General features: G+C 45.5%; 48 protein-coding genes (2 of these 48 running past the window's edge). 13 read left to right on the forward strand and 35 right to left on the reverse strand.

The genetic code is table 11. From position 1 onward, the window contains the following. The 8 genes from ACNKW2_RS00360 to ACNKW2_RS00395 form a co-directional block, all read right to left on the reverse strand. Positions 1–382, reverse strand: partial view of an LpxL/LpxP family acyltransferase gene (locus ACNKW2_RS00360; RefSeq protein WP_419146770.1) — the 5' portion only. It extends 584 nt beyond the left edge of the window; only the first 382 of its 966 coding nucleotides appear in the window; the start codon lies at positions 380–382; its stop codon lies off the left edge, out of view. Then, a complete protein-coding gene (locus ACNKW2_RS00365; protein WP_419146771.1) occupies positions 351–1,124 on the reverse strand; it encodes a hypothetical protein in 774 nt (257 codons plus the stop codon). Before ACNKW2_RS00365 ends, ACNKW2_RS00360 begins: the two co-directional genes overlap by 32 nt. Next, positions 1,114–2,265, reverse strand: a complete 1,152-nt coding sequence (locus ACNKW2_RS00370) for a hypothetical protein (RefSeq protein ID WP_419146772.1) — start codon at positions 2,263–2,265, stop codon at positions 1,114–1,116. The genes ACNKW2_RS00365 and ACNKW2_RS00370 overlap by 11 nt, the downstream gene beginning before the upstream one ends. An 84-nt stretch (positions 2,266–2,349) precedes the next feature. Beyond that, positions 2,350–2,493, reverse strand: a complete 144-nt coding sequence (locus ACNKW2_RS00375) for a hypothetical protein (protein ID WP_419146773.1) — start codon at positions 2,491–2,493, stop codon at positions 2,350–2,352. Between the two features lie 33 nt (positions 2,494–2,526). After that, the gene (locus tag ACNKW2_RS00380) at positions 2,527–2,670 is read right to left on the reverse strand and encodes a hypothetical protein (RefSeq protein WP_419146774.1); all 144 of its coding nucleotides are present in this window, start codon (positions 2,668–2,670) and stop codon (positions 2,527–2,529) included. 321 nt (positions 2,671–2,991) lie between these two features. Next, positions 2,992–3,831, reverse strand: coding sequence for an alpha/beta hydrolase (locus ACNKW2_RS00385; protein ID WP_419146775.1), 840 nt, complete (start codon positions 3,829–3,831; stop codon positions 2,992–2,994). 1,459 nt (positions 3,832–5,290) lie between these two features. Continuing rightward, entirely contained in the window at positions 5,291–5,485 is a 195-nt protein-coding gene (locus ACNKW2_RS00390) for a nuclear transport factor 2 family protein (protein WP_419146776.1), read from the reverse strand. Between the two features lie 152 nt (positions 5,486–5,637). Continuing rightward, positions 5,638–7,080 carry a chitinase gene (locus ACNKW2_RS00395; protein WP_419146777.1) on the reverse strand — a complete coding sequence of 481 codons (1,443 nt, stop codon included), beginning with the start codon at positions 7,078–7,080 and terminating at the stop codon, positions 5,638–5,640. A gap of 197 nt (positions 7,081–7,277) precedes the next feature. On the opposite strand from ACNKW2_RS00395, the gene ACNKW2_RS00400 reads away from it, so the two are divergent. Both ACNKW2_RS00400 and ACNKW2_RS00405 read left to right on the forward strand, forming a co-directional pair. After that, complete coding sequence (locus ACNKW2_RS00400; RefSeq protein WP_419146778.1) at positions 7,278–7,835, forward strand: GNAT family N-acetyltransferase; 558 nt, start codon at positions 7,278–7,280, stop codon at positions 7,833–7,835. Position 7,836: 1 nt separating this feature from the next. Then, entirely contained in the window at positions 7,837–9,171 is a 1,335-nt protein-coding gene (locus tag ACNKW2_RS00405; protein WP_419146779.1) for an NAD(P)/FAD-dependent oxidoreductase, read from the forward strand. Here the strand turns inward: ACNKW2_RS00405 and ACNKW2_RS00410 are convergent. From ACNKW2_RS00410 to ACNKW2_RS00440, 7 genes are all read right to left on the reverse strand, one after another. Then, on the reverse strand, positions 9,168–10,151 hold the full coding sequence (locus tag ACNKW2_RS00410) for a response regulator (protein ID WP_419146780.1): 984 nt from the start codon (positions 10,149–10,151) through the stop codon (positions 9,168–9,170). The genes ACNKW2_RS00405 and ACNKW2_RS00410 overlap by 4 nt on opposite strands. Beyond that, a complete protein-coding gene (locus tag ACNKW2_RS00415) occupies positions 10,151–13,432 on the reverse strand; it encodes an MHYT domain-containing protein (RefSeq protein WP_419146781.1) in 3,282 nt (1,093 codons plus the stop codon). The genes ACNKW2_RS00410 and ACNKW2_RS00415 overlap by 1 nt, the downstream gene beginning before the upstream one ends. A 119-nt stretch (positions 13,433–13,551) precedes the next feature. Further along, on the reverse strand, positions 13,552–14,628 hold the full coding sequence (locus tag ACNKW2_RS00420; protein ID WP_419146782.1) for a lipocalin-like domain-containing protein: 1,077 nt from the start codon (positions 14,626–14,628) through the stop codon (positions 13,552–13,554). Then, entirely contained in the window at positions 14,618–17,026 is a 2,409-nt protein-coding gene (locus ACNKW2_RS00425) for an FtsX-like permease family protein (RefSeq protein ID WP_419146783.1), read from the reverse strand. The genes ACNKW2_RS00420 and ACNKW2_RS00425 overlap by 11 nt, the downstream gene beginning before the upstream one ends. A gap of 34 nt (positions 17,027–17,060) precedes the next feature. Beyond that, the gene (locus ACNKW2_RS00430; protein ID WP_419146784.1) at positions 17,061–17,717 is read right to left on the reverse strand and encodes an ABC transporter ATP-binding protein; all 657 of its coding nucleotides are present in this window, start codon (positions 17,715–17,717) and stop codon (positions 17,061–17,063) included. 29 nt (positions 17,718–17,746) lie between these two features. Then, complete coding sequence (locus ACNKW2_RS00435; protein ID WP_419146785.1) at positions 17,747–18,439, reverse strand: SDR family oxidoreductase; 693 nt, start codon at positions 18,437–18,439, stop codon at positions 17,747–17,749. An 85-nt stretch (positions 18,440–18,524) separates the two neighbouring features. Continuing rightward, positions 18,525–18,908 (reverse strand): SpoIIAA family protein, encoded by a 384-nt coding sequence (locus tag ACNKW2_RS00440; protein WP_419146786.1) that lies wholly within the window; start codon positions 18,906–18,908, stop codon positions 18,525–18,527. 179 nt (positions 18,909–19,087) lie between these two features. Between ACNKW2_RS00440 and ACNKW2_RS00445 the strand changes: the two genes are divergently transcribed. From ACNKW2_RS00445 to ACNKW2_RS00460, 4 genes are all read left to right on the forward strand, one after another. Then, positions 19,088–19,885 (forward strand): putative porin, encoded by a 798-nt coding sequence (locus tag ACNKW2_RS00445; protein ID WP_419146787.1) that lies wholly within the window; start codon positions 19,088–19,090, stop codon positions 19,883–19,885. Between the two features lie 153 nt (positions 19,886–20,038). Then, the gene (locus ACNKW2_RS00450; protein WP_419146788.1) at positions 20,039–23,257 is read left to right on the forward strand and encodes a S41 family peptidase; all 3,219 of its coding nucleotides are present in this window, start codon (positions 20,039–20,041) and stop codon (positions 23,255–23,257) included. A gap of 159 nt (positions 23,258–23,416) precedes the next feature. Then, on the forward strand, positions 23,417–25,435 hold the full coding sequence (locus ACNKW2_RS00455) for a TonB-dependent receptor plug domain-containing protein (RefSeq protein ID WP_419146789.1): 2,019 nt from the start codon (positions 23,417–23,419) through the stop codon (positions 25,433–25,435). Positions 25,436–25,634: 199 nt separating this feature from the next. Further along, complete coding sequence (locus ACNKW2_RS00460) at positions 25,635–26,768, forward strand: PQQ-dependent sugar dehydrogenase (protein WP_419146790.1); 1,134 nt, start codon at positions 25,635–25,637, stop codon at positions 26,766–26,768. A gap of 37 nt (positions 26,769–26,805) precedes the next feature. Here the strand turns inward: ACNKW2_RS00460 and ACNKW2_RS00465 are convergent, their stop codons facing one another. The 8 genes from ACNKW2_RS00465 to ACNKW2_RS00500 form a co-directional block, all read right to left on the reverse strand. Next, a complete protein-coding gene (locus ACNKW2_RS00465) occupies positions 26,806–27,915 on the reverse strand; it encodes a PD-(D/E)XK nuclease family protein (RefSeq protein ID WP_419146791.1) in 1,110 nt (369 codons plus the stop codon). Continuing rightward, complete coding sequence (locus tag ACNKW2_RS00470; RefSeq protein WP_419146792.1) at positions 27,902–28,591, reverse strand: hypothetical protein; 690 nt, start codon at positions 28,589–28,591, stop codon at positions 27,902–27,904. Before ACNKW2_RS00470 ends, ACNKW2_RS00465 begins: the two co-directional genes overlap by 14 nt. A gap of 135 nt (positions 28,592–28,726) precedes the next feature. Further along, positions 28,727–29,128 (reverse strand): hypothetical protein, encoded by a 402-nt coding sequence (locus ACNKW2_RS00475; RefSeq protein WP_419146793.1) that lies wholly within the window; start codon positions 29,126–29,128, stop codon positions 28,727–28,729. Positions 29,129–29,434: 306 nt separating this feature from the next. After that, on the reverse strand, positions 29,435–30,505 hold the full coding sequence (locus tag ACNKW2_RS00480; protein WP_419146794.1) for a hemin-degrading factor: 1,071 nt from the start codon (positions 30,503–30,505) through the stop codon (positions 29,435–29,437). 9 nt (positions 30,506–30,514) lie between these two features. After that, positions 30,515–32,626 (reverse strand): TonB-dependent receptor domain-containing protein, encoded by a 2,112-nt coding sequence (locus ACNKW2_RS00485; RefSeq protein ID WP_419146795.1) that lies wholly within the window; start codon positions 32,624–32,626, stop codon positions 30,515–30,517. A 146-nt stretch (positions 32,627–32,772) separates the two neighbouring features. Beyond that, a complete protein-coding gene (locus ACNKW2_RS00490) occupies positions 32,773–33,180 on the reverse strand; it encodes a biopolymer transporter ExbD (protein ID WP_336565344.1) in 408 nt (135 codons plus the stop codon). Further along, positions 33,173–33,679 (reverse strand): MotA/TolQ/ExbB proton channel family protein, encoded by a 507-nt coding sequence (locus ACNKW2_RS00495; RefSeq protein ID WP_419146796.1) that lies wholly within the window; start codon positions 33,677–33,679, stop codon positions 33,173–33,175. Before ACNKW2_RS00495 ends, ACNKW2_RS00490 begins: the two co-directional genes overlap by 8 nt. Before the next feature lie 15 nt (positions 33,680–33,694). Beyond that, positions 33,695–34,381, reverse strand: coding sequence for an energy transducer TonB (locus ACNKW2_RS00500; RefSeq protein WP_419146797.1), 687 nt, complete (start codon positions 34,379–34,381; stop codon positions 33,695–33,697). Between the two features lie 159 nt (positions 34,382–34,540). On the opposite strand from ACNKW2_RS00500, the gene ACNKW2_RS00505 reads away from it, so the two are divergent. Genes ACNKW2_RS00505 through ACNKW2_RS00515 form a run of 3 tightly spaced genes read left to right on the forward strand, consistent with a single transcriptional unit; the run spans position 34,541 to position 37,321 of the window. Next, a complete protein-coding gene (locus tag ACNKW2_RS00505; protein WP_419146798.1) occupies positions 34,541–35,455 on the forward strand; it encodes a heme/hemin ABC transporter substrate-binding protein in 915 nt (304 codons plus the stop codon). Next, complete coding sequence (locus ACNKW2_RS00510) at positions 35,455–36,510, forward strand: FecCD family ABC transporter permease (RefSeq protein ID WP_419146799.1); 1,056 nt, start codon at positions 35,455–35,457, stop codon at positions 36,508–36,510. Before ACNKW2_RS00505 ends, ACNKW2_RS00510 begins: the two co-directional genes overlap by 1 nt. 1 nt (position 36,511) lies before the next feature. Continuing rightward, positions 36,512–37,321 carry a heme ABC transporter ATP-binding protein gene (locus tag ACNKW2_RS00515; RefSeq protein ID WP_419146800.1) on the forward strand — a complete coding sequence of 270 codons (810 nt, stop codon included), beginning with the start codon at positions 36,512–36,514 and terminating at the stop codon, positions 37,319–37,321. A gap of 41 nt (positions 37,322–37,362) precedes the next feature. On the opposite strand, the gene ACNKW2_RS00520 is transcribed toward ACNKW2_RS00515, so the two are convergent. From ACNKW2_RS00520 to ACNKW2_RS00530, 3 genes are all read right to left on the reverse strand, one after another. Beyond that, complete coding sequence (locus ACNKW2_RS00520) at positions 37,363–37,776, reverse strand: nucleotide triphosphate diphosphatase NUDT15 (RefSeq protein ID WP_419146801.1); 414 nt, start codon at positions 37,774–37,776, stop codon at positions 37,363–37,365. 57 nt (positions 37,777–37,833) lie between these two features. Next, the gene (locus tag ACNKW2_RS00525; protein WP_419146802.1) at positions 37,834–39,534 is read right to left on the reverse strand and encodes an amidohydrolase; all 1,701 of its coding nucleotides are present in this window, start codon (positions 39,532–39,534) and stop codon (positions 37,834–37,836) included. Between the two features lie 98 nt (positions 39,535–39,632). Then, a complete protein-coding gene (locus ACNKW2_RS00530) occupies positions 39,633–39,836 on the reverse strand; it encodes a DUF1289 domain-containing protein (RefSeq protein WP_419146803.1) in 204 nt (67 codons plus the stop codon). A 278-nt stretch (positions 39,837–40,114) separates the two neighbouring features. On the opposite strand from ACNKW2_RS00530, the gene ACNKW2_RS00535 reads away from it, so the two are divergent. Both ACNKW2_RS00535 and ACNKW2_RS00540 read left to right on the forward strand, forming a co-directional pair. Then, entirely contained in the window at positions 40,115–43,855 is a 3,741-nt protein-coding gene (locus tag ACNKW2_RS00535) for a S8 family serine peptidase (protein WP_419146804.1), read from the forward strand. 130 nt (positions 43,856–43,985) lie between these two features. After that, complete coding sequence (locus ACNKW2_RS00540) at positions 43,986–45,590, forward strand: sensor histidine kinase (protein ID WP_419146805.1); 1,605 nt, start codon at positions 43,986–43,988, stop codon at positions 45,588–45,590. 17 nt (positions 45,591–45,607) lie between these two features. Here the strand turns inward: ACNKW2_RS00540 and ACNKW2_RS00545 are convergent, their stop codons facing one another. From ACNKW2_RS00545 to ACNKW2_RS00570, 6 genes are all read right to left on the reverse strand, one after another. Continuing rightward, on the reverse strand, positions 45,608–46,207 hold the full coding sequence (locus ACNKW2_RS00545; protein WP_419146806.1) for a LysE family translocator: 600 nt from the start codon (positions 46,205–46,207) through the stop codon (positions 45,608–45,610). Positions 46,208–46,327: 120 nt separating this feature from the next. After that, positions 46,328–47,503, reverse strand: a complete 1,176-nt coding sequence (prpF, locus tag ACNKW2_RS00550) for a 2-methylaconitate cis-trans isomerase PrpF (protein WP_419146807.1) — start codon at positions 47,501–47,503, stop codon at positions 46,328–46,330. 2 nt (positions 47,504–47,505) lie between these two features. Continuing rightward, positions 47,506–50,100, reverse strand: coding sequence for a Fe/S-dependent 2-methylisocitrate dehydratase AcnD (gene acnD, locus ACNKW2_RS00555; RefSeq protein ID WP_419146808.1), 2,595 nt, complete (start codon positions 50,098–50,100; stop codon positions 47,506–47,508). 119 nt (positions 50,101–50,219) lie between these two features. After that, complete coding sequence (prpC, locus tag ACNKW2_RS00560) at positions 50,220–51,341, reverse strand: bifunctional 2-methylcitrate synthase/citrate synthase (protein ID WP_419146809.1); 1,122 nt, start codon at positions 51,339–51,341, stop codon at positions 50,220–50,222. A 75-nt stretch (positions 51,342–51,416) separates the two neighbouring features. After that, positions 51,417–52,295, reverse strand: coding sequence for a methylisocitrate lyase (gene prpB, locus ACNKW2_RS00565; RefSeq protein ID WP_336565356.1), 879 nt, complete (start codon positions 52,293–52,295; stop codon positions 51,417–51,419). Between the two features lie 11 nt (positions 52,296–52,306). Then, positions 52,307–52,981, reverse strand: coding sequence for a GntR family transcriptional regulator (locus ACNKW2_RS00570; protein WP_336565610.1), 675 nt, complete (start codon positions 52,979–52,981; stop codon positions 52,307–52,309). A gap of 220 nt (positions 52,982–53,201) precedes the next feature. Between ACNKW2_RS00570 and ACNKW2_RS00575 the strand changes: the two genes are divergently transcribed. Next, entirely contained in the window at positions 53,202–53,942 is a 741-nt protein-coding gene (locus tag ACNKW2_RS00575; RefSeq protein ID WP_419146810.1) for a substrate-binding periplasmic protein, read from the forward strand. Positions 53,943–54,155: 213 nt separating this feature from the next. Continuing rightward, a complete protein-coding gene (locus tag ACNKW2_RS00580; protein WP_419146811.1) occupies positions 54,156–54,686 on the forward strand; it encodes a substrate-binding periplasmic protein in 531 nt (176 codons plus the stop codon). A 67-nt stretch (positions 54,687–54,753) separates the two neighbouring features. On the opposite strand, the gene ACNKW2_RS00585 is transcribed toward ACNKW2_RS00580, so the two are convergent. The 3 genes from ACNKW2_RS00585 to ACNKW2_RS00595 all read right to left on the reverse strand — a co-directional run. Next, positions 54,754–56,937 carry a fasciclin domain-containing protein gene (locus ACNKW2_RS00585; protein WP_419146812.1) on the reverse strand — a complete coding sequence of 728 codons (2,184 nt, stop codon included), beginning with the start codon at positions 56,935–56,937 and terminating at the stop codon, positions 54,754–54,756. A gap of 80 nt (positions 56,938–57,017) precedes the next feature. Then, on the reverse strand, positions 57,018–57,353 hold the full coding sequence (locus ACNKW2_RS00590) for a zinc ribbon domain-containing protein YjdM (protein WP_336565360.1): 336 nt from the start codon (positions 57,351–57,353) through the stop codon (positions 57,018–57,020). Positions 57,354–57,458: 105 nt separating this feature from the next. Continuing rightward, positions 57,459–57,671, reverse strand: the final stretch of a protein-coding gene (locus ACNKW2_RS00595; RefSeq protein WP_419146813.1) for a Tll0287-like domain-containing protein. It continues 348 nt past the right edge of the window; the window shows 213 of its 561 coding nt (coding positions 349–561); its start codon lies off the right edge, out of view; the stop codon is at positions 57,459–57,461.

The following is a 57,671-nucleotide window of genomic DNA, read 5'->3' on the forward strand; positions in this document are numbered from 1 at the left end:
GTTTTTTTAATACATCTGAGACACTCAAAGACCCAATAACAAAATATCCTGAGTGTGACAACGCCAGAACAATGGGAGAATCACTTTCTAATACACTTTTCACATTTTCTTCTACTCTTATTTCACTCAATTCCTCTATTATTAGATCTCTGAAATACTGCCCTAAAAGTAACACACTTTGTAAAAAATTACTAAATATTAAATACCTATTCCTCTCAATTAAATTTTTTATAATTTCACTCTCTGAGCTATAACCAAAAAAAATCCTTAGGTTATTTTTTGTCGATTTACTGCTTTTGCAAAACGGCAAATATAATATAGCCAAGATATAAGACAACTTATAAAAAAACCTAATAAAAAGAGCAAATACTTTCGAAGTCATTTTTTATCACACCGTTTATTTTCTTATATTCCTCTTCGTTGACAACACCACTTTCTAGCGAGTTATCCAATAACATTTCAAGCAACGCTTTGTTTAAAACATCTTGATTTTTCCTATTAAAAACACTTTGTCTAAATAACCCATCAATAAAAATAAGTTTGTTGAATTTACTTTTAAAATCTCCATATATTTTTTTAAAAATTTTATCATTTATTTCCTCAACCAATGGTACTTTATCAGCTACAAAAAATGGAGTTTTAGACTCATTTTCACACAAAAATGCATGTGTTTTTACTATAGACACCATGGCATGAAATGTTAATGGTATGCGAAACTCTTCACCTTTAAATATAAACTTTTCTGTAAAATCTAATTTCCCATAATCAAACTCAAGAAAATAAAAAAAAACACTACTACTCACTTTCTCCCATTGATCTTTAAAAGAAGAATAGTTGTAAAAACTAACATTTTTAAATCCTTTAAAAATTTTACTCAGTTCTTTAGTATTCGGCAAAAAAACATCAAACCCTCTACTTATATAAGATTCTAAAACTCCAAATATACCCACACTAAAAACCTCAAATAACAGCACGTTATCCTTATCATTATTTATACCCTTTAAAGGAGGACACCATTTCTTTAAATTTTCTTTAAAAATTAATTTTTCTCGAAACAAGTCTTCTTCTGCATACTTCACACCCAGCTTTTTTAATAAATCCTCAGAATTAATATCAAGCTTCACGCTCCCTCCTTAATGCACTATAAACAACATCCAGAAACCTTAAAACAAGATTATAAATAGAAAAAATTAGAATGAATAACAAAATAAACTTAAACAGAAAAACAAACAAAATATAAACAAAGTCAAAACTAAGATAAGAGCCATAAAAACCCATTAAATCAACGCTCGCTTCATACAAACCTAAAACAATAAGATAAGATAAATAAAAAAGAAATAGCGAATATAATAAAGAAATAAAAATATAAGCATAAGAAAAAAAACGATCCTTATAACTTGAATTATTACTAGACAATGATGATATCACATAATTTCTCATTTCTTTTTTACCTAAGCAATCCAGTAGTGCCCAGTAGCCATCGAATTTTAAAATTGGATTAAGTGTAAATACAATAGATATCAATATAAAAAATGAACCTAAGTAATAAAATTGTTCTTCACTTTTCTCACCTAACAGCATCACTAGCACAAGGAAAATCAACTGATAATACACCCCAGACAGGGCAATAATTATTCTATACTTTCTTGGCAACAACCAACTTTGGTTAACATTTGCATACAAAACTGGAAAAATATAATAAACACCAAAACCAATACCACCACTTTTACCAGAAAATTTCCTACAAGCAGAGGCATGTCCGAATTCATGAAGTATAACACTAAGAAAATACAATATAAAAGCTTCATATATATAGTTAGATGACCCATAAAAACCATACAAAAAAAAGTAAGAAATATCATTATAGCTTACATATAGGGTTATAGAGAAAATAGATAAAAAACACAAAAAGAAAAGTTTATTAAAAGTAAAACCTAAAAAACCACAAATAAAAGAAGAAAGCTCAGCATTGATAACATCAAAAGCAAACAAAAAACCTTTAGGCTTAAATACTTCCCGATCCCCCCCCTTGAAAATATCGTAAATTTCGTTTATTGTCTGTATACTTTCCTCATCTAGAATTTTCACAATTTCATCATAACAGTCAGGGCTTTTACAGTTATAGTTATTTATAAATAACCCTAACTCTCTAGACACAATAAAATGCTCCCCAAAAACACTTATTATACTCTGCTGTTCACTTATTAAATCAGACTCTAAAGTAACCTCTATTTGCGAAAAGAAATTACTTTTTGTTAATTGCATATAACAACCCTCTGCATCCTTACTAAATAAAAAAGCCCCCCCTACTTTAAGGGAGAGGCCTTAAAATTTAGTATGATTTTTACATTAAACTACTAAACACTTTGAACCAGAACAACTACCACAGTTCTTTTGACATGCAGCCTCAGCATCGGCCGCATCCACAGCTGTTCCATCAGGAAGAAATACAGTTTGCATCTCTAATCGGGTATCTAACTTTTCTAATTTCATTTTATTTTCCTTATTTAATATAGATTCTATTTATTATCTTACTAAACACTCTGAACCAGAACAGCTGCCACAGTTCTCTGCACAAGCGGCTTCAGCATCAGCCGCATCCACTGCAGTACCATCAGGTAAAATTACGGTTTGCATTTCCAGACGAGTATCTAACTTTTCTAATTTCATTTTACTTTCCATATCTAACAAAAACTCACAGCTAAATCACAACCAAGAAAATGACATTTGAATAAAAATAATGACTTTTAAATCCACATGCCAAAATAAAACTACGTTAGTAATTATAATTTTCAAGATTTAACCGAACATATTAATAACTCATTCTTGAGCTATATTCCAAGCCACGACTTGAAATTCATTTCCACCAAAGAAAAACCAAAAGCCATATTATTTTATAAAGATAAAACCTAAATTTATACTATCACTACTTCCACCATCACCCTGATGAGCATTTGCACTTCTAGCCAAGTAGCTATTTCTTAGAAGCTTTTACCCCCCATAAAATTCACATCCTTCATTATCGTTATTTAAGATAAATTTTTTATAAACATCTAAAAAGTCTTTATGCTGGGGTATGGAGTTGTGATTTGCCCCTTCAAATATAAATAAGTCTTTACATTTTGAAAGAGAATTATCAAAAATTTCTTTAGCAAACTTAGGTGGTGTATTTGAGTCTTCACTACCAACTAAGATTAAGATAGGTTCATCAATCTCAGCAGATATTCTTGAGTTATCAAAGCCTGCCAGTTTTTTTTCAATCGTTATTGAAGTAAAAAGATCTATATACCAGGGAACCGTAGCATCAACAACATCTTTTGCATTTGTAGCTGGCGACTCAAGAACAACTCCAAAAGCATCTCTACTTTTAGCAACAAACGCTGCTTCAAAACTCCCCAGAGAATGACCATGAACTATTATATAATCTTCATTTTTTGATACATAATCATAGACCAGCAGAGCATCATCCAATAACGTTTCAGATGATGTTACACCATCAGAGTCCCCATAGCCTCTCCTGTCAAACATATAAACATTTACTTTTAATTTTAAAGCTAAACTATACAGGTGGATTAAGTAATTATTCTTAACAGCATTATTACCACCATAATAAATTATTGAGTATTTGTTTTTTTTAGATTTATAACTTCCACCTTTCAATGAATAGCCATCACTGGTATAAACCTCGTGTTCAGAAAAGTAATAATCATTTTCAACATTAAAAAAAGGAGTCAAAGTGTTTTCACTTGGGTTGAAAAAATTCTCATCTGAAATATAAATAGAACAACCTGAAAGGCATAAAAATATTATTATTCCCGTTATTATTTTCATTGTAGTACCGCTTAAAAGAAACCAAAAACATCTTAACCCCAAAAAAGAAACAAATCAACAACACCAAGAACAAAATGTAAATAAAAACCAAACAAAGAATTAATAAAAGCCAATTTCCCCAGTACTATTACCCTCAGGGTAAGTGCTTACTTTGTTAACGAGATTTGCCAAAGATAATTACCTCTCTGAACTCGGCGTCAAAACTAGCCGAACACACTTACCGCGTATGGAATCTTTACGGACCGTATGCTGCTTCACTAAGTTATGAACTACACACCCGAACAGGGCTATTTTTCTGTCTAGGTGGAGGTACTGGTTTAACATGCTTCTTCTTTAAATAAGACATCTAGCACCCAATGTTGCTGACTCTTTATATGTCAACTATTGTGAATCACTTTTTTTAGCATTTGCCCACCACCCGAGGCGGATGATAGATAAAGTGTGTATCAATTTTTGTTGTTTGCCCTTTTGTGTTATGACTTTCAACTGCAACTAAGGCAGCAAAACTAAGCGCCACAAAACAAATCATTATATTTCAAGCACATCTCTTACAACTAAATTTTTCAGTTTGCCGTTCTATCACTAGCCTGAAATAAGCAAAGCCTTAAAAAAAATCTCGCCATAGCAGTTGGAAAGGTTGTTTGGTGCGGTGGCGCAACCCGACAAACTCCCATGAAACAACTCGCCTACTTTTTTTTGGGTTAGCTTGGAAAGAACCTGTTTTTTTCCTGCTTATCTATCACAGCACCTAACATCATCGTGAGCCAATACCGCCATCAGCAACAAAATGTTTTATCGACTGAGCTTGTGTCTTCTGTACAAATCAGTATCTAAGCTAAGCCAAACCTAACCCTTTTTTAGTCGCGAAGCCCTGCTTCTATATGCATTCTCAAAGTGTGAAGCTTTATAACTTTCTCTAGGAATTGGTGTTTTTTGAGAAGCGAAGAAACCAGCAGCCACGGCTCTTTGTAAGCATGAATTTTGCCCATTTTGAGAAATTTTTGATCTTTTACCAACCATCGCCGCATGGGTTTGGTACTTTACCCTTTAAGTCAGCTCAATTGCACAAAGGAGCAGGCTATTACGGCGATTAGGTTTGAATAAATACCGACATAAAGTCGTCGCTATACTGGGTTTTCAGTTGGGCCTTGCCAGCGAACTTGGCTGATATAATGCGAGCCATTGCTTCTTACAGCTTTGAGCCAGGAGACTTAAAAACCGGCGTCCGTCACAATCACTGGTCGACATTCATACGGCAAGACCAGCTTAAGCATTTTCAAAAATTACTTTTGTACTTTAGGGCAATGGTACTAGAAGTTGAACATTCTATACTGGTAGAGGGCCATACCACGGCGCTCAGTAACAATGCTGGCACGCAGAATACAGTGATTGTTTTGTGTACCCGCATTGCTCCAATCAACCAGAATAATGGAGGGCTTCTCAGGCAAAACAAAGCGACTCAAATTGACATAAACTGATGACGATTCATGTAGTAGCTCTTGATTGCTAAGTAACCGATCAAGTTTGAGCTGATACATAACACTTGCACACCATCGGAGTCGACTATGGCGCACGGTAAAAGGTATAGATCAGCAATCGCTTTAGGGTTGAAGGCATCCCAAGCCGCGGCGTATTGTTTAAAAAGTGCTTCCACGCTAAAACTTCTTTAAAAAAAGATTTTCCAGATTATAACGCATCTCTTGCTGACAACAATAACGACCACAATACTCTAGCCGCTCACTAGCAAGAGTTCTGTGGAATAGACAGGCGCCAGGGCCTGTCCATTAAAGCTCTTAATACCCCCCACTATTGCTGCACAAGCTGCCAAGGCCCCCAGCCACCAGCAACAGGAGTGTCACCTTGAGTCCACCACTTAGCCTTAAACACTAAGCCTTCATAACTGACTTGTTCATCTTTTACGTACACACTGGTGGCATCCCAAGCTGGAACTCCGCCCACTGGTGGCTCTGTGGGTTCAGTGGGTAGGTCATCCACCACCCTCACTTGTGGCCAGCCCGCATGAGATTGGTAAAAGTTAGTCACACACTTTTCGTAATCGCCAGGGACCAAAGCGGAATAGGCGGTTTGGTAGCCCACCAGCTTACATTCGAAAGAAAAACCTCCGGGTCTATCTGGGTAGTAGGCCCAATCTCCTTCCCAATTGGTATATAACACATCGCTGGCGCCATCTAAATTAAGGCTGCCGTAAGGCGTTTGTTGCCAGCAGGTGTCTTCTTCGTCGCTGGCAATGGCGATATTGTAGTGATGTGAGAGTCCTTGCCAGTAGCGAATGCGGTTTACCGGTTGGCCTTTGTCTTTATTTTGTGCGCCACATTCAATGCCACCGTTAATAATATTGATGGTAGTACCAAAGCCATAACCAATGCCAGCGTCCACCTCACGCTGCGAAGGTGTCCAGGTTCTATCGATAACATGGAGCATGGCAGGCTTAGGGGCTTGTGGCGTTAAAAAGAACCAGATCGCAGAGGCAAGGTTTAACCAAGAGTCGGCCACTAGCCCAGGGTTATTAAGCAGCACCGTCGCGTCGCCATCAAACATCACCTCGCTGAAAGCACCATAGTTAAAGTGATAAGACAATTGCTTAGCGCCGCGACCAAAATAACCTTGTCCTTCAGCGCATGGCCATCGCCGAGTTTGCCAATTATCTTGACCACAGCCTGTGGTGTAGCCTTGCTCCCCTTCAGACCACCCCATTTCACGCACGTGAACCAAGGCCTGTTGCCACTCTTCAAGCCCTAATGGATTATCAGAAACATTGTCTTTGCTGATGTGACCACCGGTTTCTTGGGCAAAGTGAGCAAATGCAGTAATGATAGAGCGCTTGCAAATGGCATCGGCATTTCTGCCATCGCTGTAGTCTCCACAAAAGGCAGGAAACTTACCAATGGCACGCAAAAAGCGGGTATAGGTATATTCAGGTGCGGCCATTTGAGTTAAAAATTGCCACTGCTGCTGACCAAACACTCGCTCTGCACGTTGCACATTGTCGGGGTTACTTGCCAGGCCAGGCGCTATGGCCTCAACCACCGCGTTGTCACGGGTTTCAAGGGCTTTAGACCAAATGGCATACATGGGATCGAGTGTTTTGCTGGTTTTCGCAGCGTTGAGCTCGGCGCGCGACACAATATAACTATCTGGGTTATTAGGATCAGGCTGAGGGTTCATTGCTAAAGCAAGCGAGCTATTCAATGCCACTATAGCCAGGGTAATATTGGTTAGTTTATTCATCTTTTATCCTTTACATGTTGTGATCGGTACAAAACACCGATTAAACAATTATTAACAAAATGACACCGCTGTCAAATTTACTTTCTTTGTCGCCAAGTGGGATTTTTGTTTTTGCTGTGTCAGCGCCCGTGGTAAGCTAAAATGCCATTAGAGTCCGTCATTCGACACCTTTAGAAGAATAAATTAAGAGGCGAATCATGCAGATACTTCCCTTACAAGCCGAGCATTTTGAATCCGTTATCAAGCTAGGTAATCTAGTTCATGGCGATAATTACCTTGATGCTCAGGGCATTGAAAAAATGTATCAACAAGGCATGAAAAATGGCATTAACGCTTCTTTTGTTGCACTCAGTGATGACGGCGAGTTACTCGGTTTTAGAACCACCTACAGTGCTGGCCAGTGGCATATTGACAAATGGAGCTCACCTGAGCTTTGGCCTGTAAAAGCCGCAGATATGGCGTACTTTAAATGCATTGCTGTGGCACCACAGGCTCAAGGCCTCGGGATCGGACCGCAACTGTTACAACATGCTGTGGATGCGCTGCGTCAGCAAGGCGCGAAAGCAGGCGTTGCCCACTTGTGGAAGCAAAGCCCAGGCAACGGCGCAGTGAAGTATTTTACCAAGGCAGGCGGCCGCTTAATTAAGTTACACGATGACAAATGGTTAGACGATTGTATTCACCATGGCTACGTCTGCACTCTGTGCGGTAACGAGTGCCACTGCCAAGCAGCAGAAATGGTGTTGGAGTTTTAGTATGGCTGGCTTCGATCCCCTGTCACAGCCACATTGCCAAGGCCAAGCGTTTGCTGATAGTTATTGGGCCGCAACATGCGATCTTGGTAAGCCTTGCGCGGCATTAAATAAACCATTACAAGTGGATGTTACGGTTATTGGCGGCGGCTTTACAGGCTTGTTAACTGCGTATCATTTGGCCACCAGCTATCAGCAAAGTGTGGCGCTGTTTGAAGCCAACCAAGTCGGCTTTGGTGCCAGCGCTAGAAATGCCGGGTTTGTGCTACCCAGTACCGGGCGCCTTGGTTACAGCCAACTTGCCAAACTCTATGGCTTAGACGTGAGTAAAGCCATCTATCAAGAATACAATCAGGCCGTAACTCAGGTGCGTGACCACATAACGTCGCAGCAAATAGATTGTTCCGTGCAGCCATCGGGCTACCTCAAAGTCGCCCATAATCAGCACGCCTTTAACCTACTTAAGCAACAAGCAGACTTTTTAAGCAATACCATGGGCTCGAATAGTCACCAGCTGCTGTCCAAACAGCAGTTGGCAGAGCACTACATGCAAAATCAACAAGGATTTGGGGCACTTCGATTTGATAATGCCTTTGGCATTCACCCATTAAAGCTATTAATGGGCTATAAATCGCAAGCACAGCAAGCCGGTGTTCAACTTTTTGAAAATAGCCTTGTTAGCCAGCAGCACAACCACAATGGCCAGCACCAACTTAACGTCAACGGCCATCAGGTCACGGCTAAAAAACTGGTGATTGCCGCGAATGCTTATGCTCAACGTGATTTTTCACCGCTGACTCAAGGCCGCTACTTACCTATTCTGAGCAGCATTATTGTCACCGAACCACTTAGCGATGAGCAATTAGCCGCCCATGGTTTACTCACCGAGCAAGTGGTCATGGATACCCGAAGGCTAAAATATTATTATCGTCGTTTGCCAGATAACCGTATTTTATTTGGTGGGCGTGGCGCCGTGTTTGGTCACGATCAAGATAATATTAAGTATCAGCGTAATCTCGAGAAGGCACTGAAAGACTGCTTCCCTGCTCTGCCATTCAAAACCCACTACTTTTGGAGCGGTTATATTGCCGCAGCTTTAGACGACATTCCCCATGTCTATGCTGAAAACAACACCGGTTATGTCTTGGGTTACTGTGGCTCTGGCGTTGCTTTTAGTGCTCAAGCAAGTATGCGTTTGGCGCAGCAGTTAATGAGGGAAAGCGTGCCCAACCTGCCAATTTACAACAAACCATTGCCCAAATTTCCACTTCCCCAGCTCCGGCGCTTTGGGCAGTTGGCGTATTATCAATACGCCCAACTTATGGACAGGGTCAGTTAATCAAATTGCGCTTTAATTTTTAAAATTTCTGGTAAGTTTTCTGCCAATAGCGCCACCAACTTGGGATCAAAGTGCAGTCCACTTTGTGATTGAATAAACGCCATCGCTTCCTCTATAGGCCATGCCTCTTTGTATGGCCGCTTTGAGGTTAAGGCATCAAACACATCGGCAAGGGCGCAGATCCGCCCTTCGATGGAGATCTCTTCCCCCTGCAAACCTTTTGGATAGCCGCTGCCATCGTACTTCTCGTGGTGCTCCATCGCCATCAGGTAGGCAAGGCGTACCAGTTTTGATTCCGAGCCGGCAAGAATATTGGCACCAAGTTCCGCATGTTGCTTCATGATTTCATACTCTTGCGCGTCTAAACGCCCAGGTTTTAATAAAATACTGTCTGCTATTCCCACCTTACCAATGTCGTGCATGGGCGCTGCCAACATTAAATCCTCAGCATATTCTTGCGACAACCCATAAGCTTTGGCAAGCACATAACAATAGCGACTCATTCTGGCAATGTGCTGACCCGTTTCATTGTCCTTGTACTCAGCAGCTTGAGCTAAACGTTGCATCAGTTCGACATAGGCCTTTTTTAACTCCGCCGCACTCACCAAAGACAAATGCGTTTTCACTCGGGCACGAGTAATGGCTGGACTAATTGGTTTGGTAATGTAATCGACTGCACCAAGTTCAAAGCCTTTTGCTTCATCAAACTCTTCACTCAAAGCGGTAACAAAAATAATTGGGATATGGGCAGTGCCACTGTTTTGCTTGAGCTTGGCACACACTTCAAAGCCGGTCATGCCTGGCATCATCACATCTAATAAAATCAGGTCGGGGCGCTCTTGGGAGATAAGCTCAAGGGCAAGCTCACCCGACTTGGCAAACTTTAAACGATATTCTGCCGCCAGGGTTTGTCTTAACACCTGAAGGTTGGTTGCCTCGTCATCTACCGCTAATATGAGCGGTTTTTGCTCGTTACTCATTACGATTCGCTTCCCATGAGTTGTGCTACTATTTGCTCTGCACGCTGAAAATCAAAATCATCCAAAGCATGCTGTAATAACTCAATATCTCGATGATAACTTGGTGGGGCACTCTCTCTGAGCGCCACAATAACTTCATCTTCTACTTGCGCCGCCAACACCATGGCTTTAATGCGGCTAAGTGAATGCTTAAATTGCTCAGCATCTCCTTGAGTCAGTGCCGCGGTTACGGTGTTTTCGTCGCTAACACCCACCACATCATCTAACTGCTCAACAATGTTAGCCAGCTTAGCCCGTAATCGCTCATCTAAACATTTGCTGCGCTCTGCTTGGGATAAACTATCTGCTAGGGTTTCTAACGCCAGGTTGCCAGCAATGCCTTTGAGGGTATGTACACTCTCAAGCGCAGCGGCATCGAGTGGCGTCTCATGCGACATTAAGGCGATAACATCGGCTCGCTTACCCTGCCAAAAGCGCGACAACTCGGCCAAAAAGCGTGGTTCATCGCCCCATAAGTTAATGGCTCTAGCACGGTTGATCAGCTGCTTGGTAATAGCCTCACGCCCTTGCTGGCTCTGCTCAGGCACTTTCAAGCCAAGTACTTTGGCGATGGTTCGGGTTAGTTCCTCTAACACCAACGGCTTTGAAGCAAACGCCACCATTCCGGCTTGCTTGGCAGCGGCTCGGTCTTCACCCAGTACACTGGCAGTCAGCGCGATGATCGGGGTTGCTTTGCTTGAGGTTTGTTGCTGCCAAGCTTTAATCTTGCGTGTTGCCTCAAGGCCATCACATCTAGGCATATGAATATCCATCAGGATCACGTCATAGTCACCTGCTTTTACTTTGCTTAACGCTTCCTCACCATCATGGGCAACGTCAATAGTGTGGCCATGTTTTGATAGCAATAATTGCAATAGCTCGGTATTTTGTTGGATATCATCGGCCACCAAAATGCTTAACGGTGGTAGCTCAACTTGCTGATAATTATTGCTGTTTGTGAGTGTTGCAATCTGTTTCAAGGGCACGGTAAAGCTAAATGTTGAGCCCTTGCCCACTTCACTCTGCGCCCAAATTTCCCCTTGCATTAATTCCACCAGCTGGCGGCTAATCGTAGTACCGAGCCCTGTGCCACCATAATTGCGACTCATACTGCCGTCGGCTTGCTCAAACGGGTTAAAAATCGCCTCTAGGCGGTTTTTCTCGATGCCAATACCTGTATCGTGTATTTCAAATAATAACCCTTTGTCGCCATCTGCACGAACACACAACTTCACACAGCCTTGGTTAGTAAACTTAATGGCATTGCCTAGTAAATTCACCAGTATTTGTCTGAGCCTATCGGGGGCTCCGTGGTAATACTGATGTAGGTTTGGGCTTATTTCCAGCTCTAACGCCAAGCCTTTCTTTTTCGCCTGATACCAAAACGTCGACACGACATTATCAACCAGCTCTGAAACGCAAAAGTCCGCTTCCACCAAGTCCAACTTACCTTGCTCTAATTTGGCAGAGTCGAGAATGTCATTAAGCAAGTGGAGTAATGCTTTGGCACTGGTTAAAATGGTATGCACATGCTTGCTTTGCTCTGGTTGCAAGGGCGAATCTTTCAACACCTCGCTAAATCCCAAAATAGCATTCATGGGAGTTCTTATCTCATGACTCATATTAGCTAAGAATGCCTGCTTCGAGGCCGCGGCACTCTCAGCGATACGCTTAGCTGTGCGTAACTCGTCTTCCATTGATTTGCGCTCACTAATGTCCAGTAGCACTCCGGCAATACCCGCCACTTTGCCCTGCTCATCAAATTCAAATGAGCCCTTATCTAACACCCACTTTATTTCTCCCGCACGATGCTTAATACGATACTCCAAAGAGTAGCTCCCCTTACCACTTTGTAACGCTTCGTCTATAACATCACGAACATAGGTTTTATCCTCATGATGCAATAACGCCTCAAACGTGATGGTATTGGCAATAAACTCTTCGCTACGATAGCCGGTTAGCTCGGCAACGATTGGGCTAACAAAAGACATGCTCCATTGCTCGTCAATTTTACAGCGAAACGCAACACCAGGCATATTGTTAAGCAAGGTCCGGTGACGCGCCTCTTGCTCTTTAAGTGCCTGTTGCATTTGTTTTTGTACGGTTAAATCGGTAATAAAAGCAACAAAGAAAGAGGCCTGATTTTTAAGCTTTACTTCACCCACACCTAATCGTACAGGCACTAAAGTACCGTTTTTGTGTTGTGTGGTTATTTCACTCCCCACGGCACTAAACTGCTTGATTTCGGCACTACTGAGTGGCCCTCGAACGCCGCTGTGTTGCGGCAGTAAAATAGCAATGTTTTGTCCCAACAACTCTGTTTCTTGATAGCCTAAAATATCGCTCACTACGGCATTACAACTTTGGATATTGGCTTGACTATCGATGGTAATAATACCATCCACTGCGGTTTCAAAAATGGCCTCTAGACGCGACTCATTAGCGGCTTTATCACTGGCAACTGCACGGTATTTACTGGCCGTATGCACCAGCGCCGACAGTGCACTGATAATAATGCTCATGGCGGCAACGAATAGCGCTAAAGACTGATTGTGTTGACTTTGTATTTGCTGGTCGATGATGGGGCTGTCGGCGACAAAACGCGCTGCCGCCATACCAGTGTAGTGCATTCCTGAAACAGCAGCGCCTAAGATCACCGCACATAATAGCCGCACTGCATTTTGATTATATTGTTCACTCACGCGCCGGAGTTTGGCGCGAAATTGAATCGCCACAAACGCCAAACTAACAGCAACCACAATAGAAAGGCTGAATATACCAGGGTCATACTTCAGGCTCGGACCAAGCTGCATGGCCTCCATACCAGCGTAATGCATAACCCCAATCCCGGCTCCTAATATCAGCGCCGCGCCGCACTTTTGCGTAAGTGTAGGACTAGGCTTGGTGATGACTTCAAATGCACTCCAGCAGGCAATCAAAGCCGGAATAACAGAAGCCCCAGTAAGCCAGGGGTCATAACTTATCTCGACACACAAAGAAAACGCCAGCATACCAATGAAATGCATGCTCCAAATACCACCGGCCATGGCCACTGCACCGCCGAGTTTTGCCAAGCGGCTGATACTACTGGTTTGATTTTTTTCAGCAAAATCAATTTGGATTAAGGTGAAAAACGAAGCGATGATGGCCACAATCACCGACACCACCACTAAGGTGTAATCGTAGGCACCATTGACCAATAACTCAGGAGCAGGATTAGTAATAAAAAGAGAACTCAGCATAACGTCATAAATGGATCCAGATCCCCCGAGTTTAGTCTGCTAAGCGTCAGTTGCACAGCAAAAAACGATGCCTCTGCGAATTTTTAAGGTGATTGCCGCCATACTCAGCGCAACAAGTATCAGCGCTCATACCCTACTAGCTCAGCATAACCTTCCCCAGTAAAGCCTCCGAAAGCGCTCACCCGGCCCTCCCAGTAAGGAATGGTTAAGTTATTGCGTGAATTTGGGTTTCGACTGTGAATATCAATGGCAGCTCGATGGTCTAACTTGAGCCGCCAGCTAGTGGGATAACGGTGCCCCGAAATATCTGTGGTAGCCGTTACTTGCAGGTTTATCTCCTTGGCTGGGATGTGTTTGCTACTCCCGTTTTGACTAATTTCAGTACCGCGACAATCTTGATATCGTTGTTGTTCATCGCGAATACAAAACACCATCAATGCTCCTTGCGCCGGGTCTTGGTGGCGCAAACTAAACCAGTCCCAACCACTTTGCTCTGGGTCGATAAAGGCTGCAGACCACTCGCGGTCTAACCACGCTTGCCCTTGCACTTGATGTGCTTGGCCGTCAAAGTGAATACGCCCAGTCACTTGCAAAAACGGATAGCTGTAATAATAAGAGGCATGGCCCTGGGCTGTTTTTTCGCTGTAGCCATTATCGCCATGTAACACCATAGGACTGTCTTTGAGGGTCAAAGCTATTTGCTCAGAACCTGTATTAGCATGCAATTGCAACGGTAAAAAGCTATCGCTGAGGCTGTGCATTGACCAATCATCGATGTTGGCGACAAACGGTTGGCTTTGAATGGTCACTTGCCCAGCTCGGCCGTATTTCTCCGCAGCCTTATGTTTGCTGTCACTTTGAATAGCAAAGTGAGCAAAGTAAAGGTTGTCATCCCACCACTTAGTGTTGAGTTCTGGCTGCACTAAAGAGGTTCTAAACAGTGTCCATTGCACCCCAAATTGCTCGCCTGTATTACTGCTAAGATTAGCGGTGACGTACCACCATTCAATCCCTTGCTCAGGATGAGCACCGTGATCTTCAGGAAAGCGCAGCTCTATTCCCGGTTGCACCGCTTCACCTAGCTGCAGGTTAAATACGCTCTCGCTTTGCTCTTTTGCTGGCTGCTCGGCGGGTGAACAGGCACCAACCATCAGCACAGCAGACAATAGTAAATAAGCTTGCCAGTTACTGTTCATAGAGCAGATCCGCAGCCGCGTAGCGACGAAGTTTTAGTAATGGTAACAGGCTAACCACCAACGCCAGTATAAAAATGGTGAGTAAAAAGAATGAGATATCAACGATTGGCATATCCATGGGAATGCTCCAGCCAAAGCCGATAGGCATCACCAACTTTAATAGCACTACCCCAAGCGCAAACCCCAAAGCCGTTGCCAGTAATAAAGTAACCAGCAAGATGATACCACTTTGTAATAGCTTCACCGCCAGCAGTTGCTTAGTGGTCACCCCCAACGTGGATAAGGTTACCAGTGGTTGCAACTGCTTTGCACCTAGGGTTAATAACGACACCCAAAGCCCAAACAGTGCAATCAACACGATCAACATATTGAGTGCTTTCGTGGCATAAAATGTATGAGAAAACAGCATGTTAGCAAAATCTTTGAACACTTGATTGTAACTCACTTGCGAGGCTTTTAATTGCAATGCTGTGACGATATCTTGTTTTAACTGGTCGATATCCGCACCCAACTTAGCTTGAATGGAGAAACCGTATTGCTGGTAGGCAAAGCCCGCTTGCTGCAGCGCGGTAGTAGGCACCACCAGCACCGGCTTTTGTTCACCGTAATCATAGTAAAATCCAGTAATGGTACAGCGGAGTACTCGCTCGCCTTGCAATAACCTCAGTGACATACCGGTTTCGAGACCATAACGTAACTGACTGGGTTCATTCGCTAAGCAGCCAAGCTGCTCAGTGGCTTTGGCGGAATAAAGCTCTGTACTGTTGGGCGCGCGACCTTGAAGTAACTGTAAGTTTTGATGCGAAGTTGCATCCGCACCAAAACTTATTACTTCAACCTGTGGGGGAAGTTGGCGCCGCTCAGCGTTATCGAGCGCGGCTTCGGCGTGCCAATACACGCCTAATTGTGCCACCTCGGGGCGCGCCGCGAGCCAGCGATACTGCTGCTCTGTCACCTTATCAGGGCGAACGTACAAATCGGCACTTAAGCGTTTATCTAAGTGAATTTGTAATGCGCTATTAAAGCTGGCCACCATGACTTGCAACCCCACCGAAGCGCCTGTGGCGAGTAATACAGCATAAACACTGACTTTCAGCACCGCTAGTTGCTGCGTACTTTGCGCTTTCATCCATTTTAATAGTGGGGAGGCTGCCGGTAACCAAGAAAATGTGTATCGCAGCACAGGGCCGCAGATAATAAAAAACAACAGCAATAAGCTGACGCACAAACCCAAGGCATCCAATGCGCTAATACTGTAGCGGTAAAAATACCCGGCAATTACCGCCACCATCATCAGAGCACTAAGCTTTATCGGGGTGTTTAACGGAATGCTAACGCCCCTTAATTGACCGACAATAACCCCGAGCAACACCATAACGTTGAGCGAAAACGCCAACAGCACAGTCGTCCAACTAAACTCTATCGCTAGACTCCGATCAAGCTCGAATAAACTTTGCATGGCGAGGTTAATTTCGCCCAGTAACAGGTTAGCACCAAAGTAGGCCATGCCCTCGCCAATAAGCGCAGCGATGGCGCTCATGAACAGCAGTTCACTGGCGACGACATAAGCAAGCGTGCGCTCAGTACAACCAAACAATAATAACTGGCTGTGCAGTTTTTTTCGTGCATACAGTACCAGTTTAATGGCGTTAAAGCTTAGAAAGGCACCCACTACATAACCCAGTAACGCCAATGCTTTAAGATTGAAAAAGAACGCCTTAGAGAGGGAGTCAAAAGATTGCTGCTCTGCGTTTTGTAACACCCCCTCACCATTAAGAAGTAACTGCACCTGGCTTGGATCCAGTTTGGGGTCGGAGATTTCAATGTAACTGACTGCGCCATTTAATTTCAGCACACTGTCTACCAGCGCAATGTCTGCCAGTGCCGTTTTTCCTTCAAGGCTGGGTGCCGGTTGCAGATTAACCGTTACCCCGGCAATCTCGCGCGTTACGGCTTGGTTAATATTGAGGCGCTGCGCCAAAGCCGTTGGCAAAAATAGCGTGTTCAGAGCAAAGCCAACATCACGCCCTTGCTGTGATTGCTTGGCTGGTCGTGCTTGGCTTAACCAGTCGAGGGTGTTTACGCCTCGCAGCCAAAACCGCTGCCCTTCTAGTGTGATGGTGTGTTCTACCACCGGAGCGGCGCTGGTGATCCCCGCTTTTCTTAATCTTAACCACGTTGTTTGCTCAATATACTGCTGCCCAGCAGCTGGACGAACAAAATGCGTGATGGGGTTATTAAGCAGGGCACTGGTGTTTTCATAGCGCTCCCCCGCTTCTTGGTTAAGACCTTGAATAGCCCCGAGTAATGCGCCGCCTAACGACAAACCAAACAGAAACAATAAAAACAAGGCCAAGTGTTGGCGATAGAATTTGCCTATCACCTGAGCAATGAGCATAAACTCTCGCCTTGAGTGTATTGTTTGACCTTGCTTAACCATGGGCAACTTGGTCTTGAATTAAAATTTGCCGGTCAAGGGCATGTGCTAGTTGCTGACTGTGGGTCACCATAATCAAGTTTATGCCTTGTTCACGACAGAGGCTTTGCATCAGTGCCACCACTTCTTCACTGCGCTGGGCATCGAGATTACCGGTGGGTTCGTCGGCCAATAACAGTGCCGGTTGATTAAGCAGCGCACGCGCTATTCCTACTCGCTGTTGCTCGCCACCAGAAAGCTGGCTTGGGTAGGCATCCAGTTTGTTACTAATGCCCAACCTCTCCGTGAGGGTGATGATTTCATCCTGACTGGGTTGGCGATGATTAAGCTGTGCTTGAAAGGTAATGTTATCGCGCACCGTTAGTGGCGCTAACAACTGGTAATGTTGAAAAACCATGCCAACACTTCTGCGGTATATGGCTTGCTCGGTATCATTAAGCTGGGCAATATTTTTGCCCGCCACCCAAATATTACCGGCGTCTGGGCGTAATAACCCCCCAAGCAAATTGATCAAAGTGGTTTTGCCTGAACCGCTGTCGCCGATAATAGCAACTTGCTCGTGCTCGGCGATGGTAAAATGAGCACGATTTAAAATGGTGCGCGTGGCCTCGCCATCACGGCGAGTAAAAACAAGATCTTCAACAACAACCACAACGGATCCTTGGTTTAAGGTAAAAGGATTTACCAGGGAATGGCTTCGCCTTTGTAATCGTAAAAGCCCCCACTTTGAGCATCAACAAAGTGTGATAGCATGCTGTAGAGGCCATTTGCCGACTCTTGCGGGGTAATTAACGCATTTTCCCCGCCCATTTCGGTTTGCACCCAGCCTGGATGTAAGGCAACTGTGCGAATGCCTTCATTGAGCAAATCATTAGACAGGCTTTTGATCACCGAATTGAGCGCGGCTTTAGAGCTGCGATAAATGTAACCGCCGCCTTTGGTGTTCATGGTATTACTGCCAACCTTAGACGACAAAGCCGCAAAGATTTTGTCTTCGCCATGACTTAAATGGGTATAAAACAACTCAGCCAAACGCAAGGTAGCAAAGACATTGACCTCCATCACCTCACGCCAAGTTTCTATGTCGGTTTCACCAAAGGCATAGCCTTTTGGTCCATAAATACCTGCATTATTAATCACCACATCGATTGCCACTGGCGCTAACTTTTCACTGAGCTCTGCCATCTGGTCGTAGTTAGTGACATCTAAAGCAAACACTTGCAGTTCAGGGTAAGTGGGTGCTAACGCATTAAGCTCGGTTGCCGCTTGAGGATCGCGGCAGGTCGCAAGTACATGCCAGCCAGCTTGCAAGTAAGTGTTAACTAATGCCAAGCCAATACCACGGTTTGCGCCCGTGATTAGGATTTTCTTCACTTGAAATCCTCCCCGAAAAGTGAACTAAGAGTTTAATCTATCGACTTTTTAGCCATAACGCAAAAGTAGCCACAAGGAACATAGGCTAGTCAGCATTAAGCCACTGCAGTGCCGCGGACTTGTCTTCAAAGTATTTCACTTCCCCAGAGATAAACCAGTTGCCAATGGTTGCTGCCAGCTTTTGCCAGTTTTGTCTGCCATAAATGGCTATTTTTACAAACTCACTGCGATGGCCAAGACCCAGTTTAAAATCATCCCAAAGTGCTCGAGGTTCCCAGCCATCGAACTCGGTGGCATCAATTAATGCATACACTTTAGGTGAGGCCACCGCCTGCGTGGCGTTATCGATGATTGGGGTGATCACTTTGTAATCTTCATGAGTGAGCGTACCTGTGGGTTTTAAAGTAAAGAATATTCTTTCACCATGGCGTTCGGTACCCACTGCAATACCGTGAAAAGCGCGTGTCATATCCATCTCCATCCTGTTAGGCCTACTAAAGTATATGTAAGCAATTACCACTAAGCCAATTCGAGATTTTAAATAACCACAACCGACGTAAGCTGTCATACTCTGTTCATTTACTGGCTCATACCATGAGCTGCAATTTCGGCAGTATCGCCAATTTTTTTTACCATTAAAGGATGAATATGAAACAGCTATTATCACTTGCAGCCATTTCCCTACTCGTATCCACTTCTGCTGCAGCCAATGCCGGCAACGTCAATAAGTCATGGTTTAATGGCGCCAGTTATACTCACAACGATGGTACCGATAATAACGCCCTAATGCTTTCTTCACGTTACTATTTTGCTCCTCAAGCTTCCTCAGGTGTGTGGGATGATTTTGGCTATCTCGATACCGACAGTAATATTGGTGTTAGTTACATTAATGATGATTTTGACAACGCCTTTTCTGCTGATGGCGAAGGGTTTATTACTAACCAGTGGTTTGTCAGTGGCAGCATCAGTGATTTAGGCAATGCCGATGATCATTACTCACTGGGCTTTGGTTACCTCTATAATGACAACTTAAAACTCAGCGTTCGCCAAGAGGAATATGACAATGGCGACGCCACGTGGTTTAAAGCGCAATACAACCACCCGCTCAATAACACTGATTACGTTGGCTTTAGCATTGAAACCGAAGATCAGTTAGACGCCTTTAATCTCGGTGCCCGCTACTTTAGACATGTAGGCGGTGACAGCTATTTTGCTATTGATGTTGAACACAACCGAATCGATAACGACTTTGTTGATGACTCCATCACCAACATTATGGCCAATTACTACTTTACCCGCCACCTTGCACTGGGCTTAGGCAGTTATGACTCTGACCTAGCAGTAGAAGGAAAGTACTTCTTTAACGACACTTACTACCTAACAGCCAATGTCGTTGACACTGAAGGCGGCGAAACCAGCAGTCTGAATTTTGTCGCGCAGTTTTAATTAACTGGCTTAATATTTCTAACCAGCGACACCACTCAAGTACCTCGTCATCGAGGTACTTTTTCACATTTTGAAACAAGCCAACCACCGCAATGGGGTGCAATTCGAGCTGTAATCGTTATTATGTATCAAAATAATAACGGAAATATGCTTATGACAAAGATAAAATCATTAGTGCTGGCCATTGCTGCGGCGGCCGCGCCTTTTGTATCCGCTTATCAAACCGAAGATACCCGCTTATTGCGTTTCCCCGATATTCACAAAGACAAAGTCACCTTTGTCTATGCTGGCGACATTTATGTTGCTGATACACAGTCGGGCCAAAGTCAACGCTTAACCGACCACATCGGCTTTGAGACCTTCCCGAAGTTTTCACCTGATGGCAGTAAAATTGCGTTTGCCGCCGAGTATAACGGCAGCCGTCAGATTTATGTGATTAATGCCGATGGTTCAGGGCTAAAACAGCTGACTTACTATAACGATGTGGGCCCCATGCCGCCGCGCGGAGGTTATGATTACCGCGTTATGGACTGGACGCCAGATGGCAAGCACATCGTCTTTAGAGCCAACCGCACTCCATGGGGCAAGCGCATGGGCCGCCCTTACATGGTGCCGGTTGATGGCGGCCTGGAGCAGCCAATGGCGATCCCGGAAACCGGTGGTGGTATGCTCTCCCCTGATGGCAGTAAGTACGTTTACACGCCAATCGACAGAGAGTTTAGAACCTGGAAGCGCTCTCGCGGCGGTCGTGCTCAAGATGTTTGGGTTTACGATTTGGAAAATAATCGCTCTAAGCAGCTGACAACCAACCCGGCTACCGATCAACAACCGACCTGGGTGAACGACAACATTTATTTTGTCTCAGACCGTGATTACACCCTTAACCTCTACCAATACCGCGACGGTAAGCAACCGGTGAAAATGACCGACCACAAAGACTTTGATGTGTTGTGGCCATCGGCTGGACCTGATGCCATCGTCTATGAAAACGGCGGTTACCTTTATCGCTTTGATGAAGCCACGAAGCGCTCTGAACGCTTGACCATCGACGTCGCTGGTGTGCGCCAATATGCCATGCCTTACAGCAAAAATGTCAGTGATTTTATCGACTCAATGGACATTTCTCACGACGGTAAACGGGCGCTATTTACCGCTCGCGGCGAACTGTTCTCAGTGCCTGTTAAGCAAGGCCCAACTCGTAACCTTTCTTACACCCCAGAGGGCAGAGAAATTGAAGCCAGCTGGTCGCCTAATGGCCGTTACATTGCTTACATGAGCGATGCCACTGGCGAGTATGAGATCTACTTAAAAGACAGAGCCAATAACAATAAGACCATTCAATTGACCAGTGATGGCACCATTTGGCGCTTTACTCCAATTTGGTCTACTGACAGCAAAAAGCTGTTGTTTGCCGATAAAAACCACACCTTGTGGTGGCTGGATGCGCAATCTGGTGACTTACACAAAATTGATACAGCCAAATACAACGAAGATGGGTTGACCCAATATACCTGGTCACCAAATAGCGAAGACATTGTTTTTGTTAAAAACAATGAAAACCGCTACAGCTCACTGTGGCATTACAACATCGATAGCGACAAGGTAACTCGCCTCACTGACGAAATGACCAGTGAGCGTAACCCGACGTTCTCACCTGATGGCGAGCACTTATATTTCACCTCTGAGCGTGACTATAACTTAACCTTTAGCAGCTACGAATTTGATTATATGTTTAACGATGCCACACGTATTTACAGTGTTGCCGTTAACAATCAAATTGAACCATTAAATGCTTTTAAGAGTGATGAGTCTGAAATTAAAACCACAGACGAAGGTGGATCAGATAAAGCGGACAGCAATAATCGCATTGAAGCCGATGGCTTTATGTCGCGAGTCGTAGCATTAGCTGCACCAGCTGGTAATTACCGCGCCCTCACGGCAGTGGAAGACGGTGTGCTTACTTTAACCGATGGGGCATTAAAGCTACTCGGTACCAAGCCAGACAGCAAGTTAGAAACTGTGGCTAAGGGCGTTTCTAGATATAAGGTAGCTGCCAGTGGCAAGCATATTATTGCCCGCGCAGGTAACGATTACAGTGTCATTGCGCCAAAAGCCAAACAGGATCTAAAAGCAAATAAGTTAGATCTTTCTAATATGACGTTAAAAATTGATCCGCAAGTGGAATGGCAGCAAATGTATGTGGAAGGCTGGCGTACACTGAGAGATTGGTTCTACGACGAGAACCATCATGGTCAAGATTGGGACGCCATTTTAGCCAAATATCAACCCATGGCGGATGCCGTGGCACACCGCAGCGATCTGGATTATGTTTTAAGTGAAATTGCCGGTGAGATCAATGCCGGTCACATTTATGTGCAATCAGGTGACGCCCCTAGCGCCGAGCGCAAAAAACATGGCCTGTTAGGCGCGGAGATCAGCGCGCATAAATCGGGCTATGTCAAAATTGAGCGCATTTTCAAAGGCGAAAATTGGCATGAAAACTACCGCTCACCACTTGATCAAACCGCGGTAAACGCCAGCGAAGGCGACTTTATCATCAGCGTGAATGGCCGCTCGGTGAAAGACGTAGTGAATTTCTATGAGCTGCTAGAAAACACCCAAGGCGAGCAAGTGGAGCTGGTGCTAAGCAAAACGCCTAATACTGACGAGAGCTGGAAGACCACAATGAAACCGGTTGCCAGTGAACAAGGCTTACGCTATATGGCTTGGGTGCAGTCTCGTGCCGACTACGTTGATAAGCTCTCGGGCGGTAAAATTGGTTATGTACACTTGCCAAACACCCATTACGATGGCAACCGCTCGCTGTTTAAAAACTTTATGCCACAAACCAATAAAGACGCCTTAATCATTGACGACCGTTATAATGGTGGTGGCTTTATCCCTGAGCACATGATCACTTGGTTGGCTCGTAAGCCACTAAACTACTGGAAGCGTCGTGGCGTTGAACCCACTAAAACGCCACAGTTTGCTCACGATGGTCCCAAAGCCATGTTGATCAACGGCTACTCAAGCTCAGGGGGCGATGCCTTACCTTACTACTTCCGCCAAGCCGGATTAGGTAAGCTCATTGGTACTCGCACTTGGGGTGGCCTAATTGGTATTTCTGGCAACCCAAGCCTTGTGGATGGTGGCCAAGTCATTGCCGCTACCTTCCGCATTCTTGATAACGACGGTAACTGGATCATCGAGAACGAAGGAGTCAGCCCAGATATCGAGGTGATTGACCGCCCTGAGCTTATTCATGCAGGCAAGGATCCTTCCGTAGAGCGGGCAGTTGAAGAGCTATTAAAAGAGCTTAAAGCCAATCCGAAAAAAGAGCTGACCGTGCCACCTGCACCGTCAAAGTTCTAAGTTCATAGCAAGCAAAAGCGGCTGGCAATAAAGCCAGCCGCTTTGCATTTAATATGAATGAAACAGTTGAATAAAAAGAAAAATTTACTACAAATAGGCTGACAAAAACGCGTTGTCGGTCTACCTTAAAGTGAAGGACTTTTTCAATCCATAGTAACAATGGCTAACTTTCGCATTCCGCTTATTTTATGTTGCCCTTTATTTTCCGCTGCAAGCTTAGCTCAAGGTGACTTATTCAACCTTTCTTTGGAAGAACTACAGGATGTCAAAGTCACTATCGCTACCAAAACCGATACCCAGCTCAAATATACACCTTCATCGGTCAGCTATTTTTCACGGCAACATATTCGGGATCTAGGCATAACCACGCTCACCGAGCTGTTTGCGCATATTCCTGGCTTTTATCCCATGTATAACCCCGTTGAGGGCAATGAATCTTATTTAATCGCCCGAGGGCATCCGCAAAAATACGCCAATACCTTGCTGTTATTGATTAATGGCCAACGTATTAATGAAGACTACACCGGTGGTATCAACTATATTGACCGCTTTATTAGTCTGCATAATGTCGAGCGTGTCGAGGTGGTAAGAGGGCCGGGTTCCACCTTATACGGCTCAAACGCCTTTAATGGTGTGGTGAATATCATCACCAAAACCGAGAATTATATCGCCCTTGGGGTGGGCTCTTTTTCGCAGCGAACTTTGAACCTTGGGGCGACATACCAAGGCGAAACCATCTCTGCAGGATTTGATGGCCACTTTTATCAAGATGACGGCGACACTCTTGGCAACGTCTTTGATCGCTTCTTGCTTCAAGATACCACCAATGATGCTCACGAGGCGCAACAATTAGAAGCTTTTGTGTCTGCCTACGGTGTAACCTTTAATACGCGCTACCACCGCTCTTCTCGCGACAGTTATTACTTATTTCGCCGCTTGCGTGATGGCACCACAAAGCAAGAAAATCAACATTGGCTGTCGCGCTTAGGCTATCAATACCACTCTGATAATAACTGGGCCGTAAAAACAGCATTAGAATATTCTAAAGCCACGCGAAAATCGCTCACCGCACTAGAACTACAGGGAGACGCGCCATTTAATGCTGCGGACTTTTTATTCGGTGAGGACTTTACTTACGATTCTTATCGCGCCATTGTTGATTCACAGTACTTTTACTCTGACTCGCAAACGTGGTCAGCGGGTGTTGAATTGGTCGAATCCCAAGTGCCAGAAGGCTATTTGCGCAGCAATTACGATCTTTATTCTGAGCTTGAGTACTTGAATCAAGTAGTCACCTTTACTCAGCCCGGCCAGCGAGTGGTTCTGCCAAACACACGCCGTATCAAAATGGCTTACTTACAATTGGAGTCGGTGTGGAGCGAACATTGGCGCACGACGTTTGGTTTGCGTCGAGATAGCTACAATGATGTGGCAGACAGAACAAACCCTCGTGGCGCGGTGATTTACACTTTTAATGACAACCATTTATTTAAATTACTCTACGGTGAGGCCTATCGAGTCCCTTCGCTTGGCGACCTTTACGATGAAGAAAGTGGCTTAACGGTGGGCAATCGCACTTTGTGGCCGACCACGCTCAAAGCAACAGAGTTGGTTTACCAATATACAGGTAACAGCCTCTCTTTCTCCTTTAGTTTGTTCCACAACCATATTGATGACCTCATTGATTTTAGTAGCAGTGGCGACGCCGTCTTTTTAGGCAATATTGCCAACAACAAAGCCACTGGCGTTGAAATAGAGTGGCATGCTGACCTATCACAATATGTTGACCTAAAAGGGACTTTCTCGCATTTATTCAGCAACGACACTGAGATTCAGCCGGGTCAGAGTAAAATTCCTTCAGAAGATTTAGTGCCCCGGACTCATGCCATGACGTCTATTCTGGTTAAACCCAGCGATCGTTGGCGAGGCTCATTGTCTATCCATAATCGCAGCGGGGTAAAAGTGTTACCACAATTTGATGATAACTGGACGGTCGCGGCAGCCATTAATTATCAATACAGTGAAAACGCATCGTTCTCTCTAGATGTTAATAACTTACTCGACAGCAACTACAACACCGCTGCGATTATCCCCTTAGGGATTAAAGAAAATCGCCAGTTCAGTAGTTTTCAGGCTCGTGGTAGAGAGATAAAACTCAGCTATCGGTATCAGTTTTAATGCTGATCTCCGCCACTTAGCTGCTACTCACTTAAGATACTAGCAACATTTGAGCATGCAAACAGTGATCGCCTATCTTTGCTGCTTTCGTTTTGTCGTATATTTGTTGTCAATTATCGCACATTACTGAATGCTGGTAACAATTTAGCTAAGAACCAGCTACTCTAGGGTTATTGTTTTTCAATCAATTGGATTTGTTATGAAAAAATATTTATACACGGCCATAGCTGCAGGCATATTAAGCGCAGGCTTTGCGGCACAGGCTAAGCCTGAACAACCTATTCCTCTGGCAGCCAGCGCCGATAAATACCAACTTGAACTGGTTGCTAAGGGAATTCAAATTCCTTGGGGCCAAGTATGGTTAAATGAAAAGGAGCTATTGGTTACCGATAGGTCGGGAGAGCTTCGGCTCATCCGTGACGGCAAATTGCTAGAGCAGCGAATTGCTGGTGTGCCTAAAGTGCATGCAGAGCGTCAAGGCGGCTTGTTAGATGTAGAGCTTGATCCTAACTATCAAGACAATGGCTGGATTTACTTTTCATATTCTGGCTATGAGGGCGATGGCGAAGGGTATAACACTTCCATCATGCGCGCGCGCTTGCAAGACATGAGCTTAGTCGACAAGCAACTGCTTTTCGATGGTACGCCAAACACCACCAAAACGTTCCACTATGGCTCGCGTATTGAGTTTGATAAGGACGGTTATTTGTATTTTTCTATCGGCGACCGCGGTAACCGTGACGTCCATCCCCAGCGTTTAGATCATGATGCTGGTAAAGTGCATCGCATTAATGCTGATGGTTCTATTCCCAAGTCGAACCCATTTTATGACCAAGCAGGAGCGCGTAAGAGTGTTTACTCATACGGCCACAGAAACCCACAGGGCATGGCGATGCACCCTGAAACAGGGAAAATCTGGACTCATGAGCATGGGCCACGTGGCGGCGATGAAGTGAATATCATCGAACCCGGTGCCAATTACGGCTGGCCAGTCATTACCTACGGCATCAATTACAATGGCACAACCATTACTGATGAAACGGCCCGAGATGGGATGCAGCAACCCGACTGGGTTTGGGTTCCGTCTATTGCCCCCTCTGGTATGGAGTTTATCAGTGGTGATAAATACCCTGAGTGGCAGGGCAAAGTAGCGATAGGGTCGATGAAATTCGCCCACCTTGTGCTTCTTGAATTAGATGGCAATAAAGTAAAAAGCCATAGCAAGATATTTGAAGGGGCAGGAAGAGTGCGCAGTATTTCCACCCACCCTAATGGCGACCTGTATTTAGGGATTGATGGCACTGGGATTTTCCGCGTAGTGCCAAAAGGCTAACAATGTAACGAGGCGCTTCCCAGTGCCTCGTTATTTTTTAACAACAACCAAGTTTAGCTTGCATGCAGTTTGATACCTTATCAAGCCACATATTAACCGCCGAAAGTATTTCTGCTTTAGCTGTACTGTGAGGTAAGGAGAATAACCGGTATTTCCACTCGCCATTTTGTTTCTCGGGAGGTTTATTTGCTATTAATTCCCCCAAGTCCGTCTCAGTAATGAGCCAATCAAGTAATTGCTTCCCCTCTTTTTTGCGGCCAAACAACATCAAAGACCAACCATGAGCGTGACTAATGTAGAAATCTAATGCAACCACAGCACCGTTGAACTCAAAATCAAAAACTTGATATTGACCGAAGTGCCAACGATGATACTGACCGCTTGGTAATTGCTCTTTGATGGCATCCATGTGGCGCTGATACTTTTTGGTCAAAGCTTGATTAGCTAGTAATAGTTCATCTACCTTTTCAGGGTTAGCGATAATAAGCTCTTCTAGCTCATTTAATTCCATGCTCTCGCTCTCCTCAGCGTCTAATGCTGAAATAAAGTCATAAAGGTACATTGACCACTTATTCTCGGGCAAAGAATTAGCCTGTATCAATGTTTTTAAACAGCTTAAAAAGGTTTTATAGCTAACAATTTGAAAACCAGATAATTCATCCTGCTTAGTGATCTCCGTCATAGTCAACAGCAATTTTACAGCGCTTTGCTGTTCATTGCATATACCATCAATGGTTTCACCATAGTCTTGCAGGTTGTTGTAAAGCGGCGCATTAATCTTATTTTCAATACCAATAACATAGCGCTCTGAAACCACAAGCAAATCCAGCCTTCCTCTTTGCAGCGTTGGATACTCCCTATGCACGGCTAACACAGCTCCAACCTCCTCATAGGGTAGTTCCGCAGCCATTAGTAATGCCGACAATGCCAAGGTGCCCATTTGATGCTCTAAGTTTGCATCCAAGTAGAACGCCAGTATATTGCTTACCATGTTTTCATGATGAGCATAGCCGCTTACCTCAAATACAGAGAGTTGCTTACGTGTTCTGGGTATTTGCTCTAACCTAGTAAGCATCGCAGACACACTCTCGACCCTTGCGTTACTGGTTTTATCCTCGCTGTTTGAGTGTTCATTATTCATAATCATTATTAGTCGCTTCGTCTTTGATTGCAGCCAAAACTTGAGTCACGGTCAGCTCTAGAGGCTCTATTATTCCTCCAGATAAATAATACCCCTGAGGCTCTTCACTCCACCAATATGCCTTAAGTTTAATAACAAATTGATCCATTTTTACTTGCTTTAGCCATGCAAAAAGTAAATCCATATGTTGATGGGGACGCTCAAGTTGAAATGTTACCTGGCGCCGAGGTGCCCACAGAGACGTTCCATGCACATACCCTATTTCGCTATTATCAGCGGCTAGTAAGCTCATATTTTCCTCTCTGATCAGTGCATCAATCTTTACCAGCACTTGCAATTGCTCTATTAGCTGGTGCTGCTCGACCAGCTCAAGCGGTTGCCAAACAACTTCCAAACCACCATCAATAAGCATTAATTTAACCGCTCGACAGGGTGGCCAACCTAAAATTAGCCGATGGCTATAAAGTTGTTCGATGGCATGTTGCAGTTCTACCCTTGCTGAGTGATGGTTTGGCCAGAGCTTTTGCAGCAACTCGCCTTGCCATACAATCGACTTTACTTTACCCGAACTAAAAAGCTTACAAGAAAAGCACCCAGATTGGTGGCGGCCTGCAAATAACACATCGATTGCACTGCGCAACATTTTATGAGCTAGAACAGATTGAAAATGATAATACTTCATGGTTACTCCCGTTTCACATCGATTCAAGTAACCATGTTGATTACGCCTTTTTTAGAAGGCTTTTTAAGGTAAATTATTTTGTTTTTTCAGTGCAGAATAACATATCGGTTGCACCAAGTACTTCTAGAGAAAGGCCTAATTACGAGTATACACGCTAAGTAATGGAAATTTACTTTCACCAAAACTGAGTGTCAGCGACAGCGTTTCTTGACCATCGAAAATCGCCGATAGCTGCATTGGTTTAATTCGTTTCCCCTCCGCAGTCAATGCTAATAGGTGCTTATGGGTTAAGGTACGGCGACCGTGAGCCTGATTTTTTATGGTTGCCACGGCGAAGCGCTCACCGGCATCGTTGCTCATAGGTATGACACTTAGCACGGTAAAATCACTGATTTCAGGAAATACTTTAGCGTCATTAGGGAAAGCCAGTTGGGTACTGCTAGGAATAGCGCGGTCGACTGCCAGCGCACCGCTGGTTGCACCAAAGCTTAAGGCGCTAAACAATAGAGTAAACGGTATTAATATCCTTTTTATCATTATCAGCCTCTCGGGTAACAGTCCAAAACACAGTTATAGTCTCAAACCTAGCTATTTTTCAAGCTTTAACCCTTGTCAGAGTGCATAAAAGCTCCAACCACCATGCAAGTGGTGGCTGGAGCTTTTTGTTATTACAAAACCAAGTTATACCAATTCGCTTAATTAAGTGGTCTATTTGAGGTTAGAAAATTCTGTCGATAACAAGGCAAAAATTTTGCTATTTAGTTGTTCTAAATGAGAAATTTTTAACGCAGTTAGCGTCGAATTTGCTCCCTCAAATTGAGCAAGTATTAATGCGGATTGGTATTATGCTGCTGCTTGAGCTTTATTGCTTAACTTGTCACACAACGCCTGCCACTCTGGGGTTTGTTTCTTGCCCTCTGTACGGCGACCAAATAAAGTTAATACTGTGTCGCGATTGGCATCAAAAAACTCGATAGAAGTGACGACCGTGTCGCCATTGTCGGTTGGCTTTCTCACCACAAAAGCGCGGCTGAGCTCAGCGGTTTTCACATGTAAATTAAAGTCGGGATCCAGCACGTTATACCATGGCCCTACCTGCTTTAAGTTATCGACCTTACCAGAGAAAATTTGCACCGCGCCGTCGTTCCCCACAAACGCCATGATCTCTTGTTGCTCAGCTTTAGCGGCGCTTAATATGGTTTCCAGATCGACGTTTTCCAGTTCAAATGCCCAAGGTGAGCCCACCAGTTCCAAGGCTTGTAAACGCTCAAGCTGATGCTTTTCTAGCAGCTTTGGAAAGTGATGAACGTCGGCCAACTCCGCCCAACCTGCTCTGAACTCCTCTAACTGCTCTGCACTTGGGCTTACCAGTGATACTTCTTTGGCTGGAACCGCTGCAATCTGCAAAGGCGCTGGCGAGTCTAACTGAAAACGAGCCTTTAAATTCACCAACTCATTAAAGTCAGAGTCTGCCGTAGTAAAGACCTTATGTACCGCGCGACCATGTTTATCAAAGAATTGCACGCTGCTGTGAGCATCGCTTTCCACTAAAAACACACTGTGCCAACGGTATAAAAATAACCTTAGATCAATGCCGCCGGGATTAATGGCAATGCCACTGAGCTTGCCATTGTTGTCAGAAATATACAGCTTTTCATAGACGCCTTTAATTTCGTTAACGACGCTGCCGTTACGTGTCAGAGCCATCACTTTACCGAGCTTCTTAAACTGTTTTAATATTTCAGCAATTTTGTTTTCGTCCAACCGGGTTACGGCTGCGGTGATACTGTGATGTTGCTGTGCCGCAAGTAGCTCAGCTTCACTCACGCCTAATTGCATGGCGGCATCCACGGCTCTAGTGCGTGGCTCTTCGGCTAAAATACTTTTATATTGTTGGATAAGTTCTGAGGTCATGTTCGCTCCTTAAAAGCGCCAGCTAAGTTGAGTTTTGATATTGCGGCCAAAGCCATAATCACCAATACCACCACCGGTGCCAGCCATCAGTTTATATTCTTTATCAAAGGCATTATCGACGGCCACTCTAAGGTTAATGGCACTATTCACGTCCCAGCTGGCATACAAGCTGGTTAGGGTATAGCTTTGTTGGGTTTGAGTAAAATATTGTCTGGTGGCTCTGTCCATCACCTGAACGTCTCGCGCACCACGGTGAACCATTTTGGCACCCACTTGCACAGACTTATCAAGCAGTGAGGTGCCTAAATCCAGTGCCAACTTATCTGCAGGTAAGTACCATAAATGCTCACCATTTTGGTCTTCACCATCGATGTCACTGTAAGACAAATTAGTGTAGAAATCTGCTGTGGCGAAGTTCAGCTCAAACTCAATGCCGTCTCTGTCGTTGCTGGCGCGATTGGCGTAACGTGGCGCCGGAAGCGGGTTAAGAGTACTGCTGGTCAGCGAGGTGATTTCATCGTCGACGCTAATATCAAAATAAATAAACCGCGCGGTTAAAGAATCATTGTCGGTTAGCACATTTTGTACTTGATAATTCACCCCCAGCTCAGTGTTGTCACTGTATTCAACATCTAACTCTAAGCCAGGGGTTCTGCCACCATATTGGTCATAGAGTTCATCGATTAAGGGGGCTCTAAAACCTTCTTGACGGTTGGCAAATATCGCTAACGAGGGCGTTATTTGATAGCTTGCACTGACTGCACCGGCCCAGTCACTGTGACTCACGTCGGTATCTAACTCAGCGAATTGCTGTTCAAAGCGCCCAGTGGCTGAAGTACGATAATGCTCGTAACGTAGGCCTGCCACTAAGGTTAACTGTTGCCATTGAAATTCATCTTGAATGTAAAGCCCAGTCCGTGTTTGTGTACCGCCAGGCTGCGATGTCATTGCCGATGTTTCCGGCTCAGTGCCATACTGTAAACACGCATACGTTTCATAGTTCACTTGCAGGCAAGGCAATGCGGTTTTCTCATCAATGCGTTCTTTGTCGGTGTATTGCATGCCATAGGTGAAAGTATGATTGTCGAAGCTCGAGGTATTCATCACATCTAAAGTGGCAATATTATATTCGTAGTTCGACTCCAGGCCGATGTAATCCTCTAACATGCCAACACCGTCGCTTTCTGTAACTTGACTGCTGCTGTAGCCAAGTTTAGCGGTGAGGTTCAAATAGCGATTATTAGCCGGATTAAGCTCATAACTTAAGTTTGTCACCGCCTGATCAACTTCACGGTAAACGGTGCCCCATGCGCCAGGATCTGTGGTATTAAACTCGGTGCGCTGACTGTCTGAGGTTTCTGTATGACTGGCGCTCACGATGGCGTCGTCACTTAGAAAGTATTCCCCTTTCAGCAATACTGAGGTGTTTTCTATGGCGGAATTATCTAGAGTTTCAGCGTTTGATAACTCCCAGTCATCACTATCGCGCTTGATAACAGCAGCCAATAAGTCTAGCGACTCTGTGGGTCTTGCAAAAGCAAATACAGAGCCGTTTTGCTGTTGGTTATTACTGTCATAACCCAGCTTTAATTTGGCGCCGGCTGTTTCACCTGGAGCTAAAAAGTCGGCGGCGTTTTTCAGCTCAAACTGCACTACGCCACCGAGCGCCCCACCACCATGAAGCACGGTACTAGTGCCTCTTTTAATATTAATCGTGCGATATAATTCTGGGTCGGTGAACAAGCTGCCCATGCGGTATTTTTCAAAAGTTTGTAGCATGCCGTCAATGGTCACCATGACATCTTCAGCATCACTGAAACCGCGTATATTAAATTTATGACCTGTGGCTCTTGGGCCGCCATTGGCAGACACATTAGGTAAGGTATCAAGGGTGTCAAAAACACTGCTGTCTAGGGTGCGTTCAATTTGCTCCTGCGTGACTACGTTCACCGCTTGAGCCGATTGCAAAACGGTTTTCTCAGTTCGAGTGGCAGTAACGGTAACCGCGTCGAGATCGGTTTTCACCGCGCTGTTTTGCGTGTCGGTGTTTGCTGAGGCTGTGGCTGTCAGGGCTGAGCAACCCGCAAGAGCAATGGATAAGGTTAATTTTGATAAACGCATAAGAATACTCCAAGTGTCGTTATATTTATACGCCCTTCACCTTTGCCCCTATTCATCCTTTACAGCCAGCTTATGTGGCCTATCCATGGTAAAGCGCGATTGTCGCGAGGCAATATAACACAACCAAATCTAAATGGTAATTGTTTTTATTCGCTCTTAACCACTATATTAGCAATGGCTATTTCTAATTTGCTAAGCTCAGCAAACAGGCCTACCAGATCCTCGCTAGGAACACGCTTATCCACGGCCAGATAAATCGGTTGAGTTTGATCTAAATGGGCCACCGCTTGGATCAGTGTATGCTCGGCGCTAAAAGGCTGCTCATCTAAGGCGTACGACACTTCGCCCTGACTGTAAGTAAGACTGATCACTTTCGGCGGCTGCTCTAATACCACTTCGCCACTTTCTCCGGCACTGGGTAAACTCACCTCAAGGACATTTAATTTAACCGCCACACTTAACAACAAAAACACCAACACAATAAAGAGAACATCTAAAAGTGCAGTTAAATCAGCGGTGAGGTTCTGCGTTCTCACAGGTGGTAGCTCAAGCATGGGCTCCTCCGGCGCTAAAGTGTTCATTGCTCAGCAGCACCAGTTCGCTTTGTAGGCGCTCCACCCAAGCTTGAAACACCCCATAAACCAGCAGGCACGGCATCGCAATAGCCAAGCCAGCCATAGTCGAGTACATGGCTTCCCATAAGCCATCGGCCAATAAAGCAGGGGTTACGGCTTGCTGAGTTTGCGCAATGGTTTGAAACATAAGTACTAAGCCCCAAACGGTGCCGAATAACCCCATCAAGGGGCTTAAGGTGCCAATAATGCTGAGCAAAGCCAGTCTTTTGCGCCACTCGAATACATAGCGCTGTACTTTTAACGAAGCGCTGTCGTGACATTTAAATTGCTCGGAAAATGCGCCTTTTGTTAAGGTTTTCACCCTATACCAAGCTTGGCTCAGTACCCAAGCTCGCTCAATAATGACCGCTAAAGCGACAATTGAAATCACCAGAAATGGCCACTGCATAAGGCCTAATTGTTGAAACCATGATTGCATTGTTAACTCTCTTACTTAGGTTAATTTGAATTCGATTGGCACGGTGAACTGGGCTTTGACTGCATGACCATTTTGTTTTACCGGATGAAACTGCCATTGTTTAACATTTTCTTTGGCAGCACGGTCTAGGCTGTCGTAGCCACTGCTTTTCAGCAGCGTTAGCTGGACAATTTCACCTTGGGTATTGAGTTCAATTTCAAACACACTGATCCCTTCTAAACCACGCCGCTTCGCTCTAAGTGGGTAGCTCAGTGGTGGCCTTGGCGACTTAAATAAAGGCAGTTCATCGAGACGCACCGGAGTATTGCTCACACTATTTTGCTGGTTTAGCTGTTTTGCCGTGGCCAACTGCGTGGCGTCTGCGTCTGTGTGCTTTACTGTTTCCTCGGTTTTTTGGGGGGTTGGCGGCTCTTTTTCTTGCACTTGGTCTTGAGCCATTTTTTTAGGCTCAGGGGAATGTGTTGGTTTTGCTGTGGTTTTTGCCACTGCGGTTGTGGGTTCAGGCATTGGCGGCTGAGGTTTTGTCGTTTTCAGCTTAGCTTTACTGCTATTAAACTCACTGCTCGCTGGCAATTCTTTTTTCGCCTTACTAGAGCGCGGCTGTGCTTGCGGCTCAGGCACAGGCTGAGCCTGTTGCTTAATCACAGGTGCTGTAAAAGCAATGGCCAATGACTGTAAGGTGTCAGCTTGCTTATGTGCCACCTCCCCGCCTTGCCATCGCAATGGCTCGGCACTGGGATAAAGCCACCATGCAGCGTGAAAAACGAGCGAAACAACAAAACAAATAAGCACTTTCATATTGATAAATATAAATGATAACTGTTACTATTCGCAATAAATACTAACAAGTTTGAGATCCTTATGAAAGTTCAAATTCGTCATTTACTCACTATTGCAGTATTACTGCTCACTTCTATGCAGTCCGTTAAAGCTGAGCCTGCGCCACAAAGAGTGGTGGTTGCAGGTGGTTCTATTACAGAGATCATTTACGCGTTAGGTGAACAGCAGCGCATTGCTGGTGTCGATAGCACCAGTATTTTTCCTCTCGCAGCCACCGAAAAGCCGCAAATTGGTTACGTCAGAAAAATTAATGTCGAAGGCGTGTTGTCACTGAACCCAGACTTGTTATTAGGGGAAGCCGATACCGGTCCCGAGAAAGTGGTTAAGCAATTGCAACAAACTGGATTAAAAAGTCACCTATTTAGTGACCACGATAATTTAGCTGGGGTTGAAGAAAAAATTGCCAAAGTGGCAGAGCTACTGGGTGTCAGCGCAAAAGGTCAAACTCTGATTGATACCATCCAAGCAGATCGTCAAGCATTAAGCCATTTGCTCAAGCAAGTTGAACACCAGCCAAAGGTGTTATTTGTATTAAGTTTGCGCGGCGGCCAACCCATTGTGGCTGGCAAAGGCACATCCGCAGACGAAGTCATTACTGCTGCAGGGGGCATTAATATCGCCGCCAATCACTTTAACAACTGGAAGCCTTTGTCTACTGAAGCTGCCATTGCGATGAATCCTGATGTGATTATTAGCATGGGTCGTCATGGCGAAGACAATACACCAGACTTGAGCCAAGTTCCCCACTTCCAATTTTCTAATGCAGTGAAAAACGATCAAGTGATCGTGCTCGATGGCGTGTATTTATTAAGCATGAGTCCACGCACACCGCAAGCAGTAGTGGAGCTAGCTACTTTACTGCACCCAGAAGCACAACTACCGAGCGGTTATCGTTTTCGCTTTGCCAGCTCTTCAAAAGCCAGTGAGTCGCTGTAATGTTAGCCCTGGATCAATCGTTATTGTCGCCTGATGTGGCACGCAAATGGATGATACTGGGCTTAGCTGTTGCAGTGCTCGGCGTAAGCTTTGTGGCCTTAGCCATCGGTGGGGTGGATATCTCACTAGAGCGCCTAGTCACGATTTTATTTTCTTCTCAAACAAACAGCTTGGAGCAGGCAGTGATCTGGCAAATTAGATTGCCGCGACTAGTGCTGGCGTTAGTGGTTGGTGCAGGCCTTGGAGCATGTGGCGCCGCGATGCAGGCGATTTTTCGCAACCCTCTGGCCGACCCAGGACTTATTGGTATTTCCAGTGGTGCCGCGCTTGGTGCCATCAGTACCATAGTGCTAGGCAGCACCTTGCTGAGTGATTTCTCGGCTTATTATGGTATCTATGCCGTGCCAATTGGTGCGTTTTTAGGCTGCCTTGCCATTTGCAGCATTATCTATCGCCTATCGAGTCAAGGAAACCGCTTCACCATTGTCAGTTTATTATTAGCAGGCATTGCAGTGAATGCCATTGTCGGCGCTGTAATTGGTATTTTAACCCTGATCAGCAGCGATGAGCAGTTACGCGATTTAACTTTTTGGAGCATGGGGTCGCTTGCTGGTAACAGCTTTATGATGATGCTCCCGTCGTTAGTATTAATGCTAGCTTGTTGCATTGGCTTTAGCCGTTTAGCGCAACCGTTAAACCTGTATCTATTGGGTGAGCAACAAGCCAAGCACCTTGGCGTAAACGTGGTCAGTTTAAAAAAGCAGGTGTTTGTGTTTACCGCCTTATGCACCGGAGCGGCTGTGGCCTTAACCGGGATTATTGGTTTTGTTGGCTTTATTGTGCCCCACATTGTGCGCTTACTCATCGGCCCCGATCACCGCTACTTACTGCCAGCCTCCATGCTAGGTGGCGCGATATTATTATGTTTAGCCGATCTTATGGCTCGCACGCTTATCTTACCCTCTGAGCTGCCGATTGGGCTTATTACCAGTGCTTTGGGCGGGCCGTTCTTCTTAATTATGCTGCTGAAAACCTATCGAATAAAGGAGCTGTAATATGCTAAGTGCAAAACAATTAACGGTTGCTGTGGAAGCCAAAAAACTCCTTAATGCAGTTGACTTCAGCCTATCTCCTGGAGAGTTGGCGGTTGTGCTTGGCCCCAATGGTGCGGGAAAGTCGACTTTATTAAAGGCCCTTTGCGGTGATGTCAGTTTGCAAGCAGGGGAAGTGCGTTATCATGACAAACCCTTATTGCAATACAGTGCGCAGGCATTGTCGCGAATGCGTGCCGTGCTCACGCAGCAATACGATTGCGAATTCCCCTTCAGTGTGCAAGAAATCGTGGACATGTCTCATTATGTTCACCAGCATCAAATATCGCCCACACGGCTAAAGCAGTTCTCACTGCAAGCTTTGGAAACATTATCAGTTGCTCACTTGGCGAAACGTAGCTTTACGCAATTATCCGGCGGAGAAAAGCAGCGGGTGCAGTTTGCGCGGGTGTTGTGTCAGTTATTACCAACCTTAGAACAACAACAACCTTGTTATTTAATGATTGATGAGCCGACGGCCAGCTTAGACTTATTTCATCAGTATCAAGTTATGGCGCTTGCTAAAAACATCGCTGAACAAGGTGCTGGGGTGGTTGCCGTGGTCCATGACTTAGCGCTGGCTGCCAGTTTTGCCGACACCGTTTATTTGTTACAACGAGGTGAGCTGGTTGCAGCCGGTGCGCCCAATACTGTGCTTGCTAAGCAACAACTAAAGCACACTTATGGCATTGATGCCGAGCTCACTCAGGTCGGTGACTTTTTGCCGGCGTTAGGGGTGGCAAGAAGCTTCGACTTGCGTGCCGCGCAGCTATAACCTCACTTTCACAATGTTAGTCGCGGGGGCTGAGCAGTAGCTCAGCACTGTTGCAAAAGCTCTTTATTGTTGGCTAAGAAATTGGCTAAGGATAAAAATAACGGCTGCGGTAACTGCGCTACATCAAACCATCGCCACTGCAAACACTTGGTAGGCTCAAGCACTTGCGCCTCGCCGCTTTGTACTTTAGCAGCGACAAACAGGGTTATGTAGTGCTTATGCTCCGCGGCAAAAATATCATTACTAAACCCCAAACGCGTTACCTCTGTTACCCTCAGCCCTGTTTCTTCTTGTACTTCACGTTTGGCACACGCTTCAATTTCTTCACCAAACTCTAAATGCCCACCAGGAGTGGCCCAAGTATTAGCACCATGGGCACCAATTCGCTCACCTAATAAAATCTTTTGCTCGCGGATAATGACCACCGCCACACCAACTCGTACTGCTTCATTCATTGCTTTACGCCAATCTTATTTGTTATTGAAGGTGACAGTTTATCATGCCTCGTGCCGCTAGTTAGAAACCTCAGCTTTATAGACCTGCCTACCCTCTAACCAGGTCTCAAGCACCTGTATACTGCGAATTTGGGCTGCACTTAAGGTAAATAAATTTTTTGGCAAAACAATGAAATCAGCGCGTTTCCCCACCTCTAAACTGCCCACAAGGTGTTCTTGGCGCATGGCATAAGCACCATTAATGGTGTAAGCCGCAAGCGCCTGATGCAGTGAAATCGCCTCTGGCTCCCGGCTAATGGCATTAGCAATGCCTACAAATGGGTTTAGGCTGCTGACATTCCAATCACTGCTTAAAGTCAGCCTGGCCCCTTGCTCAACCAGAGCTTTTATGGGGATGAGCTTAGCGGCGCGTTGTTTGCCAATTAAGGGGATCATGTCAGGCCAGTGCTCTGGGTTAGCAAAATCCCCCGCCACTTGAGCATCGGCAATGACCTTGAGTTTGGCAAAACGCGGAATGTCTTTGTCATCAATCATTTCAACGTGAGTCAGGCGGTGACGCGCGCCTTTGTGTGAAACTGCCTCAATAGCATTAAGGGCCTCATGAACACCACGGTCACCAATGGTATGAATATTAAAATCGAACCCCATAGGCGCTAATGCCGCGATATACTTTTGCAATCGTGCTTGGGAAAAATAATTTAAGCCAATGTTGTCCTTAAGGCCAAGCCAATTAAGATGGTAGGGCTGTTTCAAGGCGGCAGTGGTGTTTATCAAAATGCCGTCCATGTAGAGCTTAATTTGATCGACTTTTAATAAGCTATCTGGCGCCACTTGATAAAGCGATGCAAGCGCCGCTATTTGCTTATCATCATCAAGTTCAGGATAAGCCCATAAACTTAAGCTGACCCGCATTGTTAGTGCGTCATCAGCCTCAAGCTGTAACCAAGTATCTAACTGGCCCCGCTGCCAATAAACCCGAGCATCGCTGATTGCTGTGACGCCATGCGCTAATAGTGTTGGTTGAGTATATTCAACAAAGCCATCATAGTTTTGCACCATTTCATCGCCTTGAGAATGCATGGCAACGTCCATCACTTGATTACCAGCATTATCGTACAAGATACCATTAAGCTCACCGCTTGAATCTCGACCTATGACGCCGCCAACGGGATTTTTGCTGGTGGGGACAATACCGGCAAGCTGCAGAGCCTTGGAATTGGCCCACATGGAGTGAGACGTTTGCTCCATGATCAGCACCGCTCGATCATCGACAACTGCATCGATCACTTCTTTTGGGTTAGCAGCCATCTCTAATAACGTGTCAATATGATGGCCATAGCCGATTAACCAGCTTGCTTCAGGGTGCTGCTGACGAGCAGCTCGGACTGCGTCTTGGTAGTCCTTGATGGAGCCTGCACCAGGCACGCTGAAATGCGTGGCATCTGATGCTGACTCCAACGGGTGGATGTGAACATCGTGCAGCCCAGGTAGAACCATTTGGCCACCAAGGTTATGCACTGCGGTGTCATTATCGACTAGTGCATTCGCCTCCTTAGCCCCACCAACATAGATTATTTCTCCGGCCTTAATAGCCAATGTGTTGGCCCAAGGGCTTGTGGCATCCATGGTATAAATTTGCGCATTGGTGATCAGGGTATCTGCGCTTAGCGTGACGGCTTGGTTTGTTTCCAAGGTTTGGCTCGACGTTATGGAAGTTAAAAATACCAAGGTTAAAAGGCTAGCGCTTGTTGTTATCATTCTCTACTTCTCAATAAGTTTACTAATTTATGCGGTTAATATAACAATCAATTATTTGATATTCTTTTTTTAACTAATAAGAAAAGCAGATTATTGTGCTACCAATTATTATTGAAGTTATCGCGATACTTCTGCCGCCTTTGTTCGCAGCTTTGCAACACCTTACGCTTTTGTTCATCAGTAAATTGCGTCCAGCCCGTTATCTGCTCTAACGTCCGAAAACATCTTAGGCAGATATCGTCATCATCTAAACAACACTTTCGAACACAAGGCGACTCTATTGCTGTGTGGGTGAGTGTCATTTTGTTCGCCAACTCCTATTCAAATTACTTTCTTGAGCATAGCAAATGATACTCGCCACACCCAAGGCGCAGCGTTAAGCATAATTACAACAGTGTTAACTATTGAGAAAGTTATAACATTTAAAATCTACATCGTGTAACAAAAAGGGTGACAAACAGTCCAAAACCGATTTATAGTTGTTGCATTCCTACATCGGAATGTTAACTAAAAGACATAATAAATACTTACAGGTTAGGGGAATACCATAATGTCCACTATAAAGAAATCAGCCGTAGCTATGTCAGTAGTTGCAGCCATTTGCTCTACAGCTGCCACAGCAGCAACCTATGAACAATACAACTTCGAAAACAAGCCTCTACTTAAGCAATCGCAACCCGTTACTAAAAATAGCCAAAAAGAAGTCAAAACTTGGCTAATTAAATTAAACACGCCTTCGATTGCTGAACAAAGCCTAATGGGTGTTTCATCACAAAGCGCTTACGGCTCAATTATGCAAGCGCAGCAAGCGGTTGAATCTGCTATCTATCAGTCAGGTTACGACCTAGAAATCGTTGCTAAAACATCAAAGCTTGCCAATGCCATCGTAGTTAATGGTAAAGAAGCAGTCGCTAATCAACTGGCTTCAAATCCAAACGTTGAAGCGATATTGCCAGTTTTCGATTACGAACTAAACGTTGCTGAAAGCGCGGATTACATCAAAGCAACGCCGTTAGTTCAGTCTGGAGAAGCAACAGGCCAAGGCGTTCGCGTTGCAGTTCTTGATACCGGTATCGACTATACCCATAGCGCATTTGGTGGCGCAGGCACTGCAGAAGCATATGAAGCGGCAGCTGGTGACCCTGCTGATTCGCCAGCTTGGCCACAAGGCATCGTGCAAGGCGGCTATGACTTTATTAACAACGACCCAGATCCAATTGATGCAGGCACAACCCACGGTACCCACGTATCACACTCTGTAAGTGGTATCGCACCAAATGTTGAACTGTTTGTTTATTCCGTATGTGCTGGTGGCTGTCCGGGTCTAGCGCAGCTTAATGCACTTGAAGCTGCAATGGATCCAAATGGCGATGGCGATATTTCTGACCGCGTTGATGTTATCAACATGTCACTAGGTGGTGTTTTTGGTGATAACCGCGCCGGTGCTGTACAAGAGCTTATTGATAAAGCTGTCATGCTTGGCACTAATGTTGTTATCTCAGCGGGTAACGATGGCCCGACACCGTTTATCGTTGGTGGCCCAAGTACTACTGACAGCGCACTTTCGGTTGGTGCAATGGAACACCCTGTCATTGAAAGTCAACACGTTGCGGCCACATTCTTAGGTGAAAAAAGTGCAGCTGAGGTAGCCAGCTTCAACCCTGAGGAGTTTGGTGAGTTTATGCTTAACCAAGACTCGGCCCCTATGACTTTCTTACCTACGGGCACTAACGGCAGTAACGAAGCAACATCGACAGCGTGTGATCCATTCCCTGAAGAAGTTGACTTTACAGGTAAAGCAGTACTAGTTGACCGTGGTGGTTGTGCGTTTACACAAAAAACACTCTATGCTCAAGAACGTGGTGCCAAGCTTGTTATTATCGCCAATAACTTACCTGGTGCGGGCCCAATTGCCCCTGGTGGTGGTGCAGAAGGTATTGAGATCCCAACGGTTGGCATTAGCTATGAGCAAGGCCAAGCGCTAAAAGAAGCACTTCTAGCGGGTAACAATGTACCTTACAGCATTAATGTTGAAGTACTCCTAAAAGAAGGCATGATTGCCTCATTCACGTCTCGTGGTCCATCAATGGGTGGTCGCTTGAAGCCAGAAATCACAGCACCTGGTGTTAGTATCATGACTGCACATCCGGGTACAGGTGACGGCCTAACGCCTGCAAGCGGTACTTCTTTCTCTGGTCCAATCACAGCTGGTGCAATGAGTATGCTTAAAGAAGCATTACCAAATCGTACTGCTCTAGAGTTAAAAGCAACCATCATGAATGCGGGTAATCTAGATGTGACGATGGAACCACGTTCACAAAACCCTGATGCGGAACTAGCACCTATCAGTTACATTGGAGCTGGCTTAGTTGATGTCGAAAAAGCAGCCAACCTTCCAGTTGCAGCTTGGGCACAGGATACTAAACAAGCAGCACTGTCGTTTGGTCTTGTGACCATGGCAGAGACGTCATCACTGACTAAAACAGTAGAAGTGAAAAACTTCTCTAATGTTGAACAAACCTACACACTGGCGTTTGAGCAACGTTTTGCTGATGACATTGCCAACGGTGCACTTGAAATGTCATTCCCAGAGTCAATCACTGTGCCTGCAGGTCAAACAATTTCGTTTGATGTGACGGCAACCATTGACCCATCGAAACTACCAGATTGGACACTAGACTCGTCCAACATGGCGTTTCCATCAAGCACGGATATTCTTACTGAGCTTGAACTTGATGGCGCGCTTAACTTTATGTCTGGTGACGAAAAAGCCTTCCACCTTGTATATCACGTACTACCAAAAGCCACTTCACGCGCATCAGTGATGCCAGTGAAAGGCGAAGACGGCGTTCGTCACGTACTAACGAACACAGGTGCTACCACACTTGAACCATTCTTCGCACCAGTAATCGCTCAAGACCCTGCAGGTGATAGCGAACGCTTGGACTTAACTGGCGGTGCTATGGAAGTGGTACCAATGGCAGGCTGTGGCACAGGCTACATGCTAATGACCACTATGATGACTAACCAGCCTATTGGTCACACTTATCAAGGTGGCTTTATGGCTGACGTTGATGTAGATGGTGATGGTGCATACGACTACACGATTCAAAATGGTAAACAAGAGTGGTTTAGTGACACACTTTCCGGTTCCGCTATTACCTTCACTCACGGTTATGGCTCAGCAAGCGGCTACTTGTCTAACTTAAGTTTTGCTTCTGGTAATAACTTCGTAACTTTAACTAGTTGTGCAGGTGCTTTAGGCCTAACAGATAAGCAGCTAGTTGAAGGTGTAAATGCGAAAGTCCGCTTCCGTACTGAAGAAGAAACATGGACGCCAATCCCGACTAATTCACTAGATGAAGTGGTTGTTGATAGCTTTATGATCAAAGCCCCAGAAATGGATATGGCAAGCACTAACAGTTCACACCTAGCAATGCTGGTAGACGATGCAGGTAATGAAGTCACTGCACTTGAGCCGGGCGAGTCTGCAAACTTAACCTTCTCAAGCGCTGACTTCGTGATGCTATCAAGCAATGGTGCAATGCCATTAGTTGCTTCACCTGAAAATGACGCTGATGTAGCACCTATTGTGACTGCAGGTCAAACGTTTGAAGTAGAAGAAAATACAGCCGATGGCACAATTATTGGTCAAGTGGAAGTGACGTATGGAACAGAGCTGGCAAGCCCAGTTTCTGAGTTTATTGTCACTAGCTCAACTTCTTCGGCAGTAACTATTGACCCTACTTCTGGTGAAGTGAAAGTAGCTAACAGCGAGCAGCTTGACTTTGATGCAGGCCTAGAGAGCATCGAGTTCCACGTTGTGGCAGTTGACACATCTGGAAATACTTCAGACGAAGTTAAAGTTATGGTTAACGTAACGAACCTAATGGATGAGCCAATCGAGCAACCGGCCCCTGTTATTACTGCAGAACAAAGCTTCAGTGTTGATGAAAATACTGCAGCGGATACGGTTGTTGGCCAAATTGAAGCAACCTTCTCTAACCCAGTAGGTGGTTTCACTCTGGTTTCATCTTCTTCTGAAGCGCTAAGCGTGAATGAAAGCGGTGAAATCGTTGTGGCCGATGCCAGCCTACTTGACTATGAAGCCGGTCTTGAGTCTGTAGAGCTAACCGTAATAGCTACTGACAGCGCAGGCCTTGAGTCTGAAGAAGCAACTGTAATGGTGACAGTGAATGACGTTAATGATACAACGCCAGCGCCAACACCAACACCTGCACCTAAGTCGTCAGACAGTGGTTCACTATTCTGGCTACTACTTGCAGCGCCTCTAGCGCTTCTACGTCGCAGAAATAAATAATAAAGCCTAGGCTTTATTATCAACTGCTAAATGGCGAGCTGTAAAGCTCGCCATTTTTTATCAGCCCCTGCTCGCATTAGTTCGAACTTACTCTATAATTTTTAAATGTATTTTTTGCAATGTCCTGAGCATGGCAGCACATCAAGCAATTAACCCTAAGCATCCAAACCAGTCTTTCAGCTTTAAATACTTTTATCATCTCAGCGCCATATCCATGTTGCTGTTTTGCTTATCAGTGGTTTTTACAACCTTAGCGATCGTCAGTAAAGAGAGGCAAGCTCAGACCATCGCCAAGAATTTTAATTTAGTTCGCTTATCCCAAGAACTGCGACTCAGCTCTGATCAACTCACCATGATGGCACGAGCCTATGCCGCGACCGGGGAAACACGATTCAAAGTGTTTTTTGATGAGATTCTAACTATCCGAAATGGCAGCTCGCCTAGGCCTGCGCATCTCAATAGAGTTTACTGGGATATGCTCATGGTCGAAGGTGGTAAGGCTCCATTTCCTAAAACAGCGGCAAAGTCGTTACGCACGCTGTTAAAAGAAAACGGAATTGCGCAACAGGAGCTAGAGATACTAAAGCAAGCAGAAAATAAAAGTGATGCCTTGGTCTCGGTTGAAAAAAACGCATTTGAGCTGATAGAAAAAGGACAACACCGAGCCGCACTTAAACTTCTTTATAGCCAAGAATATTTACGTAGTAAGGCTGATATAATGAGCCATATAAATGACTTTTTAGCCATCAGAGAAGAGGGCTTCAGTGAGCATCTGCGTTCCAGTAATAATGTAGTACAAGGTTACTATATCGCAGCCACTGTGTGTTTCGTTTTATTACTACTGAGCTTACTGGGTCTATACAGTGCACGTTCCGCCATACGTCGCAGCATTATCACCTATTTAAATGCAGAGGTGACAAAACAAACTCAGGAGCTGGTGAGTAAGAATGATGCACTCAATAACGCCATTAATGAACTAAGCGATACCCAACAGCGCTTAATTAAGGCCGAAAAGTCAGCCACGCTCATTCGCCTGATCCCGGGCTTAGCACATGAAATCAATACGCCAGTAGGCATAGCTATCACCGCATCTAGTAACCAATTAGCCGTAACCAAAGAAGTTAAGCAAAGTATTAGTAATAATGAAGTGGCGAAATCAGCGTTACTGCAATCGATTGATAACATCGAAAACTGCGCCAAGCTGGTAGTGAATAGCAGTGAGCGAATTACTGCAATAATAAATCAACTTAAAATTATCACCAATACCGATTTCTCGGGTACCATCAGCTCCGTTAACTTAGCCGAGTTACTCAACGAATGCATTAGCTCTGTTTCAAAGCATAATGATGATGTAGATGTATTAGTAGACATCTCCAAAGCACTGCACATATCAGCGCCCCACGGGTTACTACAACAAGTTTTTATACCTATTTTAGAGAATAGCTACAACCATGCCTTCGATGATATTACCAACCCCAGCATTGTAGTGAGCGCCAAACAGCTAAATAACAGCATTATTATTGATATATGTGATAATGGTTGCGGAATTAGCAATGAGATTAAAGATAAAATTTTTGATCCCTTTGTGGTGGGAAATCGCAAGCGTAAGGGCTTAGGGCTAGGGCTTAGTGTGGCGCTGGCGATTATCACTCAGTACTTTCAAGGCACCATTGAATGTTACTCAGAACCCAGCACTGGTACTCGACTAGTCATATCTATTCCTATCGCCGCATAAAATAGACGTGGTGGCTATTAATGCTTTCGTATAACCACTAGCAAAGCTAACAACACTAAGCTCATAGCAAATGCTAAACGTATTATTCGTAGCGCTCCAGCATGGGTTATTTTTTTTGCAATAATTCCACCTAACGCTAACCACACTATATCAACCAAAATAGCCACGCTATAGCACACTCCAGCAGACAAAACGGTGGCCACCAAAGTAGACTCAACGGGCACACTAGTGCTGGCAAATATGGCAATACAGGCGGCATAGGCTTTGGGGTTGAGCAAGTTAAGTAGAACTCCGTCATAAAAACGCGGAAGTGACTGCTCTTTGCTGTCCAGTGCAGATTTATTGCAGGCAATTTTGTATGCAACATAGAGCAGATACGCTGCCGCAGCCCACTTTAATCCTCCACTGATTTGCGGCTGCTCCACCAGCAAGGTGGCCATACCAGAGGCTACCAGTATTACTGCAACCAGGAGCCCAGCTAAGATACCGCATAAAAATGGCAAGCCACGTTTAAACCCTTGGGCCGCGCCCGTTGCAGCTAAGGCCAATGGCGCAGGGCCAGGTGACCCCAGCAGTACCAAGGTAGTGAAGGCAATAGTAAAAAGTGCTTCTATCATCGCTTATTTCCTTTAAGAAGTGCTCTGCTGAGTCAATGAGTTTATTTATTCATTCTGGTGGTGCATGAGGCGAGATTAATAGCAGCCCTGAACAGATCAGGGCTGTGCAGATAAGATTATCTAGGCTTGTGGTACTCTAACTTGTCCTTCCATCAGTACCCGCGCACTGCGGCTCATGATCGCCTTTTTAGCTTGCCAACGACCAGAGTGCTGCAGCGCTTCGGCGCCCACTTTTAAGGTACCTGAGGGATGGCCAAAGGTCACGCTAGTGAGATTGCCGCCACCTGCGGCTTCATTCACTAAGGTGCCAGGAATTGCCGCCGCCGTGGCAATGGCAACAGCAGCGGTCCCCATCATGGCATGGTGGAGCTTACCCATGGACAAAGCGCGAACATTCAGGTCAATGGTCTCAGCGCCAATGGCTTTGCCACTCGACGAGGTGTATGCCTTCGGCGGCGACACAAACGCGATTTTTGGCGTGTGCTGACGCACCTTGGCTTCATCAATGTGTTCAATTAAGCCCATTTTAACGGCACCATAAGCACGAATCTTTTCAAATCGCGCCAATGCCGCCGGATCGCCATTAATTGCCTCTTGCAGCTCCGTGCCGTCATAATCTAAGTCATCGGCTCGGAAAAATAAGGTGGGGATCCCAGCACTTATCATGGTGACCTCAAAGGTGCCCTCATCCGGCACAGTAAGGGTGTCTACCAAGTTCCCCGAAGGGAACATGTCGACATCAGGATCGCTTGGATCCATAAACTCAACCACCACTTCGGCGGCCGGAAAGGTAACCCCATCGAGTTCAAAGTCACCGGTTTCTTGTACTTCGCCATTGTTCATGGGCACATGGGCAACAATGGTTTTGCCAATGTTGGCTTGCCAAATACGGACCACGGCAATGCCATTGTCTGGCACTTTATCGGCGTTTACCAAACCATTACTGATGGCGAAAGCGCCAACAGCCGCAGTGAGGTTGCCGCAGTTGCCGCTCCAATCAATAAACGGTTTATCAATGGCAACTTGGCCAAACAAGTAATCGACGTCATGATCGGCGCTGTCACTTTTAGATAAAATAACCGTTTTACTGGTGCTAGAGGTCGCTCCCCCCATACCGTCCGTGTGTTTGCCATACGGGTCGGGACTGCCTATAACTCGCAGCAGCAATGCATCTCGTGCTTCACCTGGTACTTGAGCAAACTCCGGTAAATCCGCCAGATTAAAAAACACCCCTTTGGAGGTGCCGCCACGCATGTAGGTGGCGGGAATTTTTAGTTGTGGTTTAAACTCGCTCATGCTTATACGCCTTCTGCTTCCAAGAAGTCTTGGGCAAAGCGCTGTAACACACCACCAGCAGAGTAAATCGACACTTCTTCGAACGTATCTAGGCGACAGATAACCGGTACTTCAACACGTTCTCCATTTTTACGGTTAACGATGAGTGTAAGCGTTGCACCCGGTGCCGGTTCGCCTGCAACATCATAGGTTTCAGTACCATCTAAGCCGAGGGTTTTACGGGTTGTGCCCGCTTCAAACTCCAGCGGTAGCACGCCCATACCAATTAGGTTAGTACGGTGAATTCGCTCAAAACCTTCCGCCACAATCACTTCAACCCCAGCTAAGCGCACCCCTTTGGCCGCCCAGTCACGAGATGACCCTTGGCCATAGTCGGCACCGGCAACAATAATTAGCGGCTGTTTGCGCTCCATGTAAGTTTCGATGGTTTCCCACATCCGCATCACTTTGCCTTCTGGCTCTAAGCGTGCCAGAGAGCCCTGCACCACTTCGCCGTTTTCGACCACCATTTCATTGAGAATTTTGGGGTTAGCAAAGGTCGCGCGCTGAGCCGTTAAGTGATCGCCTCGGTGGGTGGCGTAAGAGTTAAAGTCTTCTTCAGGCAAGCCCATTTTCGCCAAATATTCACCAGCAGCACTGTCTGCCATAATAGCATTCGATGGTGACAAGTGATCGGTGGTGATGTTATCTCCCAGAATAGCCAATGGACGCATGCCTTTCATGGTGCGCTCACTCGCTAAGGCACCTTCCCAATAAGGAGGACGGCGAATATAGGTACTCATAGGACGCCACTGGTACAGTGGATCGTTGTCTTCGCCGTAATCTACGCTTAAATCAAACATCGGCTCGTACACTGCGCGGAACTGTTCGGGCTTGACGCTTTCTTTGATCACCGCATCAATTTCTTCATCACTTGGCCACAGATCCTTTAAGGTCACTGGGTTGCCTTGTTGATCTCTGCCCAGTACGCCGTTTTCAATATCAAAGCGCACAGTACCAGCAATGGCATAAGCTACTACCAATGGCGGTGATGCTAAGAAAGCTTGTTTAGCGTACGGGTGAATACGACCGTCAAAGTTACGGTTACCAGACAGCACAGCAGTTGAATAGAGGTCACGGTCAATCAACTCTTGTTGAATTTTCGGGTCAAGCGAGCCACTCATGCCGTTACAAGTAGTACAAGCGAACGCCACCACACCAAAACCTAGAGCTTCTAATTCAGGCAGTAATTGTGCTTCTTCCATGTAAGAACGCACCGCTTTTGAGCCTGGCGCAAACGAGGTTTTCACCCAAGGTTTGCGGGTTAAACCCAGCTTATTGGCGTTGCGAGCAAGCAAACCAGCAGCTACGACGTTACGCGGGTTGCTGGTGTTGGTACAGCTCGTGATAGCAGCAATGATCACCGCGCCATCTGGCATAAGACCATCTTCTGGCTCTGCAATTTCTTTAACAATACCTTGGTTTTCTAAATCGCTGGTGGCCACTCGACGGTGGGGGTTAGATGGCCCAGCGATATTACGCGTAACCGTGGATAAATCGAACTTTAATACTCGCTCATACTGCACTTTTTCAAGTGAGTCGGCCCAGAGTCCCGTATGCTTAGCGTATTGTTCCACCAACTTCACTTGCTCGTCGTCACGGCCAGTGAGTTTTAAGTAATCAATGGTTTGTTCATCAATGTAGAACATTGCCGCTGTGGCGCCGTATTCTGGCGTCATATTGGAAATGGTTGCTCGGTCACCTAAATTTAAGTCCTTGGTGCCTTCACCAAAGAATTCTAGGTAACTTGATACCACTCGCTCTTTACGTAGGAACTCGGTGATCGCCAATACGATGTCTGTGGCGGTGATCCCAGGTTGACGCTTACCGACAATCTCAACTCCGACAATATCCGGCAGTCGCATGTAGGATGCTCGGCCGAGCATTACGCTCTCGGCTTCGAGGCCGCCAACGCCTACCGCAATGACACCTAAGGCATCAACGTGCGGCGTGTGGCTATCGGTGCCCACCAATGTATCTGGGAACGCCACACCATCGCGGGCCTGAATCACCGGAGACATTTTTTCCAAGTTAATTTGGTGCAAAATACCATTACCTGGCGGGATCACATCGACATTTTTAAAGGCGGTTTTGGTCCAGTTGATAAAGTGGAAGCGGTCATCATTACGACGGTCTTCAATGGCACGGTTTTTCTCAAACGCGTCTTTTTCATAACCGGCGTGTTCCACCGCCAAACTGTGGTCAACAATTAACTGGGTAGGGACTACCGGGTTCACTTTCGCCGGATCGCCACCTTTTTCAGCGATAGCATCGCGAAGGCCGGCTAAGTCAACCAAGGCCGTTTGCCCTAAAATATCATGACACACTACCCGAGCTGGGAACCATGGAAAATCCAGGTCGCGGCGACGCTCGATAATTTGCGTCAAGTAGTCGTTGAGCTTTTCTGGCTCTGCGCGACGCACTAAGTTTTCTGCTAAAACACGTGAAGTGTAAGGTAAAGTTTCGTAGCTACCTGGTTTAATTGCTTCTACAGCGGCTTTGGTGTCGTAATAACACAGCTCAGAATCAGGTAGGCGTTTGCGGAATTCAGTATTCATAACAACTTCCAATAATCGGTGACAAGGAGAAGACGGTGTGCAAGCCATTTAGGCTGCGGCTGACTTAAAGGTGTAAAGCCAGTTGGCACTGAGCAACAAGCCCAGTGCCTTGGTCAAGATTACCGTTCAGTAATGGCTGGTACTGGACGTAACTCTTCCCCTGTGTATTCAGCCGACGGACGGATAATACGGTTATCGGCACGTTGCTCCATCACATGCGCAGCCCAGCCAGTAAGGCGTGACATCACAAAGATAGGAGTAAACAGCTTGGTTGGAATGTTCATAAAGTTATAAGCCGATGCATGGAAGAAATCCGCATTACAGAATAGCTTCTTCTCACGCCACATAACTTCTTCACAGCGCACTGATACTGGGTATAACACAGTGTCGCCCACATCTTTGGCAAGCTTTTCTGACCATTTTTTGATGATTTCGTTACGCGGATCCGAATCGGCATAAATGGCGTGACCAAAGCCCATGATTTTCTCTTTGCGCTCAAGCATCCCCATCATTTCTTGCTCGGCATGATCAGCAGACTCAAACCGCTCAATCATTTCCATGGCGGCTTCGTTAGCCCCACCATGAAGTGGGCCACGTAGCGAGCCAATGGCACCGGTAATACAAGAATGCATATCAGAAAGCGTAGAAGCACACACACGAGCAGTGAAGGTAGACGCATTAAACTCATGCTCAGCATAAAGAATCAAAGACACATGCATAACGCGTTCATGCAGTTCACTTGGTTTTTTGCCGTGTAGCAAATGTAGGAAGTGAGCACCAATAGAGTCGTCGTCCGTTTCCACATCAATGCGCACGCCATCGTGGCTAAAGCGATACCAATAACAAATAATACTTGGGAAGCTGGCTAACATGCGATCTGTCACTTTCCCTTGTTGCTCAAAGCTTTCCTCGCCCTCAAGGTTACCTAGCATAGAACAACCGGTACGTAATACATCCATTGGGTGCGCATCTGCCGGAATACGCTCGAGTACTTCGCGTAGTGCTAATGGCAAGCCACGCATTGCTTTTAATTCACTTTTATAGTTGTCTAGCTCTGCTTGGTTAGGCAGCTTACCTTTTAAGATAAGGTAAGCCACTTCTTCAAACTGACAGTGTTCAGCCAGCTCCTTGACGTCGTAGCCGCGGTAAGTCAGACCTGAGCCTGATTTACCTACTGTTGATAATGCGGTTTTACCTGCTACTTGACCACGAAGGCCTGCGCCACTTAGTACTTTAGCCATTTTGTTGTCTCCTGAATTTTTTACCTGCTGAGGATTAATTTTTATCTCGCTGACGCTGCCAGCGAGTTGAATTTTTTACTTATTTTTGCCTTCGGCGAATAAGGCATCTAGCTTTTGCTCATACTCGTGATAGCCGAGGTAATCGTACAAGTCCATGCGAGTTTGCATGGTATCGATCACCGCTTTTTGGTCGCCATTTTGTAAAATAGATTGGTATACCAGCTCTGCTGCTTTGTTCATGGCTCTGAAGGCACTTAATGGATACAGCACCATATCAACGCCCCACTCGCCCAGCTCGCTTTTGTTCCAAAGCTCGGTTTTACCAAACTCAGTAATATTAGCCAAAATTGGCACATCCAGCGCTTCACTGAAGGCACGATAGTGTTCTTCGGTTTGCACCGCTTCTGCGAAAATGCCGTCAGCACCTGCTTCCACATAGGCTTTGGCACGAGCGATAGCTGCTTCTAAGCCCTCTTGCGCAAAGGAGTCGGTTCTGGCCATGATGAAAAAGTCTGGATCGGTGCGGGCATCAACGGCTGCTTTAATGCGGTCGACCATTTCTGCTGTGGATACGATTTCTTTGTTAGGACGGTGGCCACAACGCTTTTGTGCCACTTGGTCTTCCATATGAACCGCCGCAGCACCGGCTTTTTCCATATCACGGATGGTTTTAGCAATATTAAATGCCCCACCCCAACCGGTATCAATATCCACCATTAAAGGTAGATCACACGCAGAGGTAATGCGATCGACATCAGCAATCACGTCATTTAACGACGTCATGCCTAAGTCAGGTAAGCCATAAGAAGCGTTAGCAACACCGCCACCCGATAAGTAAATGGCTTGGTGACCAATTTTCTTGGCCATAATCGCGCTGTAAGCGTTAATAGTGCCGACTATTTGTAATGGTTGATTGGCTTTTAGTGCCTCACGAAATTTTTTTCCTGCGCTCATGATGTTCTCTCTTAAAAGTGTGATTGATTGCTTGCTAACTTGGCTGCGATGTTATTTTTAGAATATTGGATATGTCGACGCATTAGGATCTCGGCCAACTCTGGGTCGCGATTACTGATAGCGCGCACAATGTGTTTATGCTCATCAAAGGCGGTAGTGACTCTGGGCCCTGCCATGCCTAATTGCACACGGTACATGCGCACAAGGTGATAAAGGCCGTTCACCAACATCGATATTAAACTGGCGTTTTTGCTGCCTAAGATAATGCGGTAATGAAAATCTAAATCACCCGCTTCTTGGTAGTACGAATGCTGGTTCTTTACCTCATCAAACTGACTCGACAGCAGCTGCTCTAAATCCGCCACTTCGCCATCGCTCATGTGCTGTGCCGCCAACCTGGCTGCCATGCCTTCTAGTGCTTCTCTGATCTGATACAGCTCCAGTAGCCCCTCAGGGGTCAGAGTAACCACTCTGGCACCGACATTGGCTTTGCGCTCGACTAAATGGCACGACTCTAAACGGTTGATGGCCTCCCGCACCACGGCACGACTGACCTCATACTTTGTCGACAATTCCATTTCACTGAGCTTAGACCCTGCCGCGATCTCTCCTTCCACTATCTCTTTGCGTAGTCGAAAGAAGGCTTTATCAGAGGAGGTAACGGCTTGTTCGTCAAAAAAGCTCATCATCAGTTAGTCTATTATAATGCTTTAAGTGCTAAACAATATAGTGCTGCTTTACGTGTGCGTCAACCTCAAAAGCACAACATTGTCGACAATAAGACCAATAGACAGTATTCACCATATTTATGGTAATGACACAATTTAAACCTAAATCGATGTTAACTTTTGCAGCCCAGTATATTTAGACATAGTATTTAGCTAGCTATTGTTATTCGAGGCCTGAATGAGACGCTTTGCACTACTGCTCACCATATTGTTACTGACCCTTTCGCCACTAAGTGCGAAAGAGTATCAGGTATTGGTGTATCACGGTGCCAACCCTCCTTACTACTACTTGCAGCAAGGAAAAGAAACGGGATTATTTGTCGACATTTTTGCCGAGCTGGCTCAACGCACAGGTCATCAGTTTACCTTTATGCCTTTGTCTGTTGCCCGAGGTAGTCGCTTCTTTGACCAGGGCAAAGTGGATATTGAACCTGGGATCAACCCTCTATGGCGTCAAGGTGCCGAAGTTCCTGGTATCTATTCAATCAGTTATGCATACAGCCGAGAAGTGATTTTAGGGCGGGCCAACTCGTGCCCGGTGAATGCCACTCCTGAAGACTTTTACGGTGCTTTGGTGGGCAAAGTAAGAGGCTATCATTACGGCGATTTTGACGCTCACCTAGGTACCAACCGCATTGTTGCTTACGAAAATGTCTCTGAAAAAGAACTACTAGCGCAACTGGCACACCAAAGGCTCGACTATATTATGATAGGCGATGTGACCGCCGACTTTTATATTGCTCATCAAGAAGCTTACCGTGATTTTGAAGAGTGCTATGAAATTAGTCGTTTGCCTGTGAACATGCGCTTGCAGCCAAAACTTACGCAACTACAACAAACCATGAATAAAGCACTAAGACAAATGGTTAATGACGGAACCGTAAAAGCCATCTATTCTAAATATAGGTTGAGCCATTGATGTCCGAGCTTTATGAAAAACTGTTTCTCTTTGTGTAGTTGGCTATTTCTTTGCTTATCTTTAATGCTAAGCCAATCATCATATGCTCAATTACAAGTATTCACCGAACTCTCACCGCCTAACCAGACCTTACAAAACAACCAAGTAGCTGGGACTAGTACGGCCTTAGTAAGGCAAATTTTACAGCGCGCTAATTTAACTGGCGAATTTATCATGTACCCGTGGGCCCGAGCATATAACTCAACCTTAAAACAGCCAAATGGGCTGATTTACAGCATGGCGAAAACGCCGGAAAGAGAAGATTTATTTCATTGGATTGGCGCTGTTGCCGTGTTTCACTTAGGTTTTGTGTCTAACCGCTACCGCTCAGACATTCAGATTAAAAGTTTAGCGGATGCCAAGCAATATAAGATTGCAGTGCAGCGCGGTGACGTCGCTGCAGGCACGCTCAAAGCACTAGGCTTCAATTTTATCGAAACCAGTGATATTCAAAAATCTTATGAGTTGCTGGTGGCAAACCGCGTCGATTTAGTGATTGATGATCCGCGTTACGTCACCAGTATGGCAGAGGCTCTTAACTTGCCAGATGATCACTTTGCATTTATTTATGACATTGAGCAGCTCACGGTAAAAGGCTATTTGGCTGCTAATAAACAGCTACCCGAGGCCGTTATCGTAGAGCTTCGTAAAGCTTTTGAGCAAGTGGCAACCAGCGCAGAATATAAAAAAGTGCTAGAGCTTTAAGGCAAAAAAAGCACAGGGTGAGCTGTGCTTTTATGGATGAGAAAGAAAATAGTTGTAACTAGAGTGCTTAATCTACCGCAGTGATCACGGTATCAATTAAGTGGATCACGCCATTTGCAGTGTAAATGTCTGTTTGGGTGACATTACTGCCTTCCACTTGCAAACCTGAAGTCGGTAAGCTCACTTGCCACCAGACGTCGTTGACTCCCTGCCCCATGGCATCTCCCGCTTGGCTATCACCACTGTAAGTGTATAAAGGTCTGCCAAGGTAAGCGGCCTGCATGCTGCCATCGGCACGCGCCATTAAAGACAAGCCGGCGATATTTTCAATTTGCTCTGCGGTGGCGATGACTGGCGGCCACGTTTGTGCACAGGCATCATTACATTGGCTTTGAGCAAAGGTTAAGTCGTTATCAAATACATACAGCGTACGGCCCGCTTGCTCTAAACCATTCCCGGTAACTAGACGCTGCTGTTCGCTGTTATAAGCAATGGCATCTGCAGTGGTATTGCTGGTTGCGGCAAAGTCATAGACGTTAATATCTACCTGATTACCAGCCACCGTTGTGGCTTTTTCACCATTTAAGGAAAAGGCGGTGGCACTGCTTGCCTCTAGTGGCAACACATGTAGTGTCAAAACTTGCGTTAGAGCGTCGCTGTCAGCAAGGAGCGCCGACAAGGTTGCAGAGGGGATCTTGTTAAACGCAGCGTTCGTGGGAGCAAACACAGTAAACTGTGCCTCGGTATTAGCTAGGGTATCAACTAAATCAGCCGCTTGCAGCGCACTTACTAAAGTCGATAAGTCTTCTCTCGCCACGGCAGCATCAACTATGGTGTTTTCAGTAGCCATTTTCTCAGTGGGCGGCATGATAACCTTGTCTAGCACATGGATCACCCCATTATCAGCTTCAACATTAGCGCTGCGGATCACGGCATCGTTAATGAACAATTTACTATCGACCATGCTCAGTACACTGGCGTCCTGATTCGCCATAGTAACGGAATTCTCGCTTGAACTGGCGACACTGGCGGCTGCATCAGACATCACGCTTTGGCCTGCAATCACATGATAAAGCAAGATATCTTTTAGCTTGTCGGGGTCGCCTGCCAAGGCGGTCAGGGTTTCTTGGCCTAACGCCGCAAACGCTGCATCTGTAGGCGCAAATACGGTAAATTGCGTGGTTGGATCGGCCAACTCCGAATCTAAGCCAGTTTCGCTGACTAGGTTCAATAAAGTAGTAAAGCTGCCAGCTTGCGCCGCCACAGCCGGGATTAATCCTTTAGACTCAGGCACTGTTACTTCATCAACAATCACTGCATCAATCACATGAATAATACCGTTTGCCGCCGCAATGTCGGTTTGCGTAACGCTGACACCAGCAAATTTAAGCAGGTCTGTTTCAGCGTCAATGGTAATAGGTAACGAATTACCTAGCAGTGTTTGCGCACTTTGGCCATTTAGTGACATGGCGGTGACAGCATCCACTTTACCACTGACGATATGTTGTTTAAGGATATCACCGAGGACGTCGGGGTTGGCCAGTAAAGTATTGATAGTGTCTTGACCTAGCGCCGCAAATGCAGCATCGGTTGGCGCAAAGACAGTCAAATCATCACTTCCCGCCAAAGCGCCACTTAACCTAGCCACTTCAGCAGCTTGTAACAAGGTATCAAAGTTACCGGCAGACGCAGCCACCTCGGCAATGGTCATGTCAGCAGTGGCCTCTTGTGGAGGCATTAACACAGCGTCGATAACGTGAATGATGCCATTGTCAGTGGTGATATCGGTTTGCGTAACGGTTGCGGTATTCACCAACAGCGAATCACCATTGAGAGATAAGGCAATGTTTGCACCATTGACAGTTTCAACAGTTTGACCCGCAGCGGCAACGGCTGCTTCAGCATTCACCTCCGAACCAATAACATGGTAAGTCAAAATGTTGCTTAAGGTATCGGGGTCGGCAAGTAAACCATTGATGGTGTCTTCGCCTAATAGTGCAAAGGCGTCATCTGTTGGAGCAAATACAGTAAAGCTTGAACCTGTATCATCTAAGGTAGCGTCAAGGCCAGTTGCTTCTAGTGCAGCTACCAGAGTGTTAAAGCTACCAGCCGCTTTCGCAGCATCGTAAATTGACGTTTCTTCAACCACTGGCGGTGGCGTAGGAGGGGTAATTGTTTGGTCGTCGTCATCAGAGCAAGCACTTAACAGCAGAGTTGCGCTGAGCATGGTTATTGTTACTATTTTGTTCACGATAATCTCCGTTTACTGGGTTAATCTTCCAGCAATACGGAGATTTTTTAAACAAGGATCAACGATTATAAAAAGCAAATTTAAGCTTTTTTAACAAACTTAGCCGTGACCATCATTTCGCCAACGCCATCCACTTTACAGTCTAACTCATGATCTTTTTTATCTAACACGCGGCGTACCAAGGCCTTAGTGCCAATTTTAATGACCTGAGAACTGCCTTTGATTTTCAAATCTTTTGCTACCGTCACTTTATCGCCGTCTGCCAAAAGTGTGCCGTTAGCATCTTTTACTTGGATTGCATCTTCTTCATCGATGGCATTAGGATCCCACTCGTATGCACATTCTGGGCAGATCAGTTGATTTTGATCTTCATAGACATACTCTGAGCTACATTTTGGGCACGGTGGTAAAGACATAAGCGATATTCCAGTTTTGGTTGTAGTAAAAGGGGTATCATAAACCTTTCTTACCACAACTGCCACTAAGTGAGACAAACAATGCTGTTTGCGGTTGGTAGAGACTTACTTTTGCAAGTGTTTAGTGAGTGAAAAGATACCCCTCAACTCACCAAGTTGATAACCAGTTGCTAAGTCATTGGGATAATAGTGCGTTAAGGCCTGTTTCACTTCTGGCGCAATATTTTCGCCATGGCAAGACAAGCATAATGGGGCTGTCACTATCGGACTGCTGTAACGAAAAGTGTTTGTAGAGATGGCACTGGTATGTTGCCGAGC

The organism is Pseudoalteromonas 'SMAR', assembly GCF_048515945.1.
Taxonomy (GTDB): Bacteria; Pseudomonadota; Gammaproteobacteria; order Enterobacterales; family Alteromonadaceae; genus Pseudoalteromonas.

Excerpts from the sequence above, each read along its gene's own strand:
- ACNKW2_RS00575 (WP_419146810.1), top strand. The coding sequence starts at position 53,202 with ATGAGACGCTTTGCACTACTGCTCACCATATTGTTACTGACCCTTTCG.
- ACNKW2_RS00540 (WP_419146805.1), top strand. The coding sequence starts at position 43,986 with ATGGCAGCACATCAAGCAATTAACCCTAAGCATCCAAACCAGTCTTTC.
- ACNKW2_RS00535 (WP_419146804.1), top strand. The coding sequence starts at position 40,115 with ATGTCAGTAGTTGCAGCCATTTGCTCTACAGCTGCCACAGCAGCAACC.
- ACNKW2_RS00445 (WP_419146787.1), top strand. The coding sequence starts at position 19,088 with ATGAAACAGCTATTATCACTTGCAGCCATTTCCCTACTCGTATCCACT.
- ACNKW2_RS00520 (WP_419146801.1), bottom strand. The coding sequence starts at position 37,776 with ATGAATGAAGCAGTACGAGTTGGTGTGGCGGTGGTCATTATCCGCGAG.
- ACNKW2_RS00450 (WP_419146788.1), top strand. The coding sequence starts at position 20,039 with ATGACAAAGATAAAATCATTAGTGCTGGCCATTGCTGCGGCGGCCGCG.
- ACNKW2_RS00425 (WP_419146783.1), bottom strand. The coding sequence starts at position 17,026 with ATGCTCATTGCTCAGGTGATAGGCAAATTCTATCGCCAACACTTGGCC.
- ACNKW2_RS00570 (WP_336565610.1), bottom strand. The coding sequence starts at position 52,981 with ATGAGCTTTTTTGACGAACAAGCCGTTACCTCCTCTGATAAAGCCTTC.
- ACNKW2_RS00580 (WP_419146811.1), top strand. The coding sequence starts at position 54,156 with ATGTACCCGTGGGCCCGAGCATATAACTCAACCTTAAAACAGCCAAAT.
- ACNKW2_RS00405 (WP_419146779.1), top strand. The coding sequence starts at position 7,837 with ATGGCTGGCTTCGATCCCCTGTCACAGCCACATTGCCAAGGCCAAGCG.
- prpC (WP_419146809.1), bottom strand. The coding sequence starts at position 51,341 with ATGGCTAAAGTACTAAGTGGCGCAGGCCTTCGTGGTCAAGTAGCAGGT.
- ACNKW2_RS00400 (WP_419146778.1), top strand. The coding sequence starts at position 7,278 with ATGCAGATACTTCCCTTACAAGCCGAGCATTTTGAATCCGTTATCAAG.
- ACNKW2_RS00480 (WP_419146794.1), bottom strand. The coding sequence starts at position 30,505 with ATGACCTCAGAACTTATCCAACAATATAAAAGTATTTTAGCCGAAGAG.
- ACNKW2_RS00515 (WP_419146800.1), top strand. The coding sequence starts at position 36,512 with ATGCTAAGTGCAAAACAATTAACGGTTGCTGTGGAAGCCAAAAAACTC.
- ACNKW2_RS00470 (WP_419146792.1), bottom strand. The coding sequence starts at position 28,591 with ATGAAGTATTATCATTTTCAATCTGTTCTAGCTCATAAAATGTTGCGC.
- ACNKW2_RS00375 (WP_419146773.1), bottom strand. The coding sequence starts at position 2,493 with ATGAAATTAGAAAAGTTAGATACCCGATTAGAGATGCAAACTGTATTT.
- prpB (WP_336565356.1), bottom strand. The coding sequence starts at position 52,295 with ATGAGCGCAGGAAAAAAATTTCGTGAGGCACTAAAAGCCAATCAACCA.
- ACNKW2_RS00590 (WP_336565360.1), bottom strand. The coding sequence starts at position 57,353 with ATGTCTTTACCACCGTGCCCAAAATGTAGCTCAGAGTATGTCTATGAA.
- ACNKW2_RS00440 (WP_419146786.1), bottom strand. The coding sequence starts at position 18,908 with ATGACACGCGCTTTTCACGGTATTGCAGTGGGTACCGAACGCCATGGT.
- ACNKW2_RS00495 (WP_419146796.1), bottom strand. The coding sequence starts at position 33,679 with ATGCAATCATGGTTTCAACAATTAGGCCTTATGCAGTGGCCATTTCTG.
- ACNKW2_RS00380 (WP_419146774.1), bottom strand. The coding sequence starts at position 2,670 with ATGAAATTAGAAAAGTTAGATACTCGTCTGGAAATGCAAACCGTAATT.
- ACNKW2_RS00490 (WP_336565344.1), bottom strand. The coding sequence starts at position 33,180 with ATGCTTGAGCTACCACCTGTGAGAACGCAGAACCTCACCGCTGATTTA.
- prpF (WP_419146807.1), bottom strand. The coding sequence starts at position 47,503 with ATGAGCGAGTTTAAACCACAACTAAAAATTCCCGCCACCTACATGCGT.
- ACNKW2_RS00455 (WP_419146789.1), top strand. The coding sequence starts at position 23,417 with ATGGCTAACTTTCGCATTCCGCTTATTTTATGTTGCCCTTTATTTTCC.
- ACNKW2_RS00530 (WP_419146803.1), bottom strand. The coding sequence starts at position 39,836 with ATGACACTCACCCACACAGCAATAGAGTCGCCTTGTGTTCGAAAGTGT.
- ACNKW2_RS00415 (WP_419146781.1), bottom strand. The coding sequence starts at position 13,432 with ATGCTGAGTTCTCTTTTTATTACTAATCCTGCTCCTGAGTTATTGGTC.
- ACNKW2_RS00465 (WP_419146791.1), bottom strand. The coding sequence starts at position 27,915 with ATGATTATGAATAATGAACACTCAAACAGCGAGGATAAAACCAGTAAC.
- ACNKW2_RS00475 (WP_419146793.1), bottom strand. The coding sequence starts at position 29,128 with ATGATAAAAAGGATATTAATACCGTTTACTCTATTGTTTAGCGCCTTA.
- ACNKW2_RS00420 (WP_419146782.1), bottom strand. The coding sequence starts at position 14,628 with ATGAACAGTAACTGGCAAGCTTATTTACTATTGTCTGCTGTGCTGATG.
- ACNKW2_RS00370 (WP_419146772.1), bottom strand. The coding sequence starts at position 2,265 with ATGCAATTAACAAAAAGTAATTTCTTTTCGCAAATAGAGGTTACTTTA.
- ACNKW2_RS00505 (WP_419146798.1), top strand. The coding sequence starts at position 34,541 with ATGAAAGTTCAAATTCGTCATTTACTCACTATTGCAGTATTACTGCTC.
- ACNKW2_RS00460 (WP_419146790.1), top strand. The coding sequence starts at position 25,635 with ATGAAAAAATATTTATACACGGCCATAGCTGCAGGCATATTAAGCGCA.
- ACNKW2_RS00525 (WP_419146802.1), bottom strand. The coding sequence starts at position 39,534 with ATGATAACAACAAGCGCTAGCCTTTTAACCTTGGTATTTTTAACTTCC.
- ACNKW2_RS00410 (WP_419146780.1), bottom strand. The coding sequence starts at position 10,151 with ATGAGTAACGAGCAAAAACCGCTCATATTAGCGGTAGATGACGAGGCA.
- ACNKW2_RS00385 (WP_419146775.1), bottom strand. The coding sequence starts at position 3,831 with ATGAAAATAATAACGGGAATAATAATATTTTTATGCCTTTCAGGTTGT.
- acnD (WP_419146808.1), bottom strand. The coding sequence starts at position 50,100 with ATGAATACTGAATTCCGCAAACGCCTACCTGATTCTGAGCTGTGTTAT.
- ACNKW2_RS00485 (WP_419146795.1), bottom strand. The coding sequence starts at position 32,626 with ATGCGTTTATCAAAATTAACCTTATCCATTGCTCTTGCGGGTTGCTCA.
- ACNKW2_RS00545 (WP_419146806.1), bottom strand. The coding sequence starts at position 46,207 with ATGATAGAAGCACTTTTTACTATTGCCTTCACTACCTTGGTACTGCTG.
- ACNKW2_RS00395 (WP_419146777.1), bottom strand. The coding sequence starts at position 7,080 with ATGAATAAACTAACCAATATTACCCTGGCTATAGTGGCATTGAATAGC.
- ACNKW2_RS00510 (WP_419146799.1), top strand. The coding sequence starts at position 35,455 with ATGTTAGCCCTGGATCAATCGTTATTGTCGCCTGATGTGGCACGCAAA.